The following is a 54,001-nucleotide window of genomic DNA, read 5'->3' as shown; positions in this document are numbered from 1 at the left end:
AAAAGATCAACGCTTGTCCAAGCCAGCCGGCGGCCAGCTTTCGAGCTTCATGCCCAAGGTCAGGCCGCGCGAGGCAAGCACTTCCTTGATTTCGTTGAGCGACTTGCGACCCAGGTTCGGGGTCTTGAGCAGCTCGTTCTCGGTGCGCTGGATCAGGTCACCGATGTAGTAGATATTTTCCGCCTTCAGGCAGTTCGCCGAACGGACCGTGAGTTCGAGCTCGTCGACCGGGCGCAGCAGGATCGGATCGAACTGCTGGGCGCTGCGCGGTGCGGGAGCGTCGAACGCAGCGAGCTCGCCGCCTTCGAGTTGCGCGAACACAGCCAGTTGCTCAACCAGGATCTTGGCCGACGCACGGACCGCGTCTTCGGCGGTGATCGCGCCGTTGGTTTCGATTTCAACCAGCAGCTTGTCGAGGTCGGTACGCTGTTCCACACGGGCGCTTTCGACGGTGTAGCTCACGCGCTTGACCGGCGAGAACGACGCATCGAGAACGATGCGGCCGATCGACTTGGTCGGCTCGTCCGCATAGCGGCGCATCGTGCCCGGCACGTAGCCGCGGCCCTTCTCGACCTTGATCTGCATGTCGAGCTTGCCGCCCTGCGACAGGTGGGCGATCACGTGATCGGGATTGATGATCTCGACGTCGTGCGGCGTCTGGATGTCCGACGCGGTGACGGCACCTTCGCCATCCTTGCGCAGGCTCAACGTAACTTCATCGCGGTTGTGCAGCTTGAACACCACGCCCTTGAGGTTCAGGAGGATGTTGACCACATCTTCCTGCACGCCATCGATGGACGAGTACTCGTGCAACACGCCTGCGATGGTGACTTCCGTCGCCGAATAGCCAACCATCGAAGACAGCAGAACGCGGCGCAGCGCGTTGCCGAGCGTATGGCCGTAGCCGCGCTCGAACGGCTCGAGCGTGACCTTCGCGCGATTGGGCGCGAGTTGCTCGACCTGGATGGTCTTGGGTTTCAGCAGGGTGGTTTGCATGCAGACTTCCTCTCAATACCCCCGGCTCGTTACACCGGTAAGGCTGGTGAAGTCCTCGACGGGAATGCCTCCCGGCGAGAACAAAAATACAAGTTCGAGCCGCGAGGCGGCTCGTTATCGTCTGTTTAGCGCGAATACAGTTCGACGATCAGGGACTCGTTGATGTCCGAGGCGAATTCGTCGCGATCGGGCACCTTCTTGAACGTGCCTTCGGCCTTGTCGGCATTCACTTCGACCCAAGCCGGGATGCCGACTTGCTGAGCCAACTGCAGTGCTTCGACGATGCGGTTCTGCTTCTTCGACTTCTCGCGGACAGCGATGACGTCGCCGGTCTTGACCAGGTACGACGGGATGTTGACCGACTGGCCATTGACCGTGATCGCCTTGTGCGACACGAGCTGGCGGGCTTCCGCGCGCGTCGAGCCGAAACCCATGCGATAGACGACGTTGTCCAGGCGCGATTCGAGAATGAACAGCAGGTTGGCACCCGTGTTGCCACGGCGGCGGTCAGCTTCTTCGAAGTAGCGGCGGAACTGCTTTTCGAGCACGCCGTACATGCGCTTGACCTTCTGCTTTTCGCGCAGTTGCAGACCGAAGTCCGAGGTGCGCTGACCCGAAGTGCGGCCATGTTGACCGGGCTTGGAGTCGAACTTGGCCTTGTCCTGGATCGAACGACGGGCGCTCTTCAGGAACAGGTCGGTGCCTTCGCGGCGGGAAAGTTTGGCCTTGGGGCCGAGGTAGCGTGCCACTTGATCTTCCTTTGTTCATCTGCCGCAGCGGACTGCGGGAGCCATCGGCGTGGGCCGACGGCGGTGGGCTTGTTAAAAAACAAAATGCGCAGCCGCCGTGAAGCGGTCTGCGCCGGACGTCATCGCCTCAGATGCGACGACGCTTCTGCGGACGGCAGCCGTTGTGCGGCACCGGGGTCACGTCGGCAATGGAGTTGATCCGGATGCCGAGCGCGGCCAGCGCGCGCACCGACGATTCGCGACCCGGGCCAGGACCCTTGATCTCGACATCGAGGTTCTTGATGCCTTGCTCGACCGCAGCGCGGCCGGCGACTTCAGAGGCCACCTGCGCAGCGAACGGCGTCGACTTGCGCGAACCCTTGAAGCCCTGACCACCCGACGAAGCCCACGACAGGGCGTTGCCCTGGCGGTCCGTGATCGTGATGATCGTGTTGTTGAACGAAGCGTGCACGTGCGCGATACCGTCCGCGACGTTCTTGCGAACCTTCTTGCGAACGCGTTGTGCGGCGTTGTTGGCAGGAGCTTTAGCCATGCTGGTCTATCCTTATTTCTTCAGGGACTGCGCAGCCTTGCGCGGACCCTTGCGAGTACGGGCGTTGGTGCGCGTACGCTGGCCGCGCATCGGCAGGCCGCGACGATGACGGAAACCGCGGTAGCAGCCGATGTCGATCAAACGCTTGATGTTCATCGTCGTTTCGCGGCGCAGGTCGCCTTCGATCGTGAAGAGCGCGATCTGGTCGCGGATCTTCTCGAGATCGGCGTCGGTCAGATCCTTGATCTTCTTCGAGTATTCGATGCCGCTTGCTTCGCAGATCTTGCGAGCGCGCGTGCGACCGATGCCGAAAATAGCCGTCAGGCCGATTTCAGCGTGCTTGTGCGGCGGAATGTTGATGCCAGCAATACGTGCCATGTGCGTCCTCTAATACTCTATCAATCAACCCTGGCGCTGCTTGTGGCGCGGGTCGGAACAGATCACGCGCACCACACCCTTGCGGCGGATGATCTTGCAATTACGGCAAATGGTTTTGACCGAAGCCGAAACTCTCATTTCATTCTCCTAAAACTCTTCAACCCGGCGACTCATTTCGCCCGAAACACAATGCGCGCCCGGCTCAAGTCGTAGGGCGTCAACTCAACGGTGACTTTGTCACCTGGAAGGATACGGATGTAGTGCATCCGCATCTTTCCGGAAATATGACCAAGAACGATCTGCCCGCTTTCGAGCTTCACCCTGAATGTCGCGTTCGGCAGGTTCTCCAGAACCTCGCCTTGCATCTGGATGACATCGTCCTTCGACATCTCATACCTACGAGGTCTTGAAGTTCGCCTTCTTGAGTAGTGACTCGTATTGCTGAGACATCATGTAGTTTTGCACCTGGGCCATGAAGTCCATCGTGACCACCACGATGATCAACAAGGAGGTGCCGCCAAAATAGAACGGCACGTTGTACTTCAGGATCAGGAACTCGGGCAGCAGGCAAACGAAGGTGATGTACACCGCGCCGGCCAGCGTCAGCCGGACCAGGATCTTGTCGATGTACCTCGCGGTCTGGTCACCCGGACGAATGCCCGGAATGAACGCACCACTCTTCTTCAGGTTGTCTGCAGTCTCGCGGCTGTTGAAAACCAGCGCCGTGTAGAAGAAGCAGAAGAACACGATCGCGCTGGCGTACAGCAGAACGTAGATCGGCTGCCCCGGATGCAAAGCGCTCGCAATATCCCGGATCCAGCGCGAGCTCTCACCGGTGCTGAACCAACCCACGATGGTGGTCGGCAGCAGGATGATCGACGACGCGAAGATCGGCGGGATCACACCGGCCATGTTCAGCTTGAGCGGCAGATGCGACGATTGACCGCCGTACACCTTGTTGCCCACCTGACGCCGCGCATAGTTCACGAGGATCTTGCGCTGACCCCGTTCGACGAACACGACGAAGTAGGTCACCAGAACAACCACAGCCACGATGAACAGTGCCACCAGCACGTTCATGGCGCCGGTGCGAACCAGCTCGAGCAAACCACCAATCGCATTCGGCAGGCCGGCAGCGATACCCGCGAAGATCAGGATGGAGATCCCGTTGCCCAGGCCTCGTTCGGTGATCTGCTCGCCGAGCCACATCAGGAACATCGAACCAGCAGTCAAGCTGATCATCGCGGTAAGGCGGAAGCCAAACCCCGGGGCCAGAACCAGACCCGGCGAGGACTCGAGCGCAACAGCAATGCTGAACGACTGGAACAGCGCAAGTGCCAGTGTCCCGTAACGGGTGTACTGGGTGATCTTGCGGCGGCCCGCCTCGCCTTCCTTCTTCAATTGCTCGAAGGTCGGAATCACGTAGGTCATCAACTGCATGATGATCGACGCGGAGATGTAAGGCATGATGCCCAACGCGAACACGGTGAAGCGCGACAGCGCGCCGCCCGAGAACATGTTGAACAGGCTCAGGATGCCGCCCTGCTGACCTTGGAACAGCTGCGCCAGTTGGTCCGGGTTGATGCCAGGCACCGGGATGTGAGCCCCGACGCGATAGACCACGAGAGCGAGCAGCAAAAAGACAAGACGGCGACGCAGGTCACCGAACTTGCCAGTTTTTGCGAGCGTTGCCGCGTTGGTTGCCACGAAGAACTTCTTTCAGTCCGTTTGTTCAGGCAACGCTGCCACCGGCGGCTTCGATCGCCGCCTTGGCACCGGCCGTCGCACCAATGCCCGTCAGCTTGACGGCCTTGGTGATCTCGCCCGACTTCACAACCTTGACGACCTTGGCGATTTGAGCCACCAGGCCGGCCTGCTTGAGAGCCAGCACGTCGACTTCCGCCAGGCCCAGCTGTTCCAGCGAGGCGAGCGTCACCTCGGCGTTGAACTTCAGCAGGTGCGACTTGAAGCCGCGCTTCGGCAGGCGGCGCTGCAGCGGCATCTGGCCGCCTTCGAAGCCCACCTTGTGGAAACCGCCCGCGCGCGACTTCTGACCCTTGTGACCGCGACCCGCGGTCTTGCCAAGTCCGGAGCCGATGCCGCGGCCGACGCGGCGCTTGGCGTGCTTGGCGCCAGCTGCCGGCTTGATGCCATTGAGTTCCATATGCGTCTCTCTCAGTGACTCTGCTTAGAGCACTTTGACCAGATAACTGATCTTGTTGATCATGCCGCGGACCGCGGGCGTGTCCTGCAGCTCGCTCACGCTGTTGAGCTTGCGCAGACCCAGGCCACGAACGGTGGCGCGATGCGATTGCTTGGTGCCGATCGGGCTCTTGACCAATTGCACCTTGACGGTTTGTTGTTGCGTCGTCATTTCGTAACTCCCGGTTTAGGCGAAGAGTTGCTCAACGGTGAGGCCGCGCTTGGCAGCCACTTCGGAAGCGGTCGTCGAATTGCGCAGACCGTCCAGCGTCGCGCGAACCATGTTGTAGGGGTTCGACGAACCATGGCTCTTGGCCACGATGTCCGTGATGCCCATGACTTCGAACACGGCGCGCATCGGACCGCCGGCGATGATGCCGGTCCCCTTGGGGGCCGGATACATCACGACCGACGAAGCACCGTGGTGACCCGTCACCTGGTGATGCAGCGTGCCGTTCTTGATCGAGATCTTCATCAGATTGCGACGCGCTTCTTCCATTGCCTTCTGCACGGCAGCGGGCACTTCCTTCGACTTGCCCTTGCCCATGCCGACGCGACCGTCGCCATCACCCACCACGGTGAGCGCTGCGAAACCCAGAATACGACCACCCTTCACCACCTTGGTGACGCGGTTGATCGCGATCATCTTCTCGCGCAGACCGTCCTCGGGTCCTTCGTTCTGCGTTCTTGCCTGAATCTTTGCCATTTTGAATCTCGTGTCCGGTTAGAACTGCAGGCCGGCCTCGCGGGCCGCATCGGCCAGCGCCTTGACGCGGCCGTGGTATGCGAAACCTGCGCGATCGAAGGCAACCTTCTCGACACCAGCGGCCTTCGCCTTTTCGGCGATGCGCTTGCCGATGGCGGTCGCGGCAGCGGTGTTGCCACCCTTGCCCGAGCCGCCCAGGACGGCGCGCACTTCGGCTTCTGCGGTCGAGGCGCTTGCAAGCACCTTCGAGCCGTCGCCGGAGATGACGGTGGCGTAGATGTGCAGGTTGGTGCGGTTCACGGTCAGACGGGCCACGCCTTGCGTTGCAATGCGGATACGGGTCTGACGCGAGCGGCGGAGACGCTGTGCTTTTTTGGTCAACATCATTTTGCTGCCCCTTACTTCTTCTTGGTCTCTTTGATCACGACCTTCTCGTCCGCATAGCGGATACCCTTGCCCTTATAGGGCTCGGGCGGACGGATGGCGCGGATCTCGGCGGCCACTTGGCCGACGCGCTGGCGGTCGGCACCCTTGATCACGACTTCGGTCGGGGTGGGCGTTGCCACCGTGATGCCTTGCGGCATGTCTTTGTTGACCGGATGCGAAAAACCGACCGACAGGTTCAGCTTGGCGCCTTGCGCCTGAGCCTTGTAACCGACGCCGATCAGGCTGAGCTTCTTCTCGAAGCCCTTGGTCACACCGACCACCATGTTGTTCACCAGCTGGCGAACCGTGCCGCTCATCGCGTTGGCTTCACGCGAATCGTTGGCGGGCTCGAAGCTCAGCTTGCCGTCCTTGTTGACGACATTGACCAGCGCATTGCGTGCGAGGCTGAGCGTGCCGCCCGAACCCTTGACGCTGATCTGGTCTTCCTTGATCGACACATCCACGCCTGCGGGGATGGCAACCGGCATTTTTCCTACGCGGGACATTCAGTTTCTCCTTGATGTCTCGTTAGGCGACGTAGCACAGGACTTCGCCACCGACACCGGCGGCGCGAGCCTTGCGGTCTGTCATCACGCCCTTCGGGGTCGTGACGATGGCGACGCCGAGGCCGTTCTGGACTTGCGGGATCGCGGCGCTGGCCTTGTAGACACGCAGGCCGGGGCGGCTCACGCGCTCGATGCGCTCGATGACCGGGCGACCAGCGTAGTACTTCAGCGAGATTTCGAGCTCGCTCTTGCCGGCTTCGGTCTTGACCTTGAAGCCGTCGATGTAGCCCTCGTCCTTCAGGACTTGTGCGATTGCAACCTTCACCTTGGAAGACGGAACCGACACGGTGGGCTTCGCCACCATCTGCGCGTTGCGGATACGCGTCAGCAGGTCGGCAATGGGATCACTCATGCTCATGTTGTTTGCTCCTGCCTGGCTTACCAGCTGGCCTTGGTGACACCGGGGATGTCGCCGTTGAAAGCCATTTCGCGGATCTTGGCGCGCGCCAGACCGAATTGACGGAAGGTGCCGCGCGGACGACCCGTGATTTCGCAGCGGTTGCGCTGGCGCGTCGGGTTCGCATTGCGCGGGAGCTTCTGCAGAGCCAGGCGGGCAGCTGCGCGCTCTTCGTCGCTCTTCTTTGCGTCGTTGGCGATCGCCTTCAATTCCGCATGCTTGGCGGCGTACTTTGCGACCAGTTTTTCTCGCTTGAGCTCGCGCTCGATCAAAGCTACTTTAGCCACAAACCACCTCAGTTCTTGAACGGGAAACGGAAGCCGGCGAGAAGCGCCTTGGCTTCTTCGTCGGTCTTGGCCGTCGTCGTGATGCTGATGTTGAGACCGCGCAGGGCATCAACCTTGTCGTACTCGATTTCAGGGAAAATGATCTGTTCCTTGACGCCGATGTTGTAGTTGCCACGGCCATCGAACGCTCGACCGGAGATCCCGCGGAAGTCGCGAACGCGCGGCAGCGCCACGGTCACGAAGCGATCGAGGAATTCATACATCTGCACGCCACGCAGCGTGACCATGCAGCCGATCGGCTGGTTCTCACGAATCTTGAAGCCGGCGATTGCCTTCTTCGACTTGGTCACCACGGGCTTCTGGCCGGCGATCTTCGTCAGATCGGCCACAGCGTTGTCGAGCACCTTCTTGTCGGCGACTGCTTCGCCCACACCCATGTTGAGCGTGATCTTGGTCAGGCGCGGAATCTGCATCGGCGAGGTGTAGCCGAACTTTTCAGTCAGATCCTTCGCGATCTTTTCGCGATAGTGTTGTTGGAGACGTGCCATGTAAGTACCCCTTAGGCGGCCTTGATTTCTTCGCCGCTGGACTTGAAGACGCGCACGCGCTTGCCGTCCGTGACCTTGATGCCAACGCGATCGGCCTTGCCGGTCGCGGCATTGAAGATCGCCACGTTGGATTGGTGAATCGGCATAGCCTTTTCAACGATGCCACCCGTCGTACCCTTCAGAGGGTTCGGCTTGGTGTGCTTCTTGACGAGGTTGATACCCTCGATGACGAGGTGCGAGTCGTCTGCGCGCAGCGTGACGGTGCCGCGCTTTCCCTTGTCGCGCCCGGCCAACACGATGACCTGGTCGCCTTTGCGAATCTTGTTCATGGCGTTGTTGTCCTTAGAGAACTTCGGGAGCCAGCGACACGATCTTCATGAACTTCTCGGTACGCAGCTCGCGCGTGACCGGTCCAAAGATGCGGGTGCCGATCGGCTCCAGCTTGGCGTTGAGCAACACAGCGGCGTTGCCGTCGAACTTGACGAGCGAACCGTCCGCGCGACGGATGCCCTTGGCGGTGCGAACCACCACAGCGCTGTAGATCTCGCCCTTCTTGACGCGACCACGCGGAGCGGCTTCCTTGATGGAGACCTTGATGACGTCGCCGACGCTGGCATAGCGCCGCTTGGAGCCACCGAGCACCTTGATACACAGGACGGATTTCGCGCCCGTGTTGTCGGCCACATCGAGCCGGGATTCAGTTTGGATCATTTCGTGATATTCCCAACTTGTACCGCTTTGCCGCCCGGACCACCCCGAAGCAACCAAACGATCAGTCTTGGGCCCGTCGTCCACGCACTGGAACCACTCCAATGCGCTTCCGCTGGGCAGAAGCTTCGCCTTTTTTTGAAGCGAAGCCGGCTATTGTGGCACACGATCTGTTTCGCGTCAACAACCCCCATGGCGCCCGGCCGTGATCTCTTAGACTTCCGGCGGTGCACGATCCGCCCCTCCACGGCCTCACTCGCCGCCATGCCCTGTGGGCCGCGGGGGCACTGGTGTGCGCGGCGGCAGGCTGCAGAAGCGGGGCCCCGCCGGCGGCGAACAACGGGTCGCAGCGCTTGCACCTGGTCGCCGAATCGCGGCTGCAGCACCGCCTCTCCTTTGATGGAACGACCATCGGAGGCTTGTCCGGAATCGACTACGACCGACGCAGAGGCGAGTACCTGCTTCTCAGCGATGACCGATCAGACTTCGCTCCAGTGCGCTTCTACACGATGCGGTGGTCACCCGCGGCGAAAGCCGAACCGCCCCGGCCGGTCGGGGTCACCTATCTGCGGCAGGCGGACGGCGCACCTTGGCCTCGACGGCGCGAGGCCGAATCCGAGGTCGCCGTTCCAGACCCGGAGGCGATCCGGTGGCGCCCGGATACCGACACGCTGCTCTGGACCAGCGAGGGCGATCCGCAACGCGGCTTCGGCCAGGCGCTCTATGAATCCCGGCGGGATGGCTCGCTCGTGCGACAGATCCCCCTCCCCGCCATGTTCGACGCGGCCACCGGTCGCCGTCGCGGCCCGCGCGAGAACCTGGGCCTCGAAGGCCTGGCCTTGACGCCGGACGGCCGCCACGCGTGGCTCGCGATGGAAGCCGCGCTGTTCCAGGACGGCCCGGTCCCCTCGTTCACGGCGCCGGGCGGACCCTGCCGGTTCACGCAGATCGAGCTTTCAACCGGGAGGGCGGTGCGCCAGATCGCTTACCTGCCGGACCCAATCCCGCGCCGCCCGCTGCTGCCGGGCACCTATGCCGACAACGGCGTCAGCGAGATCCTGATGATCGACGCCGACCGGATGCTGGTGCTCGAGCGCTCCTACGCGGCCGGCGCCGGCAATTCGCTGCGGCTCTACGAGATCGATACGCGTCACGGCTCCGATGTCTTGGCCATCGACGCGCTCACGCCCGACAATCACAGGCCGGCGCCGAAGACGGGCGTGGCCGATTTCGCCACGTTCGGCCTGTCGCGGCTCGACAACACCGAGGGCCTGTGCTGGGGGCCCGACCTGCCGAACGGCCATCGCTTGCTGGTCGCCGTGAGCGACGACAATTTCAATCCGCTGCAGATCACCCAGTTCGCGGCATTCGAATTCACCGGATAGATCATGAATATCGCAGTCACCTTCCTGCCCCGGCGGGAACCGATCCCCCTCCCCCCCATCGGCTTCATCGGTGGCGGCAACATGGCCAGCGCGATCATCGGCGGGCTGATCAAACAGGACGTTCCCGCCGCGAGCATCGAGGTCGTCGAGCCTCTTGCCGAGGCGCGCGCCCGGCTCGCCAACGATTTCGGCATCTCGGCCCAACCCGCGGCGGGCCCTGCGCTGGCGCGGTGCAAGGTGATCGTCTGGGCCGTCAAGCCGCAGAGTTTTGCCGAGGCTGCGCGGCCCGTTCGCGGCCTGGCACCCGACGCGCTTCACCTGAGCGTGGCCGCCGGCATTCCCTCCGGCAGCATCGCGCACTGGCTTGACACCGAGCGCGTGGTCCGGGCCATGCCGAATACGCCGGCGCTGGTCGGCCAGGGCATGACCGGCCTCTTCGCGCGCGCGGCTGTCGACGTCGACGACCGGAAGCTCATCGACCAGGTCCTCGGCGCAACCGGCGAACTGATGTGGGTCGACGCCGAGGGATCGCTCGATGTCGTGACGGCGGTTTCGGGGTCCGGCCCGGCCTATGTGTTCTATTTCATCGAGGCGATGACCGAGGCTGGCATCGAATTGGGTCTGACGCCCGAACAGGCGCATCAGCTCGCGGTGGGCACGTTCACAGGCGCGTCCGCACTGGCTGCGAATGCCACCGAGCCGCCCGCCGTCCTCCGCGAGCGCGTGACGTCGAAGGGCGGCACCACCTACGCGGCGATCACCTCGATGGAAAGCGCCGATGTGAAGGCGAAATTCAAGACAGCGATCCGCGCGGCCCATCAACGGGCGGCCGAACTCGGCAAAGAGTTCGGCAAGGCCTGACGAGGCCGGCGGCGCAACAGGGCGCAACAGGGCAATAGGAAGCGGAAGCGCGCCTCAGCGCAAGGCGTAGCCGGCAACGATGCCGGCGAATACGGCGAAGCCCAGCCAGTGGTTGAGCCGGAACGCCTTGAAGCAGCCTTCGCGCGTGCGGTCGTGGATCAGCCGCCAATGCCACAGCGCCTGCGCCGCGGCGATGCCGATCCCCGCGTAGAGCGCCGCGCCCAGCCCGGCGGCGACGCCGATGGCCGTCCACACCGCAAGGAAGATCGCATAGCTTGCCATGACGATCGCCACGTCCAGACGGCCGAAAGTGATTGCCGATGTCTTCATGCCGATCTTGAGGTCATCGTCGCGATCGACCATCGCGTACTCGGTGTCATAGGCCAGCACCCAGAACAGATTGCCGGCCAGGAGCCACCACGCCGCCGGCGGCAAGCTGTCGCGAACAGCGGCAAAGGCCATCGGAATGCCGAAGCTGAAAGCAATGCCGAGCACCGCCTGCGGCACCGAAACGAAACGCTTGGCAAAGGGATAGATCAGCGTCACCGCAAGCGCTGCGAACGACATCAGGACCGTCAGGCGGTTGGTGGTCAGGACCAGCGCGAAAGCGGCAAGCGCCAGCACGGCGCCCACCGTGAGCGCCTCGGGCACCGAGACCTCGCCGCTGGTGACCGGCCGCTTCGCGGTCCGCTTGACGTGCCGGTCGAAGTCGCGATCGGCGACGTCGTTCACGCAGCAACCCGCGCTGCGCATGAGGATCGTGCCGATCACGAACACCGCCAGCAGATGCCAGCCAGGCCAGCCGCCGGCGGCGAACCACAGCGCACCCAGCGTCGGCCAGAGCAACAGCAACCAGCCCGCCGGGCGGTTCCAGCGGATCAGGTCGAGGTAGAGGGCAAAACGCCCGCGGCGGGGCGCGGGCGTAGGTTGGATCGAACCTGCGGCGGCCATGGCGAAAGCCTCAGTCTTCGAGGAGCGAACGCAGCATCCACGCGGTCTGGTCGTGCACCGTGCAGCGTGCGGTGAGCATGTCGGCGGTGGGATCGTCACCGGCCTCCTCGGCCACGGGGATGAACTCGCGCGCGATGCGCGACACGGTCTCGTGGCCCTTGACCAGGATACGCACCATCTCCATGGCCTTGGGCGGCGTCTGCGGAACGTCGGGCACGGTGGCGATCTTGCCGAACTCGGCATACGAGCCCGGCGCATAGTGCCCCAGCGCGCGGATGCGTTCGGCGATGACGTCGGTCGAGGCCCACAGCTCGGTGTACTGCGCCATGAACATCGCATGCAGCGAGTTGAAATGCGGGCCGGTCACGTTCCAGTGGAAGTTGTGGGTCGTGAGGTAGAGCGTGTAGGTGTCGGCCAGCACGCGGGCGAGGCCTTCGGCGATGGCGGCGCGGTCCTGGCGCTCGATGCCGATGTTGATGACCGGCGCATTGCGGCTGCCCGACTCCACCGCAACCGCCACGCCGCCCTTCTTGGGCACCTTGCCGGCGGATCCGGCCGGCGTCTTCGCGGTCGACTTGGCTTTCTTGGCGACTTTGGCCATGGCAGTGAGCTCTTTCTTCAGTTGGGTTGACGGCAACACCGCACTCTAGCGCAGGCATCGGGGGCGGCGGCCCTTCGATTCGTAGGCCGACGGCGCATCTTTCAGGAAAGTCGCTTGACCCCCGGCAGCTCGCAGGCATAGATGGCGTTGCGCAGCGCGGCGATGGCCTCGTAGCGCGTAAAGCTGCGCCGCCACGCCAGCACCACGCGCCGGGTCGGCGGATCGCCGCCCTGCGTGTCGAGCACCGGGAGATAACGCACGATCTGCTCCGGCTCCTTGCGGCTCTTCGACCTGGGCTTGAGCGCATCGGCCGGCACAGACAGCCGCGGCACCAGCGTGACGCCCATGCCCGAAGCCACCATGTGCTTGATGGTTTCCAGCGAGGAGCCTTCAAAGCTCTTGCGGATGCCCTCCGCGTTGCTGGAGAAGCGCGCGAACTCCGGGCAGACCTCCAGCACATGGTCGCGAAAGCAATGGCCGGTGCCCAGGAGGAGCATCGTCTCCTTCTTCAATTCATCCGAGGTCACCGATTCCTTGCCCGCCAGCGGATGATGCGCCGGCACCGCGGCCATGAACGGCTCGTCGTAGAGCGCCGCCATCGCGAGCCCGGTGTCGGGAAACGGCTCGGCCATGATCGCGCAGTCGATCTCGCCGGAACGAAGCATCTCGAGCAGCCTGGCTGTGAAGTTCTCCTGCAGCACCAGCGGCATCTGCGGCGTGCGGGCGATGTTCTGGCGCACCAGGTCGGGCAGCAGATAGGGGCCGATGGTGTAGATCACCCCGAGGTTCAGCGGCCCCGACAGCGGGTCCTTCCCGCGCTTGGCGATTTCCTTGATGCTCGCGGCCTGGTCCAGCACGCTCTGCGCCTGCTGGACGATCTGTTCGCCCAGCGGCGTGACGGTGACCTCGCCCGCGCTGCGCTCGAACAGCTTGACTTCGAGCTCGTCCTCCAGCTTCTTGATCGCCACGGACAAGGTCGGCTGCGACACGAAGCAGGCCTCGGCGGCCTTTCCGAAGTGCCTCTCGCGCGCGACCGCAACGATGTATTTGAGCTCAGTCAAAGTCATAGCTAAAGGCTATTATCGCTCGCCCTGGCAGGTCAGGCCTTCAGGTATTCGGCTTTGCTGCCCAGCCAGCGATCGACATGGCGCGCTGCCAATTCCGGGTGGCGGTCAAGCATCGCCGGAGCAAGCTCGCGAGCCCAGTCGAGGAGCAAGGCGTCGTTGGTCAGGTCGGCGAAGCGCAGCAGCGGGGCGCCGGACTGGCGGGCGCCGAGGAATTCGCCCGGGCCGCGAATCTCCAGGTCGCGCCTCGCGATCTCGAAGCCGTCACTGGTTTCCGCCATGGCCTTCAGACGGGCTCGGGCCGCTTCGCCGACGCGGCCGCCCTCGTTCGGCGAATAGAGAAGCACGCACGCGGAGGCCGCTGCGCCGCGGCCCACGCGGCCGCGCAGCTGATGCAGCTGCGAGAGACCGAAACGTTCGGCGTGTTCGATCACCATCAGCGAGGCATTGGGCACGTCGACGCCAACTTCGATCACGGTCGTGCTCACCAGCACCTGCAGCCGGTTGGCCGTGAAGTCCTCCATCACCGACTGCTTCTCGGCAGTCGGCATCCGCGAATGCAGCAGGCCGACACCCACCTGCTCACCGAGCGCTTCCGCCAACTCATCGCGCGTCTCGGTGGCGTTGCGCAGATCGACGGCCTCGCTTTCCTCGATCAGCGGGCAGACCCAGTAGACCTGCCGGCCCTGCGCGAGTTGCGCGCGGATGCGGTCGACGACTTCATCCCGGCGATGGTCGGCCACCAGCTTCGTGACGATCGGCGTACGACCGGGGGGCAGTTCGTCGAGTGTCGAGACGTCGAGGTCGGCGTAGTAGCTCATCGCCAGCGTGCGCGGGATCGGGGTGGCGCTCATCATCAGCAGATGCGGCTCGAAATCACCGCCGGCCTTGCCGCGCAACGCGAGGCGCTGCGCCACGCCGAAGCGATGCTGCTCGTCGATGACCGCGAGCGCGAGATGGCGAAAGCGCACCTTCTCGGAGATGACCGCATGCGTTCCGACCACGAGCGCCGCTTCGCCGCTCTCGACGGCGGCGGTCATCGTGTCACGTTCCTTCTTCTTCTGGCTGCCGGTGAGCCATGCGACGCGCAAACCGCGCTCGGCGAGCAGCGGATCGAGCCAGTTCACCAGCTTGCCGAAATGCTGCGCCGCGAGGATCTCGGTCGGCGCCATCAGCGCGCACTGGAAGCCCGCATCGATGCAGCGCGCAGCGGCGAGCGCAGCGACCACGGTCTTGCCCGAGCCGACATCGCCCTGCAGCAATCGATGCATCGGGACTTCGCGGGCGAGATCGCGCGTGATCTCTTCGCCCACACGCTGCTGCGCCCCCGTGAGCGCAAACGGCAGCGCGCCGAGCAGATCCTTGTGCAGCTTCCCGCCGGTCGAATCCACCTCGAGCACCGGCGCACGTTGCGCCGAGCGTGCACGACGGGCCTGAAGTTGCGACAGTTGCTGAGCGAGCAGCTCGTCGGCTTTCAGGCGCTGCCACGCGGGATGGCTGTGGTCTTCCAGCGTGGCAATCGCGACATCCGGCGCGGGGTAGTGCAGGAAGTTCAGCGCGCGGCGCAGGTCCCACGTACCGTGCGGCGCGGCGCCGGGCGGCAGCGTTTCGTCGAGCACCGCACGCGCCAGCCCCGAACGCACTTCGCGGCGCAGCACCGGCTGCGCCAGGCCCGCGATGGTCGAATAGACCGGCGTCAAGGCCTCCGGCAATGCGGTGCCTGCCGCCTTGACGGCCGGGTGCATCATCTGCCGCCCGACGAAGCCGCCTCGGACCTCGCCGCGCACACGCACGCGCGCACCCACGGCGAGCTGCTTCTGCTGCGACGGATAGAAATTGAAGAAGCGCAGCTGGCAGGTGTCGCTGCCGTCGTCGACGGTGACGATCAACTGCCGGCGCGGCCGATAGACCACTTCGCTTTCGGTGACCACGGCCTCGATCTGCGCCATCTCGCCGTCGCGCGTCGCGGCGAGGGGGACGATGCGCGTCTCGTCCTCGTAGCGCATCGGCAGATAGAGCGCGAAATCGATGTCCCGCAGCAGGCCCAGCTTGCGCAATGCGCGCTGCACCGCACTCAGGCCGGTGCCGGGTGCGGACGTTGGCTCAGGTACGGGCTTTTCCTTTAACGGGGACTTGGCAGCTGCAGGCATGGGACAATTCTGCCCGCCTCTTCGCAACCCTCGCCTTCTTGGCACGGGCCCGTCCGGCCCTCAAGCACCATGCGCGACTTCACGCTTTCCGATTTCGATTTCCATCTGCCGCCTGAACTGGTGGCGCAACATCCCGCGGCGGAACGCACCGCCTCCCGATTGCTCGACGGCACCGGCGACACGCCGGTCGACAGGATCTTCAAGGACCTCCCTTCACTGCTCAAGGCCGGTGACCTTCTGGTCTTCAACGACACTCGCGTCGTCAAGGCACGCCTCTTCGGCGAAAAGCCCACCGGCGGCAAGCTCGAACTATTGGTCGAGCGTGTACTGCAAGGCAACGAGGTTGTCGCGCACATGAAAGTCAGCAAGAAGCCGCACGTGGGCACCACGCTCGCGATGGTCGGCGGCTTCAGCGCAACGCTGCTCGGCCGCTGGCCCGATGAAGACGGCGCCCTCTTCCGCTTCCGTTTCGAGAGTCCGTCGGGCGAAGATCCCTACATGCTGATGGCCCGCTGCGGCCACGTGCCGCTGCCGCCCTACATCACGCATACCGATTCGGCAGACGACGAAAGTCGCTACCAAACCGTGTTCGCGCGCGTGCCCGGCGCGGTCGCGGCGCCGACCGCCGCGCTGCACTTCGACGACGCCCTGCTGGCCGAACTCGAAGCGCGCGGCATCCGGCGCGCGAACGTGACGCTGCACGTCGGCGCCGGCACCTTCCAGCCGGTAAAGACCGAGAACATCGCCGAGCACACGATGCACGCCGAGCGTTACGAGGTGCCCGATGCCACGCAGCGCGCCATCGCCGAGACCAAGGCTCGCGGCGGCCGCATCGTCGCGGTCGGCACGACCACCGTGCGGACGCTCGAATCGTGGGCGAAGAGCGGCGAGGCCTCGGGCGACACGAGCATCTTCATCACGCCCGGCTTCATCTTCGAGCACGTCGACGTGCTCATCACCAACTTCCATCTGCCCAAGAGCACGCTCATGATGCTGGTGAGCGCCCTCGCGGGCTACGAGCACGTGATGGCGCTCTATGCCCACGCGATCCGCGAGCGCTACCGCTTCTTCAGCTACGGCGATGCCATGCTGCTTGAGAGAAAGACATGCTGAACTTCGAACTCCTCGCCACCGACCCTTCGAGCCACGCGCGGCGCGGCACGCTCACGCTGAACCACGGCGTGGTGCAGACGCCGATCTTCATGCCTGTCGGCACCTACGGCACCGTCAAGGGCGTGATGCCGCGCAGCCTCGAGGAGATGGGCGCGCAGATCATTCTCGGCAACACCTTCCACCTATGGATGCGTCCGGGCCTCGACGTCATGTCGAGCTTCGGCGGCCTGCACCAGTTCGAGAAGTGGAACAAGCCCATCCTCACGGACTCGGGCGGCTTCCAGGTCTGGTCGCTCGGCGCGATGCGCAAGATCAGCGAGGAAGGCGTGAAGTTCGCGTCGCCGGTCAACGGCGACAAGCTCTTCCTCACGCCCGAGGTCTCGATGCAGATCCAGACCATCCTCAACAGCGACATCGTCATGCAGTTCGACGAATGCACGCCGTACGAGACGCAGGGCCACATCACGACCGAGGCCGAGGCGCGCAAGTCGATGGAACTGAGCCTGCGCTGGGCGCTGCGCTGCCAGCACGAATTCGCGCGGCTCGAAAACCCCAACGCGCTCTTCGGCATCGTGCAGGGCGGCATGTTCGAGAACCTGCGCGAAGAATCGCTCGCGAAGCTGGTCGAGATGGACTTCCCCGGCTACGCGATCGGCGGCGTGAGCGTGGGCGAGCCCAAGGACGAGATGTTGCGCATCATGGCGCACACACCGCACAAGCTGCCGACGCACAAGCCGCGCTACCTGATGGGCGTCGGCACGCCGGAAGATCTCGTCGAAGGCGTGGCGCAGGGCGTGGACATGTTCGACTGCGTGATGCCCACGCGCAATGCGCGCAACGGCACGCTCTTCTCGCGCTACGGCGACCTCAAGATGCGCAACGCGCGCCACAAGAGCGATCCGCAGCCGATCGATCCGAGCTGCACCTGCCATGCCTGCGCGGGCGCGTCGGGCGTGCCGTGGACCGAGGGCGGACGCGACGGCTTCAGCCGCGCCTACCTGCATCACCTGGACCGCTGCGGCGAGATGCTCGGGCCGATGCTCACCACCATCCACAACCTGCACTACTACCTGAACCTGATGCGCGAGATCCGCGAGGCGCTCGATGCGGGGCGGTTCGGCGAATTCCGCGCGCAGTTCAGGGCAGACCGCGCGCGCGGCGTCTAGGGCCTGTTCACACTACTTTCATAGTGCCCGCAAGGCAGCAAAAGGCCGCAATCTAGGCGCGTGGCGCAGTCCATGCTGATGCATGGACAAGGCGCGCAACGACGAGTGCGGCCTTTTGCTGCCTTGCCCGAAGGGTTGCCCCGCAAAGGCGGCGTCTGCGGCGTTGCAAATCCTCGCCGGGCAGACAGCCCGGCTGCGGTTTGCGCCTTGCAGTCACCCCCTTTTGCGGGGCAACGGGCACTATGAAAGTAGTGTGAACAGGCCCTAGCGCACCGTGCGCAGGGTCCAGGTTCCCGAGAGGGTTGAGCCCGGCGCCAACACGGTGCCGCCCACCTCACGCGGTCCATGGCGGTCCGCAAGGTTGATCGCGTCGGTGCACTGGCTCACCGGCTCGGCGCAGAAGTGATCCGCGCCGCTCGGGCAATACAGCACGAAGAAGTCGAGTGGCGAGTCGGCCGACAGCATCAGCGCGCGCGCGGAACCGGGCCAGTCGATGCGCGCGGCGTGCTCCCAGCCGGTGAAGTTGTTGTCCAGGTCAAGCTCGGACAAGCGCACACCATTGCGCAGTCGGGCCACTTCCGCAGTGGGTTCGAGGCCAACGGGCATCACTTCCGGATCGCCGCGCCACATCGCAGCGGTCGTCGTCTGCAGCCGCGTGCCGGTGCGATGCGGAAAGTAAGGGTGATGCCCGATCCCCGCGGGCATGGGCACCGTGTCGCGATTGGTCAGCGCGACGGTGCAGCGAAGGCCCGACGGGTCGAGCTCGAATCTTTGCGAAGCCTCGAATCGCCACGGCCACTGCGCGTCGGCATCGACGGCGAGCTCGAGCAACGCCCCTGCCGGAGATGCCTCGGCGACGCGCCATGGCCGCATCCAGCCGATGCCATGCAGCGGATGCCTGCCTGACGGCCCGGCCGGACGGCCCGCGTGAATCGCGATCTCGCGGCCGCCGAAATTCGCACGGCCCTCGCGGATGCGGTTGCACCACGGCAGCAGCGCGAAGCTCGCCATCGCGAAGAGATCGCGCCGCGCCAGTGCGTCGTCGGTCGCGGGGCGAAGCCAGTCGAAGCGGGCACCGTCCTCGACGTCGTAAAGCGCGGTGACCGCGCCGCCGACCGCCGGCGCCAGTTCGAGGCGCAACGCGCCTGCTTCGAGCCGAACACGTTCTGTCTCGTTGTCGTTCATCGCATCGCACCACGGTTCGCAGGGATCGCGGCATTCTCGTTCACACGAGTGGCACATGGCACAACCGCGCGTCAGAATTGCGCGAGCCCGGCTCTTCGCCCGGGCTGATCTTTCATGGGACATCCTTCATGACCGATTCGACTTCTCCCGCGCCCTCGGCGCGCTATCCGTCCCTGAAGGGCCGCACCGTCTTCATCTCCGGCGGCGCGACGGGGATCGGTGAGGCACTGGTGCGCGCTTTCCACGCACAAGGCGCCCGTGTGGGGTTTTGCGACATCGATGTGGACGCCGGCCGCGCGCTCGCTGCGGCGCTGGGCGGCGAGAACGCGCCGCTCTTCGTCCAGTGCGACGTCACGGACGTGGCCGCGCTGCAGGCCGCCATCGCCGCGGTGCGCGCGCAATTCGGCCCCATCCGCGTGCTGCTCAACAATGCGGCGAACGACCAGCGGCACAACATGGAGGACGTCACCAGCGAGGCCTTCGACCGGATGACCGCGATCAACTTCAAGCACCAGTTCTTCGCGGCGCAGGCGGTCGCCGAGGACATGCGCGCGGCCGGCGGCGGCTCGATCATCAACTTCGGCTCGGTGAGCTGGATGATCAAGGGGCGCGGCTACCCGGTCTACCAGGCGTGCAAGTCGGCCGCGCGCGGGCTCACGCGGGCCCTGGCGCGCGATCTCGGCAAGCAGAACATCCGCGTCAACTCGCTCGTGCCCGGTTGGGTGATGACCGAGCGGCAACTCAAGCTCTGGGTCAAGCCCGAGTCGCATGCGGAGATCGATGCGGCCCAGTGCCTGCCCGGCCGCGTGATGGCCGAGGACATCGCCAGCATGGCGCTCTTTCTTGCCGCCGACGATTCGAAGATGTGCACCGCGCAGGACTACGTGGTGGACGCGGGCTGGACCTGAGGCAGCGACGGATCGCGCGGCGCGGCCGCCATCGCGCCGGTTCCGCAGGCGTGGCAGAAGCGCGCGAAGGCACTCTTGCGCGTCTTGCACGCGTGGCAGTGATCGAAGAGGCCGATGCCGCAGTGCGGGCAGAAGTCGATCTCGGTGTTCTTCAGGTCCACCGGTCGCTCGCAGCCCGGGCATACGCCCTTGGCGAGCCGGGCGAGCGCGGTGTCGTAGCTCAGCTCGTTGCGGCGCACCGTGTCGGGCTGTGCTTCCGCTGCCTTCTGGCGCTCGAGATAGCGGTTGAGCGCGACGATCGCATAGCGCCCCACGAGCACCGTGATCAGGATGCCCACCGCGTAGCGCACGTAGCCGCCGTAGCTCGGCAGGTACGGAACGAGCTCGACGAAGAACGCGAACAGCGCGAAGAAGATGAAGCCCCAGACGAAAGGCCACCAGGTGCTCTTGCGCTTCTTCGCGAAGAGCCAGCCCGCGATCACCAGCAGCGGCAGCGTGAGCGCGAGGCGGTAGAGGAACACCCGCAACTCGACACGGCGGTTTTCCGCATCCATCCGGGTGTGCGCCTCGTCCTCCAGCTTCGCGAGCCGTTCCGCGGCGCGCTGGCGCGACTGGCGCGCGTCCAGTGCGATCTGGCGTTGTGCGCCGACCGCCCGCTCGGCCTCGTCCTCTTTCTGCTTGAGCGCATCGAGCGCCTTCGTTCGGGCGATGAGCTCGGTGTCCTGGTCCGGCTGCGCGGTCGCATGGCGTGTCGCGAGCCAGTTCGAGAAGGTCTCCCGGGCGGCGCGGCTGGCCTGTCGGGCGGCGAGCAGTTTGAGATCCGCCTGCTCGCGGTCGCGCACGGCTTCCTGCTCGACGCGCTCGGCGTCGCGCACGGTGTTGCGCAGCGGATCGGCGGCGGCACGGTCGATGAAATCGTCCAGCTCGATCCGGTGCTCGACCCGCGGCAGATCGCCGACGATGGTGCTGCCCAGTCCGATCAGGAAGCTTGCGAAGATCACCGCCACCAGCCAGAGGCCGCGACGAAACCACTTTTCGGACAGACGCAGGGATTTGCTCATGAAGATCCTTCTTTTGGAATGTTGCGGATTCTGGTCTAGAGCTTGAGCACGACCGGCGCCGCCCCGAGACCCGCCCTCGGCATCCACGCGAATACCGAATCCACCGTCACCGTCTCGATGCGATCGGAAAAGCGCTTTTCGTTGGGATGATCGTCGAAGGCGACGTTGGCCGAACCCACGCGACCGCCAAGTCGGGTCAGCGGTCCGAGGCGCAACGTCGTGGGCTCGTAGCCCTTGAAGTGCAACCACGCCTGGGCCTGGTCGCGGTTGACGATGGTGCCGGGCTCCATGGCGCCGGCCAGGGTCTCGATGACCCATTGGTTCGACTGCTGGTACTTGTGCCCCCAGGCGTAGCTCACGATGCTGTAGGGCGCGGCGTGCAGCCGCGTGATGCGCGCCGGCGGCTCGTTGAGCGCCGCCAGCAGTTGCGCCTGCACCACCGGCGTCGGGACGATCCATGCGGCTTCGTAGCGGTAGAGATCGTCGAGGAAGAACTCGCCGAGGCCCTGCCGGTAGACGGTGGCCACCGCCGTGCCGCACTGGTTGAGCTTGTGCACCACGCGCCAGTTGCCGTCGGCCGTCTTGTAGGCGAGCCCCAGATGCGAGTAGCGCAGGCCGTACCTGCTCAGGTCCTGTCCGGCGCGCGCCAGCAGCACCACCTTGGCGCCGCTCGCGTCGAGCTGCTGCGAGGTGCGCTCCGCGAGCTGCATGCCCTTCACGATCGTGGCCGCGGTGGGCTTGCCCTCCTCGCACGACCGGCCGGCATGCGCGTTGAGCGGAAACAGGAAGACGCCGGCCAGGATGACCGCGGCCGCCGTCAGGATCGCTTGCGCCGCGCCCTTCAGCAGGCGACGCGTGCGCGAGACGCGGGTCTGGTATTCGCGCTCGTAGGGACCGAAGTTCGTGGGTATCCGGGTCATGACAGCTTCTCGTTGTAGAGCAACGCGCGGCCGAGCGCGTTCGGCACGAAGGCCAGCACTTCGCCGGCGGCCGAGATGACCACGCCGCTTGCAATCACCGTGACGGTCACCGCGCTTCCGATCGCGACCGACGCGCTCCGTGCTGCACGGTCGAGCACCTTCACGCTCGCCCTGGCGCCATCCGAGACACGTTCGAGCACGTAAACGGTGCCATCGACGGAGGCTTCGACCGCCACCACGGTCAGGGTGGCGCCTCCGATCGACAGCGCCACCGGCACCGCCGCGACTGTGCTCACCGCGGCCCCCGTGACCGATGCCGCGCCGACCACCGATGCGACCGGCAGCATCGACAGCGCCACCGACGCCTCGCTCTGCGCATGGGCAGGCAGCGGCATCGAGATGTTGACCGTCGCCGCGCAGACGGCCAGGAGAAAGGTGCAGAGGTACTGTCTCATGATGAGCTCTCCTTTCGACGTGTTTGGGGATGGATGCTTCACTCGGCCTCGCGCATTTCGGCGCGCACCTCGCGGCGACCTTGCAGGCGGGCCAGGGCGATGTCGGCCTCGTGCCGATCACGCAGTGTCTTGGCGAGCGTGAAGGCCGAGCTGATGAGGAACAGCCAGCTCACGGCCAGGAAGGCCTTGTAGGTTTCGCTGATCTCCATCCGCAGCAGGCCCCAGCCGGTCAGCCCCATGGCGGTGAAGAAGCCACCCCAGACGACCAGCTTCCACATCGGCGTGTCGCCGGCGGAGGGGGCACTGCCGTGCTGGTTGTCGCGCACGAACTTGGCCAGGACGAACGCGGCCGAGAGGCAGAACACGTACCCCATCACCATGAACGCGCGGTCGAGCGCCTGGCCCGGCAGCCAGCCGAGGCCGGTGGCGCACAGGAAGACCGCCAGCCCGAACGAGATCCAGACCTGAAGCTGCCAGGCACGGGTATCGCGTTGGACGGAGACGTTCGAAGAGCAGCTTTGCATGTCGGCCTCGCGGCGAAGTGAAGGTGCGCGGATGATGGTTCGCTCCTGTGCAGCAAGACACAAATTAACGAACCAGTGGCGCCCTCCAACGCCTTGGGTATCTCTAATCGATACCGATTGCCGAACCGTTCCGGCGGGCCAGGAGGTCGGCGCGGGTGTAGACCCGGTCCGTCCCCGCAAGGCGCATCGCAATGACCTCCAGGGCACTCTGCGTCGGCGCCGCCGTCCCCGGCCGCTGGAGAAGCGCCGGCGTCGCGAGACTCAGTGCCACGAGCAGCCAGCTCAGCCGCGGATGCGGCGAACGATGCTGCCACCACAGGAACAGCCCGCTCACTGCCGCGCCGAGCAGGAAGCCGGCTGCGACCTCCGAATGGGAATGCGCGTCCAGCGCAATGCGCGAGACGCCGATGACGGCCGCGAACACCAGCCCGGCCACGGCAGCCGCGACGCGGGCGCGATGGTCCTGCCGCGAGGCCATCAGCCATCCGGCGACAGGCCAGATGCTGGCCGACAGGGCCGTGTGCCCGCTGAACCCGGTGAAGTCGATCGCGGCGATGCCGATACCCCAGCCCAGGAAGGCGAGCTTGGACACCAGGATCACGCTGCATCCGAGACCGAACAGCAGCACCCAGCGCCATGCGGACGCGCGCGTCCCCCGGGGCAGTCCGAGCCACGCGGCGATCCACAGGGACGCGGGCAGCAGAAAACCACTGTCACCGAACCAGGTGACGGCGGGCCAGAGTGTTGGGGGATGCAACGCAAGCATCAGGCGAGACTCATGCCCCCATGAGTCCGCTCACGCGCTGCTGCAGGACATCGGGCCGCACGTCGGAATAGGGCACCGCATCGCCGACATTGAGTCCCACGCGGCTGAAGTAGCCGCGCCGGAAAGGCCGCACCATGGCAACGTTTTGCCCCTCGCGCACTTCGATGCGGCTGAAGAAGGAGCCCCACAGATTCGTCAGGGCCATGGGCACCACCGGCGGCTCGATGCCTTCTGCGCGCGCCGCTTCGAGGATCTTCATCACGCCGCCCTTGAAGGGCTGCAGCAGCCCGTCGCGCGTGATCGCACCTTCCGGGAAGATCGCCAGCAGGTCGCCCTCTCGCAGCACCTGCACGGCCTGCCTGAAGGCCTCTTCGTAGGCGGCAGGATCTTCCTTCTGCGGCGCGATCGGGATGGCCTTTGCGAGCCGGAACAGCCATCCGAGCACCGGCACCGCGAAGATGCGGTGATCCATGATGAAGCGGATCGGGCGCGGGCTTGCCGCCATCAGCAGCACCGCATCGATGAAGCTCACATGGTTGCAGACCAGCACCGCGGCGCCTTCCGAAGGGATGTGCTCGCTGCCCTTCACGCCGAAGCGGTAGACGACCCGCGAGAGCACCCATGCAACGAAGCGCAGCAGGTATTCGGGCACCAGCATGAAGATGTAGAACGCGACGACCGCGTTCGCGATGCCGATGATCAGGAAGATCTGCGGGATCGTGAAGCCGGTCTTCAGCAGCGCCCCGGCGATGATCGCGCTGCCGATCATGAAGAGCGCGTTGAGGATGTTGTTGGCCGCGATGATGCGCGCGCGGTGCGTCGGCTGGCTGCGCATCTGGATGAGCGCGTACATCGGCACGCTGTAGAGCCCCGCAAAGAGGGACAGCAGGCCGAGGTCGGCCAGCACGCGCCAGTGCGCGGACTGGCGCAGGAATGCACCGAGCCCCAGATCGCCGAGCGCCGGCAGCGCGCGCGACGCGAAGTAGAGGTCGATCGCGAACACGCTCATGCCGATCGCACCGAGCGGCACCAGCCCGATCTCGACCTGGCGGCGGCTCAGCGTTTCGCAGAGCAGCGAGCCGATGCCGATACCGACCGAGAAGACCACCAGCAGCAGCGATGCCACCTGTTCGTCACCGTGCAGGACCTCCTTGGCGAAGCTCGGGAACTGGCTCAGGAAGGTCGCGCCGAAAAACCACATCCACGAGATGCCGAGCAGCGAGCGAAACACCACGACGTTGCCATGCGCGAGCTTGAGATTGCGCCAGGTTTCGCTGACCGGATTCCAGTTGATCCGCAGCCCCGGATCGGTCGCCGGCGCGGCCGGAATCGCCTGCGCCACCGCGCGCCCGACCAGCGCCAGCAGTACGCAGGCCGCCGCCACCGAGGTGTGCCCGATCTGCGGCACTGCGACCAGCAGGCCGCCCGCGACTTGGCCGAGCAGGATGGCAACGAAAGTGCCCATCTCGACCATGCCATTGCCCCCGGTGAGCTCGCGCGAATCCAGCACCTGCGGCAGGTAGGCGAACTTGACGGGCCCAAACAGCGTGGAATGCAGCCCCATCAGGAACACGCACGCCAGCAGCACCACGGCATCGGCACGCACGAAGCCCCAGGCGGCGATCAGCATGATCACGATCTCGATGTTCTTGACGAAGCGGATCATCTTCGTCTTGTCGAGCTTGTCCGTGAGCTGTCCGGCGGTTGCCGAGAACAGCAGGTAGGGCAGGATGAAGAGCGCGCCGATCACCAGCCCCGCCATCGCCGGCGGCATCCAGCTCAACTGGAGCTGGTAGGTCACCATCACGGTGAAGGCGAACTTGAAGAGGTTGTCGTTCGCCGCGCCTGCGAACTGCGTCCAGAAGAACGGCGCGAAGCGCCGCTGCCCCAGCAGCGCGAACTGGTTGGCGTGGGCCTGCGCGTCGTGCGCGGCGGAGGATGATGCGTTAGCGGTCGTTGTCATTCGCAATGCCTGGTTGGCGGCTTCCTCAAGCCGTCACAGTGACGGCGCCCGGATTGTGCCGCAGCGTCTGCCGGCCAATGGCCTGCAGTGCATGCAGGACCGGCAGTGCCGCGAGCGCTGCTGTCAGGTGCTTGAGGCTGTGGCCCGAAATCAGGTGATGGGTTGCCTCGAAGATCGCGTGGTCCGCGAGCTCGAAAAGCTTCGCCAGTGCGTAGAAGAAGATCACCCAGCCCAGCCGGAGTCCGACCGCCCCGATCGTCGGCCGCGCGAATGAGAGCAGCGCGACGAGGGCCATGCCGCCGAATTGCACCAGCGACCAGGGCAGCGCGTTGCCGGTCTCGTGGCACACCGCCGCGGCCAGCAAGCCACCGATCAGCGTGAACCATGCGGCGGGCCATCCTGCGCGAGCGCTCACTCGTTCGCAGGTCGCGAATCCGATCAGGCCCGCGAACGCCACGGCCATGCCGGCGCGATCCGCGGCCAGTCGCACGCTGTCGGGCTGCAGGTGATAGAAGGCCGAGCCGAGCGCGGTCAGGATCAGGCCCGCGAAGAACATCCAGGCGCAATCGAGGGCGTTCACCGGCAGGTTCGATCCGGCCTGCTGCACCGGCGCGGCATCCAGTGCTTCCTCGTGCGCGCGATCGAGCCAGCGCAGCCAGCGCAGGCCCCAGATGCCGATGGCGGCGAAAGGCAGGTTGCTCAGCACGTCCATGGCGTTCGGCAGGGAGCCCCATGCCTGCTCGTCGGCGAACGGCGCGCCGGCATGGCCGGAAGCGGGAATCGCCGGCCCGACCACTGCGGCCAGCAGAAGCAACGCGAACAGCGACAGGAGGCAACGTTCGCGATTCGAAAGGGACGAGAGCGACATGGCGGACTCCAACGGATAACTCGATGGGCGCAATCTAGGTTGCCAACCCCCTCCACGGCATCGAGAATCGATACGGAGCACTTATCCACCACCACCGGTATCGCCGGGCAATACCCTCCCCTCCCCATGAGTACCACCGTCGACCTGGTCGTCGCCCTCAAGAACGAACTCAAGAACGCCCGCATGACCTACGCGGATCTCGCCAAGTCGCTCGACATGGCCGAATCCAGCGTCAAGCGGATGCTCGCCAAGGGCGACATGCCGCTCACCCGGGTCGACGCCATCTGCCGCGCCCTGAAGATCGACTTCGCCGAACTCGCGCGCCGCGTGGCGGATTCGCAGCCGCTGCTCAAGGAGCTCACGCTGGAGCAGGAACAGGCGGTGGTCAAAGACAAGAAGCTGTTGCTGGTCGCGATCTGCGTCCTGAGCCAATGGACCTTGGAGCAGATCGTCGCGGCCTACCGCATGACGGAGGCGGAGTGCATCGGATACCTCGCGCAGCTCGATCGCATCGGCATCATCGAGCTGCGCCCGCTGAACCGGTATCGCCTGAAGCTCGCGAAGACCTTCCGGTGGCGGCCACACGGACCGGTGATGGATTTCTTCCGCGAAAACGTCGTGCTCGACTACTACCGCGGCGGCTTCGACGGCCCATCGGAAGGGCTGTTGCTGGTGCACGGGTCCATCAGCAAATCGCTGGCCCCGGCCTTTCTGGACCGGCTCCAGCGCGTGGCCCAGGACTTCGCACAGCAGCATCAGACCGACCAGAAACTGTCGCCGAAGGAGCGCGAGGGCTACACCCTGCTGCTCGGCATGCGCAACTGGGAGTTCGAACTTTTCACTCGCCTGCGCAGGAATTGACTTACACATGAAAAAGACAGAAACCGGTTTCCTCGATAAAATTTGCCCCGCAGAAAAGCGGACGGCACCCGTCCCACCGTTGGCGCAACCTCCCATGAACGCTCAGGTGAACCGCAGCGCGGTTCGTTGACTGCCCCACATTGACCCTAGCCGACTGGAGAGACGCCGCACCGACGCGGCGCACCGAAGGAGCAAGTCCGCTGCATGCCGCAGCCGATGAATCTCTCAGGTACAAGAGACAGAGGGAGCGGCGATCTGAACCCCCGGTCCCGACGCTCTACACAGTGAGTGCTCGCCCCGGCCGTTCATGCCCTCCCAAAAGGATTCGGACATGCGCGTGGTTGTACTCGGCGCCGGCCTGCACGGCGTTACGACGGCCTATTACCTTCAGCAACTCGGTCACGAAGTGATCGTGATCGATCGCCATGCAACGCCGGCGGCGAAGGCCCGGGGCCGGATCCCTTCCCCCGAAGGCACCGCGTCACCCCATGCCGGCGCGCCGTTGCCGACGAAGCCCGCGCAAGGCCGCGGGTCGCGGCTGTGGGCCCTGGTGCGCCGTCGCTTCGGAAAGCTGCTCGATCACGCAGTGGTGCCCCCCAAGAGCAACCCGCTCGACCACATGGTCCGACTGGCCGTCTACAGCCGCCAGAGCGCTCTCGCGCTGCGTGACGAGTCCGGCATGCCGCAGCGCCCGCGCACGACCGGGCAGATGACTTTCTACACCGATGCCCCGGCGTTTCGAGGGCGCATCGAACGGGCGCCGCATTGGTCGGAACTCGGTTGCGAGGACCGCCTGCTGTCGGCGGACGAGGCGATCGGCATGGAGCCTTCGCTGCAACTCATGGGCGGCCGCCTCGTTGGCGCGACCTACTCGCCCGACGATCCGGCGCGCGATCCTTCGCAGTTCGCCGCCGGCATCGTCTTCCTGTGCCGCGCGGCGGGCGTGCGCTTCATGATGAAGCACACCGTGGTCAGGCTGAAGGAACGCAACGGCCGCATCGACCACGTCGAGCTGCTGGATGCACAGGGGCAACCGGTGATCGTGCGTGCGCAGTCCTATGTGCTGGCGCTCGGCGCGTCGAGCGTGCTGCATGCCGAGCACCTCGGCATCGACATGCCGCTGCGCTTCGTGCGCGAGTATGTGGTCACGCTGCCGATCAAGGATCTCTCGATCGCGCCTCGGCTTTCGCTGCACGACCGCCAGGGCAAGCTGCGCATCCGGCGGCTGGAGAACGCCGGTGGGCACCACCTGCGCGTCACCTCCACCGTCCGAGTCAGCGACGACGAGGAGGACGAACCCGATTCGGACCGCTTCGATGCCATCCTTCGTCGCGTCGAGACCTTGTTCCCTGGCGTGGTCGACACCAGCCGGGCGTCGCTCGAAACCGCGATGCACGCGGTCAGCAGCAACCGCCTGCCGATGATCGGCAAGACACACCTGCCCAACCTCTTCCTCAACACCGCACCCGGCACACCGGGCTGGACCAGCGCGCTCGGCGCGGGCAAGTCCATCGCGCGCATCGTGAGCGGCTTGCGCCCCGAACTCGATTTCGCCTTCCGGGGCCTGTAGGCCTGTAGCCGGCTCGACGCGAAGTCCCTACAATCGCTCCACTTGCAGGAGAGCGGGCCGCGAAAGCGGCTCCACCGAAGGCGCAAACTCCCATAAACGCTCAGGTCGGCTCGTAACGGGCCTGTACTGCAATCAACTGTCAGAGCCGTCTGGAGAGCCATCACGCCATGTGATGCACCGAAGGAGCAAGCCCTGTTGCGGGTGCAACGGGTGAATCTCTCAGGTACCGAGGACAGGGGGAGCGGCAACTTGGACGCGTGGTCCCGGTTGCTTTTCTTTTTCTGAAGCACCAACTCCGCTCGTCCAAGCGCTGCAACCTCAAAGGGTTCTGAAATGCGCGTGATCGTTCTTGGCGCCGGCCTGCTCGGCGTGACCTCGGCCTACTACCTCCAGCAACTCGGCCACGAAGTGACCGTGATCGACCGGCAGGCCACCCCGGCCGCCGAAACCAGCTTCGCCAACGGCGGACAGATCTCGGTGAGCCACGCCGAGCCCTGGGCCAACCCCAGCGCCCCTCTCAAGTTGCTGCAATGGCTCGGCAAGGAAGACGCGCCGCTGCTGTTCCGCCTGCGCGCCGACATGCGGCAATGGCTCTGGGGACTGCAGTTCCTGCGCGAATGCTCGCCGGCGCGCACCCGCCACAACATCGAGCAGATCGTGCGCCTGGGCACCTACAGCCGCGACACGCTCCAGCAGCTGCGACGCGACACCGGCATCGGCTACGAACAACGCACCCAGGGCATCCTGCACTTCTATACGAACCAGAAGGAGTTCGATGGGGCACTCGAGCCGGCCGAACAGATGCGCGCGCTCGGTTGCGAGCGGCGCGTGATTTCGGCCGACGAGGCCGTCGCCCTCGAACCCGCGCTGGCCCACATCCGCCCGCAGCTCGCCGGCGCCACCTACACCGCAGAAGACGAATCGGGCGACGCCAACCGTTTCGCGCGCGAACTCGTCAAGCTCGCCGAAGCGGCAGGTGTTCGCTTCCTCATGAGCCACACGGTGACCGCGCTGCGCGAAGCCGGCGGCACCATCGATCACGTCGAAGCCACCGACAGCGAAGGCCGCTTCCAGCGCATTCGCGGCGACGCCTACGTGCTCGCGATGGGCTCGCTCAGCCCGCTCTATGCGGCGCCGCTGGGCATCCGCCTGCCGATCTATCCGGCCAAGGGCTACTCGGTCACGATGCCGGTGATCGACCCATCGAAGGCTCACCAGGTCTCGCTGACCGACGATGAGTTCAAGCTCGTCTTCTCACGCTACACATCGCCCACCGGCGACCGCCTGCGCATTGCCGGCACGGCGGAGCTGAACGGCTACGACCGCGACCTCAACCGCGTGCGCTGCGAAGCGATCGTGCGCCGGGTGGAGCAGCTCTTCCCCGGTGCAGGCGATGCATCGAAGGCGCAGTTCTGGACCGGCCTGCGCCCCGCGACCCCGAGCAACGTGCCGCTGATTGGCAGGACGAAGCTGCCGAACCTGTTCCTCAACACCGGCCACGGCACGCTCGGCTGGACGCACGCCTGCGGCTCCGGAAAATCGATTGCGCGCATCGTGAGCGGGCTCGCGCCCGAGGTGGATTTCGCGTTCACCGGCCCGCGCGCCGCTCAGTCGTCGGCAGTAAAGACCGTCAGCACGCCGGTGTAGCCGTACAGGTGATGTCGCGCGATCTCGCCGGCGGCGAAGAAGCCGACGAGCGGCACGTCGCCGAGCGCGTGGCGCACGATCTGCAACTCGGCGTTCGGCGCGCCGAAATGCGGGCCGCCACGGCCTGAGCAGCTCACGTACACCGCGCCTGCAACACGGCGTGCCGGATGCGGCGCTGCGCCGGTTTCATCGCCGGCGAGTGCGCGCGCGGTGGCGAGCGTCTGCTCCTCGGGCTCCAGTTCCTCCCGGATCTCGGCACAGACACGCATGAGATCGGAACGCGCGGCGTGCGCGTTGCGACGGCAGAAGGTCATGCGCATGCCGGGCTCGACGACATCGGCGATCGCCACCCCGCGCCGCGTCGGATCCAGACCGATGATGTGCCGCACCAACACGTCGGAACCCAGGTCGCGCGTGCGGCGAACGCCATCGGTGCCGGCTTCCGAGAGCCCCACCAGCGTCGCGCGCACCGCAGCGATCGCCTCCTCGGGCGCGTCGAGCGACACATGCAGATCGTCCAGCAGCACGTCGAGCGCCGGCTGGCCGTCGAGCTTGAGCAGCAGGTTGCCGTCGGCCTCGGTGATCTCGCGTTCGTCCGACACCGGCTGGCAGCCCTGCGTGACGCGCGACACCAATCGCACGCCTTCGCCGAACACCACGCCCGACAGGCCGCCCGAGAACACCCCGCCATGTGCGCCGTGGCCGGGAATGTTGCCGTTGCCACCGACAGCGAACTGCAGCGATCCGGCGCGGCCCGACGAGAGACCGCCGAAGAGATAGCCGGTATCGGTGCGCTCCGCCATCTCGGCGATCAGCTCGGCGAGTTCGGGCGTGTGCGGGTCGGCGTGGACGAGTGCGGTGTGCGCCGAGAAGCCGCTCATCTCGGTGTTCGCGAGTGGCGCGACGCCCGAGAACACGCGGTACTGGTCACTTGGCAGTTCGCACAGCATCACGCTGAGCGCGGGCTCGTCAAAGTACTCGGCGTTGTTGGCCGAGACACCCACTCCCACGGTGCCCGACCAGTCGGTGACCTCGGGCAGCTCGGCGCCCAGGTGATCGAGGATCTCCTGCGCATCGGCCGAATAGTGGTCGGTGATGTAGAGCAACCCGAGCGTCGGCGAATGCGCATAGTCGGGCAAAGCCATCTGCGCCCGCAGTTGCGCGAGCACCAGCCCCGCCGCCATGCGCCATTGCGGATGGGTGGCGTGACCGGAAGGAAACAGCTTCATGGGCTCGGCTTTCTCTGCGGGAGGGGATGCGGTGCCGGCTTCAGCGCGCCCGCTTGCGCGCCGGAGCCGGCGTCTTGCCGGCAGCGGCGGCACGCTGGCCGCCGGCTGATGCCTTGCTGCTTGCCGCAGGAGCGGGCTGCTTCGCGGACTTGGCAGACGGCGCCTTTCGCGTCGCCGCGCCGGAGGCTGGCTGCGCCATCGCCGGCATCTTCAACTGCGAGGCTTCCTGCAAGGCCGCGCTGGCGATCTGCTGGAATTGCTGCGTCAACGCGCCCCACCATTGCAGCGGGTCGACCACACCCGCTTCCTCGGCCGCGGCGCTGCCGTTGCCGCGTGCGCGTCGGGCGGTCTTTGCCGCCGCGGGGGGGTCATCCTCTTCCGCTTCATTGGCGGGTTCGGCCTTTTTCGGCTCCGGCTCCGGCTTGGGTGCGGGTGCCGGCTCAGGCACAGCCGTCGCCTGCCGCGTGAAGACGCTCGCGAGATCCTCCATCTGGACGTTCATGCCGCGCAGGGTCGAGAGCGTCATCTTCTGCACTTCGAGCGCCTGGATGGTGGCCTTGAGGGCATGCCCGTTCTGCTCGAGCCAGAACTGCACGGTCTTCAGTTCCTGGATGCGCTTGTCGACCTCTTCGACGCTGAGCGTCGGCGCGACCCAACTGGCAAGACTCGGCATGCCGGGCGTCGCGCCCGCCGCCGCGCTTCCGCTGGCCAGGTTCTTGAGGAAATCGAAACCGGGAACGAACTGGCTGAAGGCGAAAGGCTTGCTGGTGTCGCTCATGAAGGGCCTCCGGACGAGAGTTGTTGTGCGGGCAGCTTACTCCAAGGAGGCAGCGTTTTGGGCCGCCTGCGCCGCCCTGTCCGTCAATGCTTGTGCTCGCCCGCCCCAGCGGTTCCGGAGGCCGTCTGCACCGGCACCTTGAGCTCGAGCGAGCTCTTCTGTCCCTTCGCGTCTTCGAAGAGGAGCGTCAGCGGCACGCTCGTTCCATTGGCGAGCGGCTGCTTCAGGTCCATCAGCATCAGGTGATAGCCGCCCGGCTTGAGTTCGACCGTCTGCCGCGCCGGCAACTCCAGGACCGGAAGACCGCGCATGCGCATGGTGTCGCCTTCCATCTTCATCTCATGGACTTCGGCGACGCCCGCCGCCGGGGTGGAAGCGCCGACAAGGCGCGCACCGGACGGCGCGCTGAGCTTCATGAAAGCGCCCGTGCCGCTCTGGCCCGGCACCGATGCACGGATCCATGCATCGCGCACATCGACCGGCGCGACGCCGGCGGCCAGCACATCGAGTCGTGCGGCCGGGCTGTCGAGGCCGGCAGTGGAAGTCCCGCCGGCGGGAACCTGCGCCCAGTCCGAACTGCCGACGTCGCAGTCCTGCAGCACCTTGAACCACAGCTCGCCCGGCGTGGCGGGCAGCTTGCCGCGCAGCACGAATTCCGCGCGCTCGCCGGTGGGCAGCGCGGCCTGGGCGTTCTCCGCCTTCCAGCGCACTTCGCCACCGTTGTCGCCGGCCGGCGGCGCTTCGAGCTTCCAGCCCTTGCGCGCCTGCGCGTCGGTGAAGGCGAAGCCCTTGGGCAGCCGCACGGTGATGCCGGTGGTGCTCTTCGCGCCCTGGCAGGCATGGCCGACGCGGAAGGCTGCTTCGTACTCGCTGCCGGCGGTGGCGCCGCCGGGCGGCAGGGTCACATGCGCGAAGGCGCTGCCGGTGCCGGCGAGCACGATGCAGGCGGCGAGTCGGCGGAGGGAAAACGATGCGTTCATGGAAGTGTTCATCGGAGACTTTCGTGAAGTGTTGAATCAGAGGTCGTAGCGAAGTTCTGCGGTGTAGGTGCGCTGGGGATACGGATGGAAATTCCAGTACTGGTAGTTGTTGGCGTTGTCGATGCCGAACGCCGCTGCCCAGCGCCGGTCGATCTGGTAGCGAACGCGCAAATCGACGGTGAAGTACTTGCTCGCGCCGAAGTAGGCAAAGCCGTTCACGTCGCTGTTGTCGAGGTTCGAATACTGCTTTCCGCTGTAGCGCGCGGCCACGGTGAAGGCCCATTGCGCGTCGGGCTTGTAGGTGCCGTACACCGTCGAGCGCCACTGTGGCACGCGCGGCTGCCACTTCCCCACGCTAGCGGGAAAGGCCGCGTTGGCCACGATCTTGGAGTCAGCATAGGTGAGGCTCGCGCCGAGGTCCAAGCCGCGCACGAGGACGTCCTGTCCGGCATAGGCCAGTTCCACGCCGGTGGTGCGCACCTTGTCGACGTTCTGCACGCGCGAGATCGAGGTGTTGGGGATGAGCTGGCTGTAGAGCGCATCGTCCGTCGTCTCGTGAAACAAGGTGGCGCGCGCCAGCCCATTGCCCAGGTCCTTCTCGGCCGAGAGCTCACTGGTCCACGACTTCTCCGGCTTGAGGTTCGGATCGTTGATGAAGGAGAGCGCGCCGCCCGACGTGGCGCCGTACAGCTCACCGACCGTCGGGTAGCGCACCGCGCGGCCGACCGAGCCCTTGAGCACCGTGTCGGACGTCCACTGGTAGGCCAGCGCGGCCTTGGGCGACACGTCCGACTCGCTGCGCTCTGGGTACGACAGGAAGCTGCTGGCGTTCGAGGTGAAGCCGTCCGTGGTCTTCCAGTCCTCGTACCGCAGCCCGAGCACCGCTTTCCACTTCGACGCGAAGGACCAGGTGTCCTGCGCCCAGGCGCTGAGCGTCTCGGCGCGGCCACCGACCTTGCTCACCGGCGAGTACGGCGGGCCATCGAGCCAGCTTCCGAGCACGTTGTTCTTCAGGATCTGCAGCTTGTAGGCATCGCGGCCGACGCCGAAATCGACGATGTGCGCGCCGCCCACGCCCTGCGGCCGCCAGGTCGCCTTGGCGGCGAGCGTGTTCCAGCCGGTGCCGCCCTGGTCCTGCAAGGTGCCTGCGCCGCCGATCGCCGCGAGCGGCAGCGCGATCGTCGGCGCGCGCTGCTGATCGGTCGCGTAGTCGTACAGGCTGCCGGCAATTTCCCAGTCCCACTCGCCCTGGGTGTTGCTCTTGACCGAAAGGCCGTGCATGGAGTGCGTCTGGCTGTCGTTGGTGAGCGGAAAGGCCGTCGGCGCGAGATTGAAGCTGCGCCCGCCGATGTTGATCGGCCCGCTGTAGACCGGCTGGCCGGCGGCGTTGCTCAGGTAGGTGTCCGGCCGCCCCTCCGAGGTGTTCTGCCACCAGCCGAGCGTGTAGGTCGCGCGCACGGTCGGAGAGAAGTCGTACGCCAGCTTCAGCTTCGCGTGGTCCTGCACCGTGTGGTACTGCGTGCCGGTGCCGAGGATGTACCAGGGCGTGTTGGTGGTGTTCAGCCCCGGCACCCAGCCGGTGACCGGCACGCCGGCGCGACCCGGCGTGCCCGAGGCCACCGTCGCGGTGGTGAAGGTCAGCGGCTGTCCCTGGCTGTCGGTGCGGTTGAGGTCGATCCACCACGACCAGTCGCCGCTCCGGCTGCCGATCGACGCGCTGGTCTGCCAGCTGTTGAAGGTCTGGTGGGTGTTGTAGAGGTCGAAAGGCTGCGACGAGAAGCCGGCCTTCACGTGCGCTTCGAGCTGCGTCGGCATGCGGGTCAAGTAATCGACCACCGCGCCGGCCGAATTGCCCGGATAGGCCGCGGAGAACGGGCCGTACATCACATCGACCCGCTCGATTTCCTCCGGCGCGACCATCGACCAGCGCGGCGCGTAGTTGGTGCCGTTGGCGATGCCGTTGCCGAGGTAGTTCGACAGCAGGATGCCGTCGGCATACACCGCCGAACGCGCGCTGTTGCCGGTGCCGGACGCGCGGGTCGAAAGGATGGCGTGGTTGTAGTCGCCGATGTAGCGCTTGCGCACCAGCAGGCTCGGCAGGTACTTGAGCGCATCCTCGCTGTCGGTGGCATTGATGCGCGTCTCGATCTCCTCGCGGGTGACGCCTTCGATGGTGGTCGGGATCTGCGTCGGCAGCGAGGTCGGCTGGCCGCCGGTCACGGTCACCACGCCGAGCGATTTCACCCGCTCAGGCGCGTCGTCCGCGGTGCCGCCGGACGCGGCCTGCGCGAACGCGGGACCGGCCAGCCAGGGAAATGCTGCGCCCACGGCAAGCGACAGCACGGTCTTCTTGTTCATCTGGAAACTGCTCCTCGGCGTTCGCAGAGGAACGCCGATCAATTGCGGGAAAGCCGTCGCGCGCGCCCGTGGAAGCGCCGCGCGAGGCAAGGCCGATGAATGTCAGAGCAGGCTGGGAGGGCCGCGCGCAGGCAGGGGCGCGGCAGTGGCTGCGGCAAGACGCGCAGCCGGTATCGACTGCACCGCATGCGAGAGCGGCTGGGCCGATGGGAGCAGAAGGACCGGTGAAGGCGGCGGCGCACCGGCCACCAGGCACATCGCGCAATCGAGATGGGTGGCGCCCATTTCCTGGATGCCATCGTCGGTATGCACGACCACTTTCACCGCACCGGAGCCGGAACACAGAAGCTCGATGGCTTGCGGATGCACCACCGGCGACGCAATCGCCACGCCGAGCGACAACGCGAACCACACCAGCACGAAGCTGACGAGGCGGCGGGCACGGCGCAGGGGATACATGGGCAGGCATTATGGATTGGACTCGCCACAGACCCCCTGCTTGTGGAAAATGCCCCACCAGACACAGAAAGTCACATGTCCATCTTTCACCTTGCCTTCAACGTGCGCGACCTCGACGAAGCCCGGCGCTTCTACGGCGGCGTGCTCGGCTGCGCCGAGGGCCGCAGCACCGACACCTGGGTCGATTTCGATTTCTTCGGCCACCAGATCTCGCTGCATCTGGGCGAGCCCTTCGCCACCGCGCGCACCGGGCGCGTCGGCGACGTGATGGTCCCGATGCCGCACTTCGGCATCGTGCTCGAGTTGCCCGCATGGCGCGCCCTGGCCGATCGCCTCGAGGCCGCCGGGACCGATTTCGTGCTCCGTCCGCAGGTCCGCTTCGAGGGCCAGCCGGGCGAGCAGTGGACGATGTTCTTCTGCGACCCCTTCGGCAACCCGATCGAAGCCAAGGGCTTCCGGTCGCTGGACACCGTCTACGACACATGACCCGCCGCACGGCGCTCTCCGTGCGTGTCGCGAGTCCGATCGCGGCCGCGTTGCTGCTCGCGCACGGCGCGGCACACGCGGTGCAGGACTGCGAGATCAACGGCGTCGCCGTGAACCCCGCCAATGGCGCGACGACCGCCGGCAAGTCCGGCCTGATGCGCTGCAGGGATCGCGACAGCCGCGAGCTGATGCGCGAGCAGCAGATCCAGAGCGGCACCTTCCAGGGCGTCGTGCGCTATTACGACAAGGGCAAGCTCTCGAAGGAATACAACGTGAACGCGGCCGGCAACATGCACGGCCCGGCGCGCGAATTCGCGCCCAACGGCCGGGTGCTGCGCGAGGCCAACTACGACGACGGCCATGAGACCGGCCTCGTTCGCAGCTTCTATCCCTCGGGCCAGTTGCGCCGCGCGACCTACTTCGCGGATTCGGCCGGCGAGCGTGCCTTCGCCGAGTTCAGCGAGCGCGGACAGTTGTCGGCACTGCGCTGCGGCGACAAGCCGGTGCTTTCGCCCGTCGCAGATGACGCAAAGCTCTGCGGCTTTGCCGGCGGCCCATCGCGTGTCGAGCTGTTCGACAACAAGGGCACTCTGCGATCGCGCGTGTCCTATCTCTCGGGCAAGCGCGTTCGCAGCGAGGACTTCTACGACAACGGCAAGCCCGCGGCGCAGGACGAACTCGTGGGCAACCAGCGCACCGAACGGCGCTTCTCGTCCGAAGGCGTCAAGCGCCGCGAAGTGGTGTCGCTGCTCACCGAACGCGGCGCGATCCGCCAGCGCGACCAGGAGTTCTCCGAGCGCGGCACGCTGGTGCGCGAACAGCGCTGGAACAGCGCCGGCGATCCGGTCACCGACGAGAGCTTCTACCTGAACGGGCAGCCGCGCAGCAAGGCCGTCTACGGCGTGGACGGCGGCAGCCGGCTGATCGAGATCACCGAGTACTACGACAACGGCCAGCGCGCAGCGGTGGGCCGCTACGTCGCCACCGACCGCTTCCGCCAGACGCCGATCGGCACGCACCAGCGCTTCGACGAAAAGGGCATGCTGATCGCCGAGTCGATCTATGACGAAAACGGCCGAATCGCCCGCGAGCGCGCATGGGACGCCAACGGCAAGCTCGAGCGCGACGACCAGGTGTTCGAGGACGGCTCGCGAAAGGCATTCACGAGCCAGTGATCCGGCCCACCCTCCAGGCCCCGCGCCTTTGAGACCGGCGCAACACAGTGCGGGAATCCCGCGGAACCGGCTCTGCCGGGCCGCTGGGATTGCCCCCTGGAAGGGGGTGTCAGAGCCACACGAAGTGGGCGAGGCTGGGGGTTAGTCAGTCAGTCCAGCTTGATGTTCGCCGCCTTGATGATCGGTCCCCAGCGCTGCGACTCCGCGCGCGAAAGCGCGAAGAACTGCTGCGGAGAGCCAGGCATCGCTTCCATGCCGAAATCGGCGAATCGCTTCTGCACCGCGGGCGTGGTGAAAGCCTTGTTCAGATCGGCGTTGAGACGGTTGACGACCGCAGGCGGCATGCCGGCCGGACCGAGGATGCCCTGGAAGGCGAACACCTCCGAATTGGGCACGCCCACTTCGGCAAGCGTAGGAACGCCGGGCAGCAGATTCGAGCGCGCGCCCGAGCCGATCGCCAGCACGCGCACCTTCTTGCCCTGCATGATCGACAGGCCCGAGGCGAGGTCGAGGAACATGCACGGCACCTGGCCGCCCATCACGTCGGCCATCGCCGGCGCGGCGCCGCGGTAGGGGATGTGCGTGATGAAGGTGCCGGTGCGGTTCTTGAACAGCTCCATCGCCAGGTGGTGCGGCGAACCGTTGCCGGGCGATGCGTAGTTGACCTTGCCGGGATTGGCCTTCACGTAGGCGAGGAAGGCCTTGAAGTCCTGCGCCGGGAAATCCGGGTGCACCACCAGGGCCAGCGGAAACTTGCCGATCGCGCCGATGTAGGTGAAGTCCTTTTCGGGATTGAACGGCAGCTTGTTGAACAGATGCTCATTGAAGGCCAGCACCGCGTTGTCGGCCGACAGGATGGTGTAGCCGTCCGGCTTGGACTTGGCGACGATATCGGCGCCGATGTTGGTCGATGCGCCGGGACGGTTGTCGATGACGATCTGCTGGCCCAGCGTCTGGCGCATGGCCTCGGACAGAGTGCGTGCGATCACGTCGGTGCCGCCACCCGCCGGGTACGGCACCACCCACTTGATGAGCTGGGTGGGATAGTCCTGGGCCCGGGCCCACGGCGCTGCGCCTGCGGCTGCCGTCGCGGCCAGCGTGGTGAGCAGAGTTCTGCGATCCATCGAATGGTCTCCTGATGTTCTGGATGTTGGAAGGAAAGGCGTCAGTTCCCTGCGGACAGCGATGGCACGGGCAGGCCGTCGAGCGCCTGCGCCAGCGCGGCGCGGCAGCGTTCTTCATCGCCGACCTGCTCGAACAGCAGCAGGGCCAGCCGCGCGAGGAAGAGCGATTCTCGCTCGGTGCCGGCCTCGCTGATGGCGCGGGCGCATTCGGCATAGACGCGATCGCGCGCGTCGTGGGTCAGGGCGGTCATGAGCGTTCCGTTTCGACAAGGAAGGAGGCGCGCACCAAGGCTCGACGCAGCGCGCCTTTGGGTATGCGGCGCCAGCGCGCGGCAATGTGTCCATCGGGGCGCAGCAGGTAAACCGCGCCCTGCTGCGCACCGAGCGCGGCGAACACCGATGCATCGGCGCTCCGGGACGGCAGTTCGCACACGTTGACCGCGAGTGGGCCGGCCTGCGCATCGGCGATCTCGGCGGCGAGCGATTCGTCCACCTTGTCGATGTTGAGCACGAGGACCATGAAGGTCGGGCGCAGCAAGTCGGTCAGATGCAGGTCGTGCGCGAGCGGCTGCTCGGGCATCGCCTCGCCGGGACCCGGGCCCTCGGCCAGGTCGTCGGCGTCGGTCGACAGCACCGAATCGCGATACTCGACCGCCTGCGTCTGCCGCGGGTTGATCAGGTTCGCAATGTCGCGATGCGCGCCCGACAGCGACAGCGCCGCCTCACGCAGCAGATCGAAGCCGCGCGACGGCGGCGACATGAACTCGGTGCTGCGCATCGCGCTTTCGGCGTTGATGTGGAAGGCCGCGATGCGCTCCTGCGAGTAGCTGTCGAGCAATGCGGCATCGGACAGTCCGCGCGCCACGTGCGCCAGCTTCCACGCGAGGTTGTCGGCGTCGTCGAAGCCCGAGTTGAGGCCGCGCACGCCGAAGATCGGCATCGCGTGCGCGGCATTGCCGGCGAACAGCACGCGGCCATGGCGGTAGTTCTCGAGCGTCATCGCGCCGGCGCGGTACACCGAGGTCCAGACGGTCTTCCACGGCAGATGGCCTTCGCCGATCGCGTCGAGATGCCGCTGCACGAACTCGGTCACGGCCGCGGGCTGCAGCGCTTCTTCGGTGTTCTGTCCGGCGCGTAGCTGGTAGTCGATGCGCCAGATGTCGTCGGGCTGCTTGTGCATCAGCACGGTCGAGCCGGGGTTCCACGGCGGATCAAACCACGCGCGCCGCTCGGTCGGGTGGTCGCTGTGCAGCTCGATGTCGATGATCACGTAACGGCCTTCGTAGGCCGTGCCTTCGAGATTGAGCCCGAGCGACTTGCGCACGAAGCTCTGCCCGCCGTCGCAGCCCACGAGCCATTGCCCGCGCAACTGGTACGCCGCCAGCGCATTGCGCGCCGACAGGAGGACGCCTTCGCCTTCCTCCGAGAAGCCGGTGAGTTCGGTACCCCAGCGGATGTCGATCAGCCCCGGCGTCTGCGCGTTGCGGCGCACGATTTCGTCCAGCAGGTACTGCTCGATGTAGTACTGCTCGAGGTTGATCATCGGCGGCAGCTTCTGCTGCGCGCTGGTCGGCATCTCGAAGCGGAAGACCTCATCGGTCTTGTAGAAGCTGCGCCCGCCGGTCCACGGCAGCCCCTTGGACAGGAACGCCGGCAGCGCGCCGAGGCGTTCGACGATCTCCAGGCTGCGGCGCGAGATGCAGGCCGCGCGGCTGCCCACGCAGACGGTGTCGTCCGCCTCGAGGATCACGCTGCGCACGCCATGGTTGGCCAGCCCGAGTGCGAGCGACATGCCGACCGGGCCACCGCCGGCGATCACGACCGGATGCCGCCCGGGCTCCATGCCGTTCTCGAGCGCCGGCAGGCGCGGCGCGAAGCGGGTGTAGTCGAAGGCGCCGACGGAGGGCGGCAGATCGCCTGCGTCCGGCGGCTGCGGGCCGGTCGCGGCATCGCCGGAACGTGCGGCGGGAGGAGAGACGGCGGCGGTGTTCATGCGACGGGATTGTCCCGATGCGACCGGGCGCGCGATGTCATAACTTCGTACGAGGTGTTAACCCGAGCTCCAGGAATCCGATGAAGCGCTGGCCCGTGCACGAAGCCGATCAGACCCCTCTTTCGCCAGCGCTGGTCAGCGGGGTGCTGGCCGGCATCGGCACCTCGCACCTCGCCGCCAGCTATCTCTCCGCGATGCACCGCGTGCTGCCGGTGACCTTCTGCACGGTGTTCGCGGCCAGCGCGTCGGGGCGCATCGAGACCGTCTCCGCCGCGAGCACCTACGGCAACACCGCCGAACGCACGGCCGAGCGCTACGTGGCGGAACGCTTCGATCTGCTCGATCCCAACATGGCGTGGCTCGCGGCGCGCAAACTGCCGAAGCGGGCACAGCTGTGGATGGGCCATCACACCGCCGAGGACGTCGCCGATCCTGCCTTTCGCGCTGCCTGCTACACCGATGTCGGCATCCGCGAACGCGCGTCGGTGCTGCTGCTCTTGCCGACGGGACAGCGCGCGGCGGTGAGCTTCTATCGGAGCCTCGCTCAGCCCGACTTCGACGAAGGCGACTTCGCCCGCCTCGAAGCCCACGCGCAGCTTCTGGCCGACGCCACCATCGCGCATGCCCGCAGCACCGCCGCACGGCACGAGGCGGCCGAGCCCCTGCTCGCTTCGCGCCTGCTGGTGCTGAGCCTGCGCGAGCGCGAAGTCATCGGCCATCTGCTCGCGGGGAAGACCGCCAAGGAGGCGGCGCGCGCGGTCGGCATCGAACTCACCACGGCGCGCACGCACCAATACCGCGCGTTTCGCCGCCTGGGCATCAAGACGCTGAAGGAACTGCTGCGCGGACCGCATGCATGACCCACAATGCCATCGCGTTCCACTTCATCAACGCCGTGGAGGGAGCAAGCAAATGCAAGACACCCCCAATGACGTCTTCGTCGGCAGTTCATCGGATTTCCTGGCGAAGAACAAGCACTTCGTTCCGCTGCTGAAGGAGATCTTGTCGAAGGCAGAACTCGACCCGCCCCTGAACGTCAACCTGTGGGGTGACTGGTTCGAAGGGCATGTCGGCGCCGAGATCTACCAGACCCTCGACCTGGCGGCCAAGACGTCCGAATGGGCCATCCTCGTCTTCAGCCAGGACGACCTGCGACAGACCGTCGCGGAATCGCTGAAGAAGGTGGAGGACGCGAAGACCCAGCGCACGAAGGTCACGGTGCGCGACAACGTGCTTTTCGAGCTGGGCCTTTTCTACGGCCACATCGGCACGAAGCGCGTGTTCATCCTGGAGCAGGTCGCCAAAGGCGAGGCGAGCCATGTGGCCGACGACATCCGCGGCATCCAGCGTCTCCCGTTCTCGGACAGGAAGAGCCTGGAGGCCGCCCTGCACCGGATCGTGGCGCTGATCAAGGAACGCTCCGCGGACTTCCCTCCGCGCTGGGCGCCTGCATCGTCCCTGGCGATCGGGTACTACGAGCAGGCGATCAAGCCTTTCGTCGAAAGGCGCCGCGAACACGAGGCGAAGCTGGGGCCGTTCGTGGTGGAACTGCTGGTGCCGCACAACTCCTTCCACGGCCTCGACATTGCCAACGTCCGCCATGTGTTCGGCGCGGCATGCGAACAGACCGACCCGGCCGGCGGCACCGATGGCAGGCCCATGCTGTGGGCCTTCAAGGGCAGGCGGGACCTGTACTTCGACATTCCGACCACGCTGCTCACCGCGGAGCGCGTGATCGACGCCTACATGAACGGCACCGCCACGGCCACGGAAAAGGAGCGGATGTACCGCTCGCAGGCCAACGCGTTCGCCAACGTCGTCCGGGCGCGGAGCAAGGCATTCGGCGAGGTCCGGGTCGTCGATCGCCGCGACATCGACGAGATCCGGAGCTACCTCGAATCGAAGCGGCGGTCTGGCGGGTAGATCAGCCGGCGGCGCCGGCTGCCGCGCTCGCGAGCGACACCACTTCCTGGTCGATCGCCCCGAAGATCGAGTGCCCGTCCTTGCCCTTCATCTCGATTCGGATGGTGTCGCCGAACTTCATGAACTCGGTGCTCGGCTGGCCGTCCTGGATGGTCTCGATGCAGCGCTTCTCGGCGATGCAGCTGTAGCCCTTGGGCCATTCCATGCGGCCGTCCTTCTCGACGCCCTTGTTGCTCACGGTGCCGCTGCCGACGATGCTGCCGGCGCGCACGTTGCGCGTCCTGGCGATGTGCGCAATGAGCTCGCCGAAGTGGAAGGTCATCTCCTCGCCCGCGTCGCACATGCCGACCTTGCGGCCGTTCCAGGTGCTCTGCAGCGTGAGGTGCACCCGGCCGCCCTGCCAGGCGTCGCCGAGCTCGTCGATCGTCACCGCGACCGGGCTGAACGAGGTCGCGGGCTTGCTCTGGAAGAAGCCGAAGCCCTTGGCCAGCTCGGCCGGGATCAGGTTGCGCAGACTCACGTCGTTGGCGAGCATCACGAGGCGGATGCCGTCGAGCGCCTGCGCCGGCGTGGCGCCCATCCTCACGTCGCCGGTGACGACGGCGATCTCGGCCTCGAAGTCGATGCCGAACGCCTCGCTCTGCACGACCACCGGATCGCACGGACCGATGAAATCGTCACTGCCGCCCTGGTACATCAGCGGGTCGGTATAGAAGCTCTGCGGCACCTCGGCGTTGCGCGCCTTGCGCACCAGCTCGACGTGGTTGATGTAGGCCGAGCCGTCCGCCCACTGGTAGGCACGGGGCAGCGGCGCCATGCACTGCGCCGGATCGAACGGAAACCCATGCCGTGCGCGCCCGGCGTTGAGCGCGTCGTACAGGTCCTGCAGCTGCGGGCCGATGAAGCCCCAGTCGTCCAGCGCCTGCTGCAGGCGGTTGGCGATGCCGGTGGCGTAGTGGGCGCTCGTCAGGTCCCGGGAGACGACGACCAGCTGGCCGTCGCGCGAGCCGTCTTTGAGGGTGGCGAGTTTCATGGGTGGCGGCGGATGCCGGCGCGGCATCGTGACTAAACTGATTGACCGGGCGGCAGTGTACCGAGGTGAACCTCGCGGCCGGCACCGGGTCCGACTTCCGATGCCGACCTCCACCCTCCTCCCCCCCTTCCATGCACCGCGTCCGCGCTGGCGCACGCTGGCGGTGGTGACGGCGATCGTGCTGGCCGGCCATCTGGCCGTGCTCGGACTGGCGCCCGTCAGCGTGAGAACGCCGCCGCCCCCGGAGATCGACAAGTTCGTCACGCGGACCATCATCGTCGCGCCGCCCGCTGCCAGCGAGCCGCCCGCGTCGACGCCTCCGCCCAAGGCAGAGACCAAGCCGGCGCCGAAGCCGCCGCGCCCGCGGCCGGTCGCGCGTCCGCGGCCTATCGCGCCGGCGCCCGCGCCAACCCCGGAAACCATGGTGCCAACGCAGCCGGACTCGCAGGATCTGGTGTCGCAGGCGCCTGAGACAACGCCCGCCCCTGAGGCACCGGCCCCTGGCGCAGCAGCTCCGGGCAACGGCAACGGCAACGGGCGAGGTGCGGGCCAGGGCACTGGCGAAGGCGATGTCGGCGGCAACATCCCCGGCTCGGTGCCGCTTCGGATCTCGGGATCGGTGCGGCTCGCTTTCGCCGCGACCGCCCAGCAAGGTGCGCAGCCGATGCAAGGCGCGTTCGGCGATCTGGTCTGGCAGCAGGACGGCACGCACTACGACGCCAGCCTGTCGATCAAGTTCCTGTTCGTGACCTTCCGAAGCACGCGCAGCACCGGCGCGATCGGCCCGACGGGCATCGAACCGCAGCGCTATTCGGACAAGCGCCGCTCCGAGGTCGCCTCGCATTTCGTGCGCGACCAGAAGACGGTGGTCTTCAGCAACAACTCGCCCGCCGTGCCTTTGCTGGCGGGCGCGCAGGACCGGCTGAGCGTCGTGCTCCAGCTCGGCGCGCTGATGGCGGGCGATCCGGGACGCTATCCGCCGGACTCGGTCATCGCGGTGCAGACCGTCGGCACCAGCGATGCGGAGATCTGGACCTTCACGCTCTCAGGCGAAGAGCAGGTCGCGGTGCAGGCTGGCGAATTCACCGCGCGCAAGCTCACGCGCAATCCCAGAAAGCCGTTCGACGACAAGATCGAGCTGTGGCTGGCGCCCGATCTCGGCTATTTGCCGATACGCATCCGGCAGACGCAGCCCAACGGCGACTTCATCGACCTGCAGTTGCGCGAGAAGGTGTCGATGCAGTGATCAGGGGAGTACCTTCGCGCAGCAGCGCTTCGGCATTCGCCTTCGGAGCGGCCGGGCGGCTCAGGCCTCGCCGGCCTCGCGCGCCTGGATTTCAAGCACGCGGCTGCGGCGCTCGCGTTCGCGCCGCAGATAGGCGCTGGGCGTCAAGCCCGACCAGCGACGGAAGGCGCGCGCGAACACTTTCTCCGACTCGTAGCCCGCCTGCTCGGCGATATGCGCCGGATGCAGCGCACCGGCTTCGAGCTGCTCGGCGGCCAACGCCATGCGGTGGGCAGTGAGGTAGCCGATCGGGGTTTCGCCGACCAGCATCTTGAAGCGCGCACAGAAGCGCGAACGCGACATCGCCGCTTCGCTGGCGAGCTGCTCCACGCTCCATGCCTGCTGCGGCGCGCGGTGGATGCCCATGATCGCGCGCGCGATCGCCGGATCGGTCAGGCCGCGCAGCCAGCCCGGGTCCTGGGCCGCCTGCTGGCCGAGGCGTTCGCGCAGGATGTTGACCAGCAGCAACTCGCCCATGCGCCCGGCCGACAGGCGCCACCCAGGGCGGCGGTCCAGCGTTTCCATGATGAGCGACTGCATCGTCGTGGCGAGGCATCCGGCCATCGGCATCTCGCTTTCGCGGATGTGGATCAGCGGCGGCAGCATGCGGAAGACCGAATGGCGGCAGTACGCGGAGAACCACAGCAGCGCCGAGAAGATCTCGGTGGTCTCGCCACTGCCGCCGTGGCTGAAGACGAGCGGGTTCTCGTCCTTCGGCCCATCGGCGTGCCGTGCGATGAGCGCCGAGAAGGGCTCGGCCTGCACATCCGGCGACGAGGACATGGTGTGCGCCACGCCGAGCGGCAGCATCACGAGATCGCCGCTCTCGACGCGGATCGGTGCGCCGCCTTCGAGCCGGATCCAGTACGGCGCGCCGCGCGACAGCCGGATCATCGCGCCGGGAACGCCGTCCGAATGCAGCCCCCACGGCGCGCCGAGCGAGAAACGCGCGGTCACCGCGCGCTCCGACCGGCAGATGGCGAGCACTTCGCTCAGGACGTCCAAGTTTCGATGCTCCGGCGGCCCGTGCCCGGGGGTGGGATGAATCGTGCCTCTTTGCGGACGCACGGCGGTTGAGGCGCGGCGGCGCTTTCCGAAGAATCGACCCACCTCATCGGGAAGCGATCTTGACATATCGACTTCCCACATTCCTCACATCTGGAGACACCATGGGTCATTTGAGAATCGGCATCGTCGGCGCCGGCATCGGCGGTCTGGCCGCGGCGAACGCGCTGCATCAGGCGGGACACGATGTCACCGTCTTCGAGCAGGCGAAGCAGTTCTTCCGCGTCGGCGCGGACATCAATCTCACGCCGAACGCAGTGCGAGCGCTGGACGGGCTGGGGCCCGACATCGCGCGCGCCGCCCGCGCATCGGGCGCACGCCCCACCCACCGCATCAGCCGCATGTGGGACACCGGCGAGGAAACCTCGCGCCTGCCGATGAGCGACGAGGCCGAGCGCAAGTACGGTGCGCCGCAGCTCACCATCCACCGCGCCGACCTGCTCGCGGCGCTGGCCGATGCGTTCCCTCTGGAGCGCGTCCGCTTCGACAAGCGCGCCGAATCGATCGCAGCGACCGGCCAGGGCGTGAGCATCCGCTTCAAGGACCAGAGCGAGGCCACCGAGCTCGACGTGCTGATCGGCGCCGACGGCATCCACTCCGTGGTGCGCAACGCGATGTTCGGCGCCGAAAGCCCGCGTTTCACCGGCGTGGTCGCCTTCCGCGCGGTGGTGCCGACCGAGCGCGTCAAGGACGTGCCGAACATCGCCGCCTTCACCAAGTGGTGGGGCCCGTCGCCGGAAAGCCAGATCGTGACCTTCCCGCTGAATCAGGGACGTGACACTTTCATCTTTGCGACCACCGCGCAGGATTCGTGGCACGAGGAATCGTGGACCACCGCCGGCAATGTGGAGGAGCTTCGCGGCTTCTACGCCGACTTCCACCCCGATGCGCGCGCGCTGCTCGATGCCTGCGACACGGTGCTCAAGACCGCGCTGTACGAGCGCGATCCGCTGCCGCACTGGTCGCGCGGCCACATGACGCTGCTGGGCGACGCCTGCCATCCGATGATGCCCTTCATGGCACAGGGCGCGGGCATGGCGATCGAGGACGCGGTCGTGCTGGCGCGCAATCTCTCGGTCGCGGACAAGCCGGCTCAAGTTCCGGCCGCCCTCGCGCGCTACGAGGCGATGCGCATCGAGCGCGCGAGCAGCATCCAGGTCGGCTCGCGCGGCAACCAGTGGCTCAAGGCGGGCGGCAACGCCGACTGGGTGTACGGCTACGACGCCTGGGCTGTGCCGATGGCGTGACAATCCGCGGCCCCCGGGCCGGCCGACTTCGGTGACACTGCGAGGCGTTCCAGCAACGAGCGCCGCACCATGCCCGATATCCGATCCGACCTGGCCAAGATCACCTTCAGCGTCCTGAGCATCGCGCTCCTCATCGGCTCGTCGCTGTGGATCCTCCGCCCGTTCCTGGGCGCCACCATCTGGGCAGCGATGGTCGTGGTGGCGAGCTGGCCGGCGCTGCTGTGGTTCGAAGAGAAGCTCTGGCGCCGCCGCAGCCTCGCGGTGCTGGTGATGATGCTCATCCTGCTGCTGCTGTTCGTGCTGCCGCTGACGATGGCGATCTCGACCATCGCCGCCAACGCGGACGAGGTGTATTCGTGGGTCAAGGCGCTGATCAGCCGGGGCGCGCCCGAGCTGCCGGCGTGGGTCGGCAGCCTGCCTTTCGTCGGGCCGAGGCTGACGGCGGCCTGGAACGCCCAGGTCGCATCGGGCGTGTCCGGGCTCGAATCCCAGATCGCGCCCTATGCCAAGCAGGTCACCGGCTGGCTCTTCGCGCAGGCGGGCGTGGTGGGCGCGCTCACGCTGCAATTCCTGCTCACCGTGGTCATCGCGGGCCTGATGTACGCCCAGGGCGAGAACGCGGCGGCCACGATGCGGCAGTTCGGCCGCAAGCTCGGCGGCCAGCGTGGCGAGGACGCGGTCGTGCTGGCCGGCAAGGCCATCCGCGGCGTCGCGCTGGGCGTGGGCGTGACCGCGATCGTCCAGGCGGTGATGGGCGGCATCGGCCTCGCCATCGCCGGCGTGCCTTTCGCGGCGCTGCTGACCGCGGTGATGTTCATGTTCTGCATCGTCCAGATCGGCCCGACCCTGGTGCTGGCACCGGCGGTGGTCTGGGTGTTCTGGAGCGGCTCGACCGGCTGGGGCATCTTCCTGCTGATCTGGACCCTCATCGTCGGGACGATGGACAACTTCCTGCGCCCCTTCCTGATCAAGCGCGGCGCGGACCTGCCGCTGCTGCTGATCTTCGCGGGGGTGATCGGCGGGCTGCTCGGCTTCGGACTGGTCGGGATCTTCGTCGGGCCGGTGCTGCTGGCGGTGTCGTACACCCTGATGATCGCCTGGCTGGACGATCCGGAGCCACTTTCGGCTCCGGCCAAGTAAAAAGTCACAAAAAGATACAGGCGCATTCCTACGCTGTGACGACGGACATTGAAACTGGCGCGTTGATTGCTATCTAACGACCATGAACGCTATCGAAATCCTCACAGGACCCGCAATGCAAATGCTCTACGACTCCGACTCCTTCGTCGTCGTGCACGTGCAGCCGACCGAAGGCGATGCGCCGGTGGCGCCGAACGTCCCGGCCCTGGCGCGCCACGGCTTCGAGATCGTGGACAAGCGCTCGGGCAAGGAGGTCTACCTCGATGGCTCCTGGGCCGAGCTCTTCCAGCAGCAGATCGCCGCCTGGCAGATCAACACGCCCACGCAGGAAGAAGTCGAGGACACCCTGGAAGGCTATGCCGAGCTGGCGCATACCCCGGTCCTCGTGCACTGACGCCGTCTCAACTTCGTGACAGGAGCGCTTCGGCGCTCCTTTTCGTTTGCGGCCGGGCCGCCCGCCCGGCCCGGGGCGCGGCATAGTACGGCATGCCCATCCTCCGCACCCGCGCGCTCCGCCGCCTCGTACCGCTCGTCGGCGCCGTCATGCTCACGGCCTGTGCGAGCTCGCCGCCAGCCGATGCGCCGACCGCGCGCCGCATCGACGCATTGATGCCGGTCGACGCGCTGCTCCTCGGCGAACAGCACGACGCGCCGGAACACCAGGTGATCGAGCGCGAGACCGTCGAGGCGCTCGCCGCCAGGGGCCAACTGGCCGCGCTGGCGATCGAGATGGCCGAGGAAGGCAACGCCACCGGCTACCTGCCGTCCGATGCGACCGAGGAGCAGGTCAAGACCGCCCTCGGCTGGAACGACAATGCCTGGCGCTGGAGCGCCTACGGCCCCGCGGTGATGGCGGCCGTGCGGGCGGGCGTTCCGGTCGTCGGCGCCAATCTGCCGCGCGAGCACATGAAGGACGCGATGGCCGATGTGTCGCTCGACGCCCAACTGACGGACGAAGCGCGCGCCGCCCAGCAGCAAGCCGTGCGCGCCGGCCATTGCGACCTGTTGCCCGAATCCCAGATCGTGCCGATGACGCGCATCCAGATCGCCCGCGACCGGGCCATGGCGCAGGCGATCGTCAAGTCGCGCGCGCCGGGCAAGACCGTATTGCTGGTGAGCGGCGCCGGGCACGCCAACAAGGCGCTCGGCGTGCCGCAGCACCTGCCGACCGACGTGTCGGTGAAGGTGGTGCAGATGCAGGCCGGCGCGCCGCGCGACACCGCCAGCGTCTTCGACGCCGCGTGGCCCACGCCGCCAGTGCCCGAGAAGGACTACTGCGCCGACGTCCGCCCGGTCAGGCGTGCTTCTTGATGGCGTCCGCCAGCGTGTTGACCAGCGTGTCGATGTGCGACTTCTCGACGATGTACGGCGGAGCGATCACCAGCACGTCGCCCGCCGGCCGGACCAGCGCCCCCTTGTGGAAGCAGTCCAGGAAGATGTCGTAGGCGCGCTTGCCCGGCAGGCCCGCGACCGGCGCGAGCTCCACCGCCGCCGCCAGGCCCAGGCTGCGGATGCCGACGACGTTCGGCAGGCCCTTGAAGGTGCTGTGGAAGGCATCGCCCAGCACCTTGCCCATCTCGCCTGCGCGCTGGAAGAGCTGCTCCTTCTGGAACAGCTCCAGCGTCGCGATCGCCGCCGCGCAGGCGACCGGGTGGCCGGAGTAGGTGTAGCCGTGGAAGAACTCCACCACGTGCTCCGGCGCCGAGGTGTTCATCATCGCGTCGTAGAGCTTGTCGCGGCAGATCACGCCGCCGAGCGGAATCACGCCGTTGGTCACGCACTTGGCGAAGTTCAGCATGTCCGGCACCACGCCGTAGTAGTCCGACGCGAAGTTGGTGCCCATGCGCCCGAAGCCGGTAATCACCTCGTCGAAGATCAGCAGGATGCCGTGCTTGTCGCAGATCTCGCGCAGCTTCGTGAGGTAGCCCTTGGGCGGGATGTACCAGCCGGCCGAACCGGCGATCGGCTCCACGATGATCGCGGCCACGTTGCTCGGGTCGTGCAGCGGCAGGATGCGCAGTTCGAGGTCGGCCAGCGCATCCTCGGCCCACACCGGCTCCTCGTTGTGGATGTAGGCATGGTTCACCGGGTCGTGGATGAAGCGCATGTGGTCCACCCGCGGCAGGAAGGCCGAGCCGAACACCTTGCGGTTGCCCGGAATGCCGCCCACCGACATGCCGCCGAAGCCCACGCCGTGGTAGCCCTTCTCACGGCCAATGAAGACGTTTCGGTGCCCTTCGCCGCGCGCGCGGTGGTAAGCCAGCGCCACCTTCAGCGAGGTATCGGCCGCCTCGCTGCCCGAGTTGCAGAACAGCACCTTGTTCAGGTCGCCCGGCGCCATCGCGCTGATCATCTCGGCGGCCCGGAAGGCCTTGTCGTTGCTCACCTGGAAGGCGGTCGCGTAGTCGAGCGTGTCGAGCTGCGCCTTGATCGCCTCGTTGATCGGCTTGCGGTTGTGTCCCGCGCCCACGCACCACAGCGAGGAGATCCCGTCGATCACCTTGCGCCCGTCGTGCGTGGTGAACTCCATCCCGTCCGCCGCCACGAAGACGCGCGGGTCCTTCTTGAAGTGGCGGTTGGGGGTGAAGGGCAACCACTGGTTGTCCATGCTGAAGTCGTTGTAAGCCATATCACTCCTCTCGGATGAGTTCCTGCCGGAAAAGGGCATTTTGGCACCGGCATCCGGTTTCGGGCTCCCTGCGACAATTGCCGGCGTTATGACCTCCGCGTACATCCTCACCCTCTCCTGCCCCGACCGCACCGGCATCGTCCATGCCGTCTCCGGTTTCCTGCTCGAACGCGAGGGCAACATCGAAGAAGCGGCGCAGTACAACGACCACGGCACGGGCCTGTTCTTCATGCGCGTGCGCTTCGCATGCGACCAGACCGAGACCTCGCTGCGCGAGCAGATCGCCGACCTCGCATCGAAGTTCGGCATGCGCTGGAAGCTCTACCCGGCCGCCGAGCCGATGAAGACCGTCATCATGGTCAGCAAGGAAGGCCACTGCCTGAACGACCTGCTGTTCCGCTGGAAGAGCGGCCTGCTCGCCATCGACGTGCGCGCGATCATCTCGAACCACCGCGACTTCTACCAGCTGGCGGCGAGCTACAACGTGCCGTTCCACCACATTCCGGTGACCGCGGCCACCAAGGCGCAGGGCGAAGCGAAGCAGCTGGAGATCATCGAGTCCGAAGGCGCCGATCTCGTGGTGCTCGCGCGCTACATGCAGATCCTGAGCAACGACCTGTGCACGCAGCTCGCGGGCCGCGCGATCAACATCCACCACTCCTTCCTGCCCAGCTTCAAGGGTGCCAAGCCCTACTACCAGGCGCACGACCGCGGCGTGAAGCTGATCGGCGCCACCGCGCACTACGTGACCGCCGATCTCGACGAAGGCCCGATCATCGAACAGGATGTCGAGCGCGCCGACCACACCGACACCGTCGAAGACCTGACCGCACGCGGCCGCGACACCGAAAGCCAGGTGCTGGCACGCGCCGTGAAGTGGCACAGCGAGCACCGCGTGTTGCTGAACGGTCACCGGACCGTGGTTTTCAAGTAGAAAAGGGCTCACCCCCAGCCTCGCCCACTTCGTGTGGCTCTGGCACCCCCTCACCGGGGGGCAATCCCGGCGGCCCGGCAAAGCCGGTTCCGCGGGATTCCTGGAATGAAGCCGCGACTCTTGCCTTTTCTTTGGCGTAGAGTCATCGTCATGAACGCGCCCACCACGCCTCTCCAGCAATCGGCGCTGGAAACGTCCGATCGGCAGTCCCGGGTCGTCCAGGCGCTGCAGCCGCACCTGCCGGCCCATGCGCTGATCTGGAACGCCGAGGACACGGTGCCCTATGAGTGCGACGGGCTCACCGCCTACCGCCAGCGCCCGCTGGTGGTTGCACTGCCGGAAACCGAAGCGCAAGTCGCTGCCGTGCTCAAGGCCTGCCACGCGCTCGGCGTTCCGGTGGTCGCGCGCGGCGCCGGCACCGGCCTCTCGGGCGGCGCCATGCCCAACGCGATGGGCGTGACGCTCTCGCTCGCCAAGTTCAACCGCATCCTCAAGATCGATCCGGTAAGCCGTACCGCCGTCGTGCAGTGCGGCGTGCGCAACCTCGCGATCAGCGAGACGGCGTCTCCCTTCGGCCTCTACTACGCACCCGATCCATCGAGCCAGATCGCCTGCACCATCGGCGGCAACGTGGCCGAGAACTCGGGCGGCGTGCACTGCCTGAAGTACGGGCTGACCCTGCACAACGTCTTGCGCGTGCGCGGCTTCACCGCGGAAGGCGATCCAGTCGAATTCGGCGGAGAGGCGCTCGACTGCGCTGGCCTCGACCTGCTGCCGCTGGTCATCGGCAGCGAGGGCATGCTCGCGGTCACCCTCGAAGTCACGGTCAAGCTCGTGCCCAAGCCACAGCTGGCGCGCTGCATCATGGCCAGCTTCGACGACGTGCGCAAAGCCGGCGATGCGGTCGCGGCCGTGATCGCCGCCGGCATCATCCCCGCCGGCCTCGAGATGATGGACAAGCCGATGACCGCCGCCGTCGAGGACTTCGTGCACGCCGGCTACGACCTCGAAGCCGCCGCCATCCTGCTGTGCGAATCCGACGGCACGCCCGAAGAAGTCGAAGAAGAAATCGGCCGCATGACCGACGTGCTGCGCGGCTGCGGCGCCACCGCGATCGCGGTGAGCGAGAACGAGGACGAACGCCTCAAGTTCTGGAGCGGCCGCAAGAACGCCTTCCCGGCATCGGGTCGCATCAGCCCCGACTACATGTGCCTGGATTCGACGATCCCGCGCAAGCGGCTCGCCGACATCCTGCTGGCCATCCAGGACATGGAGAAGAAATACAACCTGCGCTGCTGCAACGTCTTCCATGCGGGCGACGGCAACCTGCATCCCCTGGTGCTGTTCGATGCGAACGACCCTGACGAGCTGCACCGCTGCGAGCTGTTCGGCGCCGACATCCTCGAGACCAGCGTCGCGATGGGCGGCACGGTGTCGGGCGAGCACGGCGTGGGCGTCGAGAAGCTCAACAGCATGTGCGTGCAGTTCACGCCCGAGGAGAACGAGCAGATGTTCGGCATCAAGCGCGCGTTCGATCCGGCCGGTGTGCTGAACCCCGGCAAGGTGATCCCGACCCTGCAGCGCTGCGCCGAGTACGGCAAGCAGGTCTTCCGCGCCGGCCAGCCGCAGCCCTTTGCGGACCTTCCGCG

59 protein-coding genes and 3 riboswitches (1 of these 62 running past the window's edge) are annotated in these 54,001 nt (G+C 66.4%); of the genes, 19 read left to right on the top strand and 40 right to left on the bottom strand.

The features are described from left to right. Positions 1-6 precede the first annotated feature (6 nt). From rpoA to rplN, 17 genes are all read right to left on the bottom strand, one after another. A complete protein-coding gene (gene rpoA / locus BLW05_RS10640; protein ID WP_093162415.1) occupies positions 7-996 on the bottom strand; it encodes a DNA-directed RNA polymerase subunit alpha in 990 nt (329 codons plus the stop codon). 125 nt (positions 997-1,121) lie between these two features. Next, the gene (gene rpsD / locus BLW05_RS10635) at positions 1,122-1,745 is read right to left on the bottom strand and encodes a 30S ribosomal protein S4 (protein WP_093162413.1); all 624 of its coding nucleotides are present in this window, start codon (positions 1,743-1,745) and stop codon (positions 1,122-1,124) included. A gap of 127 nt (positions 1,746-1,872) precedes the next feature. Beyond that, positions 1,873-2,277, bottom strand: a complete 405-nt coding sequence (gene rpsK / locus BLW05_RS10630) for a 30S ribosomal protein S11 (RefSeq protein WP_009124825.1) — start codon at positions 2,275-2,277, stop codon at positions 1,873-1,875. Between the two features lie 12 nt (positions 2,278-2,289). Next, entirely contained in the window at positions 2,290-2,655 is a 366-nt protein-coding gene (gene rpsM, locus BLW05_RS10625; protein WP_093162412.1) for a 30S ribosomal protein S13, read from the bottom strand. A gap of 24 nt (positions 2,656-2,679) precedes the next feature. Next, positions 2,680-2,793, bottom strand: a complete 114-nt coding sequence (gene rpmJ, locus BLW05_RS10620; RefSeq protein ID WP_068641696.1) for a 50S ribosomal protein L36 — start codon at positions 2,791-2,793, stop codon at positions 2,680-2,682. A 32-nt stretch (positions 2,794-2,825) separates the two neighbouring features. Continuing rightward, positions 2,826-3,044, bottom strand: coding sequence for a translation initiation factor IF-1 (gene infA, locus BLW05_RS10615; protein WP_093162410.1), 219 nt, complete (start codon positions 3,042-3,044; stop codon positions 2,826-2,828). Between the two features lie 7 nt (positions 3,045-3,051). Beyond that, positions 3,052-4,362: a preprotein translocase subunit SecY gene (gene secY, locus BLW05_RS10610; protein WP_093162409.1), complete on the bottom strand. Its 1,311-nt coding sequence runs from the start codon at positions 4,360-4,362 to the stop codon at positions 3,052-3,054. A gap of 25 nt (positions 4,363-4,387) precedes the next feature. Next, entirely contained in the window at positions 4,388-4,819 is a 432-nt protein-coding gene (rplO, locus tag BLW05_RS10605) for a 50S ribosomal protein L15 (RefSeq protein ID WP_093162407.1), read from the bottom strand. A 24-nt stretch (positions 4,820-4,843) separates the two neighbouring features. Then, entirely contained in the window at positions 4,844-5,029 is a 186-nt protein-coding gene (rpmD, locus tag BLW05_RS10600) for a 50S ribosomal protein L30 (RefSeq protein ID WP_088954784.1), read from the bottom strand. Between the two features lie 15 nt (positions 5,030-5,044). Continuing rightward, positions 5,045-5,563, bottom strand: coding sequence for a 30S ribosomal protein S5 (rpsE, locus tag BLW05_RS10595; protein WP_093162406.1), 519 nt, complete (start codon positions 5,561-5,563; stop codon positions 5,045-5,047). 18 nt (positions 5,564-5,581) lie between these two features. Continuing rightward, entirely contained in the window at positions 5,582-5,947 is a 366-nt protein-coding gene (rplR, locus tag BLW05_RS10590; RefSeq protein WP_093163124.1) for a 50S ribosomal protein L18, read from the bottom strand. 14 nt (positions 5,948-5,961) lie between these two features. After that, entirely contained in the window at positions 5,962-6,495 is a 534-nt protein-coding gene (rplF, locus tag BLW05_RS10585; protein WP_093162404.1) for a 50S ribosomal protein L6, read from the bottom strand. A 22-nt stretch (positions 6,496-6,517) separates the two neighbouring features. Next, on the bottom strand, positions 6,518-6,913 hold the full coding sequence (gene rpsH, locus BLW05_RS10580) for a 30S ribosomal protein S8 (RefSeq protein ID WP_093162403.1): 396 nt from the start codon (positions 6,911-6,913) through the stop codon (positions 6,518-6,520). A 20-nt stretch (positions 6,914-6,933) separates the two neighbouring features. Beyond that, entirely contained in the window at positions 6,934-7,239 is a 306-nt protein-coding gene (gene rpsN / locus BLW05_RS10575) for a 30S ribosomal protein S14 (protein WP_088954788.1), read from the bottom strand. Positions 7,240-7,247: 8 nt separating this feature from the next. Beyond that, a complete protein-coding gene (gene rplE / locus BLW05_RS10570) occupies positions 7,248-7,787 on the bottom strand; it encodes a 50S ribosomal protein L5 (protein WP_093162401.1) in 540 nt (179 codons plus the stop codon). A gap of 11 nt (positions 7,788-7,798) precedes the next feature. Continuing rightward, positions 7,799-8,116, bottom strand: a complete 318-nt coding sequence (gene rplX / locus BLW05_RS10565; RefSeq protein WP_093162400.1) for a 50S ribosomal protein L24 — start codon at positions 8,114-8,116, stop codon at positions 7,799-7,801. A 13-nt stretch (positions 8,117-8,129) separates the two neighbouring features. Beyond that, positions 8,130-8,498 carry a 50S ribosomal protein L14 gene (gene rplN / locus BLW05_RS10560; RefSeq protein WP_068674584.1) on the bottom strand — a complete coding sequence of 123 codons (369 nt, stop codon included), beginning with the start codon at positions 8,496-8,498 and terminating at the stop codon, positions 8,130-8,132. Between the two features lie 224 nt (positions 8,499-8,722). Between rplN and BLW05_RS10555 the strand changes: the two genes are divergently transcribed. Both BLW05_RS10555 and proC read left to right on the top strand, forming a co-directional pair. Beyond that, on the top strand, positions 8,723-9,880 hold the full coding sequence (locus BLW05_RS10555) for an esterase-like activity of phytase family protein (RefSeq protein ID WP_093162399.1): 1,158 nt from the start codon (positions 8,723-8,725) through the stop codon (positions 9,878-9,880). A gap of 3 nt (positions 9,881-9,883) precedes the next feature. Next, positions 9,884-10,741 (top strand): pyrroline-5-carboxylate reductase, encoded by an 858-nt coding sequence (gene proC / locus BLW05_RS10550; protein WP_093162398.1) that lies wholly within the window; start codon positions 9,884-9,886, stop codon positions 10,739-10,741. A 54-nt stretch (positions 10,742-10,795) separates the two neighbouring features. On the opposite strand, the gene ubiA is transcribed toward proC, so the two are convergent. From ubiA to recG, 4 genes are all read right to left on the bottom strand, one after another. After that, the gene (ubiA, locus tag BLW05_RS10545) at positions 10,796-11,692 is read right to left on the bottom strand and encodes a 4-hydroxybenzoate octaprenyltransferase (protein ID WP_093162396.1); all 897 of its coding nucleotides are present in this window, start codon (positions 11,690-11,692) and stop codon (positions 10,796-10,798) included. Between the two features lie 10 nt (positions 11,693-11,702). Next, positions 11,703-12,293 (bottom strand): Dps family protein, encoded by a 591-nt coding sequence (locus BLW05_RS10540; RefSeq protein ID WP_093162395.1) that lies wholly within the window; start codon positions 12,291-12,293, stop codon positions 11,703-11,705. A 101-nt stretch (positions 12,294-12,394) separates the two neighbouring features. Continuing rightward, a complete protein-coding gene (locus BLW05_RS10535) occupies positions 12,395-13,360 on the bottom strand; it encodes a LysR substrate-binding domain-containing protein (RefSeq protein WP_093162394.1) in 966 nt (321 codons plus the stop codon). A 32-nt stretch (positions 13,361-13,392) separates the two neighbouring features. Continuing rightward, the gene (recG, locus tag BLW05_RS10530) at positions 13,393-15,507 is read right to left on the bottom strand and encodes an ATP-dependent DNA helicase RecG (protein WP_093162393.1); all 2,115 of its coding nucleotides are present in this window, start codon (positions 15,505-15,507) and stop codon (positions 13,393-13,395) included. A 69-nt stretch (positions 15,508-15,576) separates the two neighbouring features. On the opposite strand from recG, the gene queA reads away from it, so the two are divergent. Next, a complete protein-coding gene (queA, locus tag BLW05_RS10525; RefSeq protein ID WP_093162392.1) occupies positions 15,577-16,620 on the top strand; it encodes a tRNA preQ1(34) S-adenosylmethionine ribosyltransferase-isomerase QueA in 1,044 nt (347 codons plus the stop codon). After that, positions 16,614-17,786, top strand: a complete 1,173-nt coding sequence (tgt, locus tag BLW05_RS10520; RefSeq protein WP_093162390.1) for a tRNA guanosine(34) transglycosylase Tgt — start codon at positions 16,614-16,616, stop codon at positions 17,784-17,786. The genes queA and tgt overlap by 7 nt, the downstream gene beginning before the upstream one ends. A gap of 264 nt (positions 17,787-18,050) precedes the next feature. Here the strand turns inward: tgt and BLW05_RS10515 are convergent, their stop codons facing one another. Beyond that, positions 18,051-18,971: an aldose 1-epimerase gene (locus BLW05_RS10515; RefSeq protein ID WP_093162388.1), complete on the bottom strand. Its 921-nt coding sequence runs from the start codon at positions 18,969-18,971 to the stop codon at positions 18,051-18,053. 128 nt (positions 18,972-19,099) lie between these two features. On the opposite strand from BLW05_RS10515, the gene BLW05_RS10510 reads away from it, so the two are divergent. Beyond that, positions 19,100-19,879 (top strand): SDR family NAD(P)-dependent oxidoreductase, encoded by a 780-nt coding sequence (locus BLW05_RS10510; RefSeq protein ID WP_093163122.1) that lies wholly within the window; start codon positions 19,100-19,102, stop codon positions 19,877-19,879. On the opposite strand, the gene BLW05_RS10505 is transcribed toward BLW05_RS10510, so the two are convergent. From BLW05_RS10505 to BLW05_RS10475, 7 genes are all read right to left on the bottom strand, one after another. Beyond that, a complete protein-coding gene (locus BLW05_RS10505) occupies positions 19,852-20,940 on the bottom strand; it encodes a zinc ribbon domain-containing protein (RefSeq protein WP_093162387.1) in 1,089 nt (362 codons plus the stop codon). The genes BLW05_RS10510 and BLW05_RS10505 overlap by 28 nt on opposite strands. Before the next feature lie 35 nt (positions 20,941-20,975). After that, positions 20,976-21,860 (bottom strand): DUF2145 domain-containing protein, encoded by an 885-nt coding sequence (locus tag BLW05_RS10500; RefSeq protein ID WP_093162385.1) that lies wholly within the window; start codon positions 21,858-21,860, stop codon positions 20,976-20,978. Continuing rightward, a complete protein-coding gene (locus tag BLW05_RS10495) occupies positions 21,857-22,315 on the bottom strand; it encodes a hypothetical protein (RefSeq protein WP_093162384.1) in 459 nt (152 codons plus the stop codon). Before BLW05_RS10495 ends, BLW05_RS10500 begins: the two co-directional genes overlap by 4 nt. 38 nt (positions 22,316-22,353) lie before the next feature. Next, positions 22,354-22,839, bottom strand: coding sequence for a YiaA/YiaB family inner membrane protein (locus BLW05_RS10490; RefSeq protein ID WP_093162382.1), 486 nt, complete (start codon positions 22,837-22,839; stop codon positions 22,354-22,356). Positions 22,840-22,942: 103 nt separating this feature from the next. Further along, complete coding sequence (locus BLW05_RS10485) at positions 22,943-23,605, bottom strand: phosphatase PAP2 family protein (RefSeq protein WP_093162381.1); 663 nt, start codon at positions 23,603-23,605, stop codon at positions 22,943-22,945. Between the two features lie 10 nt (positions 23,606-23,615). Beyond that, the gene (locus BLW05_RS10480) at positions 23,616-25,568 is read right to left on the bottom strand and encodes an MFS transporter (RefSeq protein ID WP_093162379.1); all 1,953 of its coding nucleotides are present in this window, start codon (positions 25,566-25,568) and stop codon (positions 23,616-23,618) included. A gap of 25 nt (positions 25,569-25,593) precedes the next feature. Further along, positions 25,594-26,436 carry a hypothetical protein gene (locus BLW05_RS10475; protein ID WP_093162377.1) on the bottom strand — a complete coding sequence of 281 codons (843 nt, stop codon included), beginning with the start codon at positions 26,434-26,436 and terminating at the stop codon, positions 25,594-25,596. Between the two features lie 126 nt (positions 26,437-26,562). Between BLW05_RS10475 and BLW05_RS10470 the strand changes: the two genes are divergently transcribed. From BLW05_RS10470 to BLW05_RS10460, 3 genes are all read left to right on the top strand, one after another. Beyond that, positions 26,563-27,297, top strand: a complete 735-nt coding sequence (locus BLW05_RS10470; protein WP_093162376.1) for a helix-turn-helix domain-containing protein — start codon at positions 26,563-26,565, stop codon at positions 27,295-27,297. Positions 27,298-27,441: 144 nt separating this feature from the next. After that, positions 27,442-27,549, top strand: a riboswitch (glycine riboswitch). A 79-nt stretch (positions 27,550-27,628) separates the two neighbouring features. Continuing rightward, a complete protein-coding gene (locus BLW05_RS10465; protein ID WP_177142621.1) occupies positions 27,629-28,867 on the top strand; it encodes an FAD-dependent oxidoreductase in 1,239 nt (412 codons plus the stop codon). 35 nt (positions 28,868-28,902) lie between these two features. Then, positions 28,903-29,006, top strand: a riboswitch (glycine riboswitch). Beyond that, positions 29,007-29,113: riboswitch (glycine riboswitch) on the top strand. It begins immediately after the preceding riboswitch. An 87-nt stretch (positions 29,114-29,200) separates the two neighbouring features. Further along, entirely contained in the window at positions 29,201-30,514 is a 1,314-nt protein-coding gene (locus BLW05_RS10460; RefSeq protein ID WP_093162373.1) for a D-amino acid dehydrogenase, read from the top strand. Here the strand turns inward: BLW05_RS10460 and BLW05_RS10455 are convergent. The 5 genes from BLW05_RS10455 to BLW05_RS10435 all read right to left on the bottom strand — a co-directional run bounded on the left by BLW05_RS10455 (position 30,475) and on the right by BLW05_RS10435 (position 36,318). Continuing rightward, positions 30,475-31,743: an FIST signal transduction protein gene (locus BLW05_RS10455; RefSeq protein ID WP_093162371.1), complete on the bottom strand. Its 1,269-nt coding sequence runs from the start codon at positions 31,741-31,743 to the stop codon at positions 30,475-30,477. The two genes, BLW05_RS10460 and BLW05_RS10455, sit on opposite strands and share 40 nt — an antisense overlap. A gap of 40 nt (positions 31,744-31,783) precedes the next feature. Then, complete coding sequence (locus BLW05_RS10450; protein ID WP_093162370.1) at positions 31,784-32,521, bottom strand: PhaM family polyhydroxyalkanoate granule multifunctional regulatory protein; 738 nt, start codon at positions 32,519-32,521, stop codon at positions 31,784-31,786. An 83-nt stretch (positions 32,522-32,604) separates the two neighbouring features. Continuing rightward, positions 32,605-33,513, bottom strand: a complete 909-nt coding sequence (locus BLW05_RS36780; RefSeq protein ID WP_371126935.1) for a copper chaperone PCu(A)C domain-containing protein — start codon at positions 33,511-33,513, stop codon at positions 32,605-32,607. A gap of 24 nt (positions 33,514-33,537) precedes the next feature. Further along, positions 33,538-35,859 carry a TonB-dependent receptor gene (locus tag BLW05_RS10440; RefSeq protein ID WP_093162368.1) on the bottom strand — a complete coding sequence of 774 codons (2,322 nt, stop codon included), beginning with the start codon at positions 35,857-35,859 and terminating at the stop codon, positions 33,538-33,540. 102 nt (positions 35,860-35,961) lie between these two features. Next, on the bottom strand, positions 35,962-36,318 hold the full coding sequence (locus BLW05_RS10435) for a DUF2946 family protein (RefSeq protein ID WP_093162367.1): 357 nt from the start codon (positions 36,316-36,318) through the stop codon (positions 35,962-35,964). A gap of 75 nt (positions 36,319-36,393) precedes the next feature. Here BLW05_RS10435 and BLW05_RS10430 point away from each other — a divergent pair, with 75 nt between their 5' ends. Both BLW05_RS10430 and BLW05_RS10425 read left to right on the top strand, forming a co-directional pair. Next, positions 36,394-36,804, top strand: coding sequence for a VOC family protein (locus BLW05_RS10430; RefSeq protein WP_093162365.1), 411 nt, complete (start codon positions 36,394-36,396; stop codon positions 36,802-36,804). Continuing rightward, positions 36,801-37,979, top strand: a complete 1,179-nt coding sequence (locus tag BLW05_RS10425; protein WP_093162364.1) for a toxin-antitoxin system YwqK family antitoxin — start codon at positions 36,801-36,803, stop codon at positions 37,977-37,979. Before BLW05_RS10430 ends, BLW05_RS10425 begins: the two co-directional genes overlap by 4 nt. A gap of 149 nt (positions 37,980-38,128) precedes the next feature. Here BLW05_RS10425 and BLW05_RS10420 read toward each other — a convergent pair whose 3' ends face one another. The 3 genes from BLW05_RS10420 to BLW05_RS10410 are packed head-to-tail and all read right to left on the bottom strand — an operon-like array spanning position 38,129 to position 41,096. Beyond that, positions 38,129-39,103: a Bug family tripartite tricarboxylate transporter substrate binding protein gene (locus BLW05_RS10420; protein WP_093162362.1), complete on the bottom strand. Its 975-nt coding sequence runs from the start codon at positions 39,101-39,103 to the stop codon at positions 38,129-38,131. A gap of 41 nt (positions 39,104-39,144) precedes the next feature. Further along, the gene (locus BLW05_RS10415; protein ID WP_093162360.1) at positions 39,145-39,354 is read right to left on the bottom strand and encodes a DUF2783 domain-containing protein; all 210 of its coding nucleotides are present in this window, start codon (positions 39,352-39,354) and stop codon (positions 39,145-39,147) included. Then, complete coding sequence (locus tag BLW05_RS10410) at positions 39,351-41,096, bottom strand: FAD-dependent monooxygenase (protein ID WP_093162359.1); 1,746 nt, start codon at positions 41,094-41,096, stop codon at positions 39,351-39,353. The genes BLW05_RS10415 and BLW05_RS10410 overlap by 4 nt, the downstream gene beginning before the upstream one ends. A gap of 80 nt (positions 41,097-41,176) precedes the next feature. Between BLW05_RS10410 and BLW05_RS10405 the strand changes: the two genes are divergently transcribed. Both BLW05_RS10405 and BLW05_RS10400 read left to right on the top strand, forming a co-directional pair. Next, positions 41,177-41,956 carry a helix-turn-helix transcriptional regulator gene (locus tag BLW05_RS10405; protein ID WP_093162357.1) on the top strand — a complete coding sequence of 260 codons (780 nt, stop codon included), beginning with the start codon at positions 41,177-41,179 and terminating at the stop codon, positions 41,954-41,956. Between the two features lie 52 nt (positions 41,957-42,008). Beyond that, positions 42,009-43,019 (top strand): TIR domain-containing protein, encoded by a 1,011-nt coding sequence (locus tag BLW05_RS10400; protein WP_177142620.1) that lies wholly within the window; start codon positions 42,009-42,011, stop codon positions 43,017-43,019. A 1-nt stretch (position 43,020) separates the two neighbouring features. Here the strand turns inward: BLW05_RS10400 and BLW05_RS10395 are convergent, their stop codons facing one another. Beyond that, positions 43,021-44,052, bottom strand: a complete 1,032-nt coding sequence (locus BLW05_RS10395; RefSeq protein ID WP_093162354.1) for a fumarylacetoacetate hydrolase family protein — start codon at positions 44,050-44,052, stop codon at positions 43,021-43,023. A gap of 100 nt (positions 44,053-44,152) precedes the next feature. Between BLW05_RS10395 and BLW05_RS10390 the strand changes: the two genes are divergently transcribed. Then, a complete protein-coding gene (locus BLW05_RS10390) occupies positions 44,153-45,298 on the top strand; it encodes a DUF3108 domain-containing protein (protein WP_093162352.1) in 1,146 nt (381 codons plus the stop codon). 60 nt (positions 45,299-45,358) lie between these two features. Here the strand turns inward: BLW05_RS10390 and BLW05_RS10385 are convergent, their stop codons facing one another. Further along, a complete protein-coding gene (locus BLW05_RS10385; RefSeq protein ID WP_093162351.1) occupies positions 45,359-46,342 on the bottom strand; it encodes an AraC family transcriptional regulator in 984 nt (327 codons plus the stop codon). Between the two features lie 164 nt (positions 46,343-46,506). Between BLW05_RS10385 and BLW05_RS10380 the strand changes: the two genes are divergently transcribed. From BLW05_RS10380 to BLW05_RS10365, 4 genes are all read left to right on the top strand, one after another. Continuing rightward, complete coding sequence (locus BLW05_RS10380) at positions 46,507-47,649, top strand: FAD-dependent monooxygenase (protein ID WP_093162349.1); 1,143 nt, start codon at positions 46,507-46,509, stop codon at positions 47,647-47,649. 69 nt (positions 47,650-47,718) lie between these two features. Further along, a complete protein-coding gene (ydiK, locus tag BLW05_RS10375; RefSeq protein WP_093162348.1) occupies positions 47,719-48,789 on the top strand; it encodes an AI-2E family transporter YdiK in 1,071 nt (356 codons plus the stop codon). 115 nt (positions 48,790-48,904) lie between these two features. Next, positions 48,905-49,183: a BTH_I0359 family protein gene (locus BLW05_RS10370; RefSeq protein ID WP_177142619.1), complete on the top strand. Its 279-nt coding sequence runs from the start codon at positions 48,905-48,907 to the stop codon at positions 49,181-49,183. Positions 49,184-49,275: 92 nt separating this feature from the next. Beyond that, complete coding sequence (locus BLW05_RS10365) at positions 49,276-50,100, top strand: ChaN family lipoprotein (RefSeq protein ID WP_093162344.1); 825 nt, start codon at positions 49,276-49,278, stop codon at positions 50,098-50,100. On the opposite strand, the gene BLW05_RS10360 is transcribed toward BLW05_RS10365, so the two are convergent. Beyond that, entirely contained in the window at positions 50,084-51,418 is a 1,335-nt protein-coding gene (locus tag BLW05_RS10360) for an omega-aminotransferase AptA (RefSeq protein ID WP_093162342.1), read from the bottom strand. The genes BLW05_RS10365 and BLW05_RS10360 overlap by 17 nt on opposite strands. Before the next feature lie 88 nt (positions 51,419-51,506). On the opposite strand from BLW05_RS10360, the gene purU reads away from it, so the two are divergent. After that, the gene (gene purU / locus BLW05_RS10355) at positions 51,507-52,352 is read left to right on the top strand and encodes a formyltetrahydrofolate deformylase (RefSeq protein ID WP_093162341.1); all 846 of its coding nucleotides are present in this window, start codon (positions 51,507-51,509) and stop codon (positions 52,350-52,352) included. Positions 52,353-52,502: 150 nt separating this feature from the next. Further along, a protein-coding gene (locus BLW05_RS10350) for an FAD-linked oxidase C-terminal domain-containing protein (RefSeq protein WP_093162339.1) crosses the window boundary here: on the top strand, positions 52,503-54,001 show its 5' portion. It continues 7 nt past the right edge of the window; 1,499 of the gene's 1,506 nt are visible here — the first part of the coding sequence; its start codon is at positions 52,503-52,505; its stop codon lies beyond the right edge, outside the window.

This window comes from Variovorax sp. YR216, assembly GCF_900107745.1.
GTDB lineage: Bacteria > Pseudomonadota > Gammaproteobacteria > Burkholderiales > Burkholderiaceae_C > Variovorax.
Note: the sequence above shows the minus strand (reverse complement) of the source record. Positions and strands in the feature narration are given on the sequence as shown.

Coding starts and splice junctions, on each gene's coding strand:
- rpoA (WP_093162415.1), bottom strand. CDS start 996: ATGCAAACCACCCTGCTGAAACCCAAGACCATCCAGGTCGAGCAACTC.
- rpsK (WP_009124825.1), bottom strand. CDS start 2,277: ATGGCTAAAGCTCCTGCCAACAACGCCGCACAACGCGTTCGCAAGAAG.
- rpsM (WP_093162412.1), bottom strand. CDS start 2,655: ATGGCACGTATTGCTGGCATCAACATTCCGCCGCACAAGCACGCTGAA.
- rpmJ (WP_068641696.1), bottom strand. CDS start 2,793: ATGAGAGTTTCGGCTTCGGTCAAAACCATTTGCCGTAATTGCAAGATC.
- infA (WP_093162410.1), bottom strand. CDS start 3,044: ATGTCGAAGGACGATGTCATCCAGATGCAAGGCGAGGTTCTGGAGAAC.
- rplO (WP_093162407.1), bottom strand. CDS start 4,819: ATGGAACTCAATGGCATCAAGCCGGCAGCTGGCGCCAAGCACGCCAAG.
- rpmD (WP_088954784.1), bottom strand. CDS start 5,029: ATGACGACGCAACAACAAACCGTCAAGGTGCAATTGGTCAAGAGCCCG.
- rpsE (WP_093162406.1), bottom strand. CDS start 5,563: ATGGCAAAGATTCAGGCAAGAACGCAGAACGAAGGACCCGAGGACGGT.
- rplR (WP_093163124.1), bottom strand. CDS start 5,947: ATGTTGACCAAAAAAGCACAGCGTCTCCGCCGCTCGCGTCAGACCCGT.
- rplF (WP_093162404.1), bottom strand. CDS start 6,495: ATGTCCCGCGTAGGAAAAATGCCGGTTGCCATCCCCGCAGGCGTGGAT.
- rpsH (WP_093162403.1), bottom strand. CDS start 6,913: ATGAGCATGAGTGATCCCATTGCCGACCTGCTGACGCGTATCCGCAAC.
- rplE (WP_093162401.1), bottom strand. CDS start 7,787: ATGGCACGTCTCCAACAACACTATCGCGAAAAGATCGCGAAGGATCTG.
- rplX (WP_093162400.1), bottom strand. CDS start 8,116: ATGAACAAGATTCGCAAAGGCGACCAGGTCATCGTGTTGGCCGGGCGC.
- rplN (WP_068674584.1), bottom strand. CDS start 8,498: ATGATCCAAACTGAATCCCGGCTCGATGTGGCCGACAACACGGGCGCG.
- proC (WP_093162398.1), top strand. CDS start 9,884: ATGAATATCGCAGTCACCTTCCTGCCCCGGCGGGAACCGATCCCCCTC.
- ubiA (WP_093162396.1), bottom strand. CDS start 11,692: ATGGCCGCCGCAGGTTCGATCCAACCTACGCCCGCGCCCCGCCGCGGG.
- BLW05_RS10540 (WP_093162395.1), bottom strand. CDS start 12,293: ATGGCCAAAGTCGCCAAGAAAGCCAAGTCGACCGCGAAGACGCCGGCC.
- BLW05_RS10535 (WP_093162394.1), bottom strand. CDS start 13,360: ATGACTTTGACTGAGCTCAAATACATCGTTGCGGTCGCGCGCGAGAGG.
- recG (WP_093162393.1), bottom strand. CDS start 15,507: ATGCCTGCAGCTGCCAAGTCCCCGTTAAAGGAAAAGCCCGTACCTGAG.
- queA (WP_093162392.1), top strand. CDS start 15,577: ATGCGCGACTTCACGCTTTCCGATTTCGATTTCCATCTGCCGCCTGAA.
- tgt (WP_093162390.1), top strand. CDS start 16,614: ATGCTGAACTTCGAACTCCTCGCCACCGACCCTTCGAGCCACGCGCGG.
- BLW05_RS10515 (WP_093162388.1), bottom strand. CDS start 18,971: ATGAACGACAACGAGACAGAACGTGTTCGGCTCGAAGCAGGCGCGTTG.
- BLW05_RS10510 (WP_093163122.1), top strand. CDS start 19,100: ATGACCGATTCGACTTCTCCCGCGCCCTCGGCGCGCTATCCGTCCCTG.
- BLW05_RS10505 (WP_093162387.1), bottom strand. CDS start 20,940: ATGAGCAAATCCCTGCGTCTGTCCGAAAAGTGGTTTCGTCGCGGCCTC.
- BLW05_RS10500 (WP_093162385.1), bottom strand. CDS start 21,860: ATGACCCGGATACCCACGAACTTCGGTCCCTACGAGCGCGAATACCAG.
- BLW05_RS10495 (WP_093162384.1), bottom strand. CDS start 22,315: ATGAGACAGTACCTCTGCACCTTTCTCCTGGCCGTCTGCGCGGCGACG.
- BLW05_RS10490 (WP_093162382.1), bottom strand. CDS start 22,839: ATGCAAAGCTGCTCTTCGAACGTCTCCGTCCAACGCGATACCCGTGCC.
- BLW05_RS10485 (WP_093162381.1), bottom strand. CDS start 23,605: ATGCTTGCGTTGCATCCCCCAACACTCTGGCCCGCCGTCACCTGGTTC.
- BLW05_RS10480 (WP_093162379.1), bottom strand. CDS start 25,568: ATGACAACGACCGCTAACGCATCATCCTCCGCCGCGCACGACGCGCAG.
- BLW05_RS10475 (WP_093162377.1), bottom strand. CDS start 26,436: ATGTCGCTCTCGTCCCTTTCGAATCGCGAACGTTGCCTCCTGTCGCTG.
- BLW05_RS10470 (WP_093162376.1), top strand. CDS start 26,563: ATGAGTACCACCGTCGACCTGGTCGTCGCCCTCAAGAACGAACTCAAG.
- BLW05_RS10465 (WP_177142621.1), top strand. CDS start 27,629: ATGCGCGTGGTTGTACTCGGCGCCGGCCTGCACGGCGTTACGACGGCC.
- BLW05_RS10460 (WP_093162373.1), top strand. CDS start 29,201: ATGCGCGTGATCGTTCTTGGCGCCGGCCTGCTCGGCGTGACCTCGGCC.
- BLW05_RS10455 (WP_093162371.1), bottom strand. CDS start 31,743: ATGAAGCTGTTTCCTTCCGGTCACGCCACCCATCCGCAATGGCGCATG.
- BLW05_RS10450 (WP_093162370.1), bottom strand. CDS start 32,521: ATGAGCGACACCAGCAAGCCTTTCGCCTTCAGCCAGTTCGTTCCCGGT.
- BLW05_RS36780 (WP_371126935.1), bottom strand. CDS start 33,513: ATGAACACTTCCATGAACGCATCGTTTTCCCTCCGCCGACTCGCCGCC.
- BLW05_RS10440 (WP_093162368.1), bottom strand. CDS start 35,859: ATGAACAAGAAGACCGTGCTGTCGCTTGCCGTGGGCGCAGCATTTCCC.
- BLW05_RS10435 (WP_093162367.1), bottom strand. CDS start 36,318: ATGTATCCCCTGCGCCGTGCCCGCCGCCTCGTCAGCTTCGTGCTGGTG.
- BLW05_RS10430 (WP_093162365.1), top strand. CDS start 36,394: ATGTCCATCTTTCACCTTGCCTTCAACGTGCGCGACCTCGACGAAGCC.
- BLW05_RS10425 (WP_093162364.1), top strand. CDS start 36,801: ATGACCCGCCGCACGGCGCTCTCCGTGCGTGTCGCGAGTCCGATCGCG.
- BLW05_RS10420 (WP_093162362.1), bottom strand. CDS start 39,103: ATGGATCGCAGAACTCTGCTCACCACGCTGGCCGCGACGGCAGCCGCA.
- BLW05_RS10415 (WP_093162360.1), bottom strand. CDS start 39,354: ATGACCGCCCTGACCCACGACGCGCGCGATCGCGTCTATGCCGAATGC.
- BLW05_RS10410 (WP_093162359.1), bottom strand. CDS start 41,096: ATGAACACCGCCGCCGTCTCTCCTCCCGCCGCACGTTCCGGCGATGCC.
- BLW05_RS10405 (WP_093162357.1), top strand. CDS start 41,177: ATGAAGCGCTGGCCCGTGCACGAAGCCGATCAGACCCCTCTTTCGCCA.
- BLW05_RS10400 (WP_177142620.1), top strand. CDS start 42,009: ATGCAAGACACCCCCAATGACGTCTTCGTCGGCAGTTCATCGGATTTC.
- BLW05_RS10395 (WP_093162354.1), bottom strand. CDS start 44,052: ATGAAACTCGCCACCCTCAAAGACGGCTCGCGCGACGGCCAGCTGGTC.
- BLW05_RS10390 (WP_093162352.1), top strand. CDS start 44,153: ATGCCGACCTCCACCCTCCTCCCCCCCTTCCATGCACCGCGTCCGCGC.
- BLW05_RS10380 (WP_093162349.1), top strand. CDS start 46,507: ATGGGTCATTTGAGAATCGGCATCGTCGGCGCCGGCATCGGCGGTCTG.
- ydiK (WP_093162348.1), top strand. CDS start 47,719: ATGCCCGATATCCGATCCGACCTGGCCAAGATCACCTTCAGCGTCCTG.
- BLW05_RS10370 (WP_177142619.1), top strand. CDS start 48,905: ATGCAAATGCTCTACGACTCCGACTCCTTCGTCGTCGTGCACGTGCAG.
- BLW05_RS10365 (WP_093162344.1), top strand. CDS start 49,276: ATGCCCATCCTCCGCACCCGCGCGCTCCGCCGCCTCGTACCGCTCGTC.
- BLW05_RS10360 (WP_093162342.1), bottom strand. CDS start 51,418: ATGGCTTACAACGACTTCAGCATGGACAACCAGTGGTTGCCCTTCACC.
- purU (WP_093162341.1), top strand. CDS start 51,507: ATGACCTCCGCGTACATCCTCACCCTCTCCTGCCCCGACCGCACCGGC.